Origin of the sequence: Streptomyces sp. NPDC020917, from assembly GCF_044333795.1 — a bacterium.
GTDB lineage: Bacteria > Actinomycetota > Actinomycetes > Streptomycetales > Streptomycetaceae > Actinacidiphila.
The window spans coordinates 226,591-270,148 of the sequence record NZ_JBIRRR010000011.1; the positions used below are offsets into that span (position 1 = coordinate 226,591).

At 73.6% G+C, this 43,558-nt stretch carries 29 protein-coding genes (1 of these 29 cut by a window edge); 11 read left to right on the forward strand and 18 right to left on the reverse strand.

Annotated features, from left to right (window positions below):
* Together ACH4TG_RS23940 and ACH4TG_RS23945 are read right to left on the reverse strand one after the other, a co-directional pair.
* Positions 1-1,246: the 5' portion of a Na+/H+ antiporter gene (locus tag ACH4TG_RS23940; protein ID WP_398244500.1), read on the reverse strand. The gene continues 299 nt to the left of window position 1, outside the view; 1,246 of the gene's 1,545 nt are visible here — the first part of the coding sequence; it begins with the start codon at positions 1,244-1,246; the stop codon falls past the left edge of the window.
* A gap of 191 nt (positions 1,247-1,437) precedes the next feature.
* Positions 1,438-2,124 (reverse strand): response regulator, encoded by a 687-nt coding sequence (locus tag ACH4TG_RS23945; RefSeq protein ID WP_398244501.1) that lies wholly within the window; start codon positions 2,122-2,124, stop codon positions 1,438-1,440.
* 480 nt (positions 2,125-2,604) lie between these two features.
* Here ACH4TG_RS23945 and kdpF point away from each other — a divergent pair, with 480 nt between their 5' ends.
* The 5 genes from kdpF (at position 2,605) to ACH4TG_RS23970 (ending at position 9,854) form a co-directional block, all read left to right on the forward strand.
* Positions 2,605-2,694, forward strand: a complete 90-nt coding sequence (gene kdpF, locus ACH4TG_RS23950; RefSeq protein ID WP_069465793.1) for a K(+)-transporting ATPase subunit F — start codon at positions 2,605-2,607, stop codon at positions 2,692-2,694.
* Positions 2,694-4,358 carry a potassium-transporting ATPase subunit KdpA gene (gene kdpA / locus ACH4TG_RS23955; protein WP_398244502.1) on the forward strand — a complete coding sequence of 555 codons (1,665 nt, stop codon included), beginning with the start codon at positions 2,694-2,696 and terminating at the stop codon, positions 4,356-4,358. Before kdpF ends, kdpA begins: the two co-directional genes overlap by 1 nt.
* Positions 4,358-6,496 carry a potassium-transporting ATPase subunit KdpB gene (gene kdpB, locus ACH4TG_RS23960; RefSeq protein WP_398244503.1) on the forward strand — a complete coding sequence of 713 codons (2,139 nt, stop codon included), beginning with the start codon at positions 4,358-4,360 and terminating at the stop codon, positions 6,494-6,496. Before kdpA ends, kdpB begins: the two co-directional genes overlap by 1 nt.
* A gap of 21 nt (positions 6,497-6,517) precedes the next feature.
* Positions 6,518-7,135, forward strand: a complete 618-nt coding sequence (kdpC, locus tag ACH4TG_RS23965; RefSeq protein WP_398244504.1) for a potassium-transporting ATPase subunit KdpC — start codon at positions 6,518-6,520, stop codon at positions 7,133-7,135.
* A gap of 238 nt (positions 7,136-7,373) precedes the next feature.
* The gene (locus ACH4TG_RS23970; protein ID WP_398244533.1) at positions 7,374-9,854 is read left to right on the forward strand and encodes an ATP-binding protein; all 2,481 of its coding nucleotides are present in this window, start codon (positions 7,374-7,376) and stop codon (positions 9,852-9,854) included.
* 109 nt (positions 9,855-9,963) lie between these two features.
* Here ACH4TG_RS23970 and ACH4TG_RS23975 read toward each other — a convergent pair whose 3' ends face one another.
* From ACH4TG_RS23975 to ACH4TG_RS23990, 4 genes are all read right to left on the reverse strand, one after another.
* Positions 9,964-10,527, reverse strand: a complete 564-nt coding sequence (locus ACH4TG_RS23975) for a hypothetical protein (protein WP_398244505.1) — start codon at positions 10,525-10,527, stop codon at positions 9,964-9,966.
* A 144-nt stretch (positions 10,528-10,671) separates the two neighbouring features.
* Positions 10,672-12,531 carry an APC family permease gene (locus ACH4TG_RS23980; RefSeq protein ID WP_398244506.1) on the reverse strand — a complete coding sequence of 620 codons (1,860 nt, stop codon included), beginning with the start codon at positions 12,529-12,531 and terminating at the stop codon, positions 10,672-10,674.
* Between the two features lie 98 nt (positions 12,532-12,629).
* Entirely contained in the window at positions 12,630-13,685 is a 1,056-nt protein-coding gene (locus tag ACH4TG_RS23985; protein ID WP_398244507.1) for a carbohydrate kinase, read from the reverse strand.
* 175 nt (positions 13,686-13,860) lie between these two features.
* Positions 13,861-14,850: an ArsR/SmtB family transcription factor gene (locus ACH4TG_RS23990; RefSeq protein WP_398244508.1), complete on the reverse strand. Its 990-nt coding sequence runs from the start codon at positions 14,848-14,850 to the stop codon at positions 13,861-13,863.
* A gap of 55 nt (positions 14,851-14,905) precedes the next feature.
* On the opposite strand from ACH4TG_RS23990, the gene ACH4TG_RS23995 reads away from it, so the two are divergent.
* Positions 14,906-16,312 carry an MFS transporter gene (locus tag ACH4TG_RS23995; protein ID WP_398244509.1) on the forward strand — a complete coding sequence of 469 codons (1,407 nt, stop codon included), beginning with the start codon at positions 14,906-14,908 and terminating at the stop codon, positions 16,310-16,312.
* A gap of 183 nt (positions 16,313-16,495) precedes the next feature.
* Positions 16,496-17,668 carry an epoxide hydrolase family protein gene (locus tag ACH4TG_RS24000; protein WP_398244510.1) on the forward strand — a complete coding sequence of 391 codons (1,173 nt, stop codon included), beginning with the start codon at positions 16,496-16,498 and terminating at the stop codon, positions 17,666-17,668.
* 87 nt (positions 17,669-17,755) lie between these two features.
* Here the strand turns inward: ACH4TG_RS24000 and ACH4TG_RS24005 are convergent, their stop codons facing one another.
* Positions 17,756-18,073 carry a hypothetical protein gene (locus ACH4TG_RS24005; protein ID WP_398244511.1) on the reverse strand — a complete coding sequence of 106 codons (318 nt, stop codon included), beginning with the start codon at positions 18,071-18,073 and terminating at the stop codon, positions 17,756-17,758.
* A gap of 98 nt (positions 18,074-18,171) precedes the next feature.
* A complete protein-coding gene (locus tag ACH4TG_RS24010) occupies positions 18,172-19,362 on the reverse strand; it encodes a permease (protein ID WP_398244512.1) in 1,191 nt (396 codons plus the stop codon).
* A 106-nt stretch (positions 19,363-19,468) separates the two neighbouring features.
* On the opposite strand from ACH4TG_RS24010, the gene ACH4TG_RS24015 reads away from it, so the two are divergent.
* The 3 genes from ACH4TG_RS24015 to ACH4TG_RS24025 all read left to right on the forward strand — a co-directional run bounded on the left by ACH4TG_RS24015 (position 19,469) and on the right by ACH4TG_RS24025 (position 25,088).
* A complete protein-coding gene (locus ACH4TG_RS24015; protein ID WP_398244513.1) occupies positions 19,469-20,128 on the forward strand; it encodes a class I SAM-dependent methyltransferase in 660 nt (219 codons plus the stop codon).
* A 119-nt stretch (positions 20,129-20,247) separates the two neighbouring features.
* A complete protein-coding gene (locus tag ACH4TG_RS24020) occupies positions 20,248-22,770 on the forward strand; it encodes a beta-glucosidase (protein WP_398244514.1) in 2,523 nt (840 codons plus the stop codon).
* 152 nt (positions 22,771-22,922) lie between these two features.
* Entirely contained in the window at positions 22,923-25,088 is a 2,166-nt protein-coding gene (locus ACH4TG_RS24025) for a hypothetical protein (RefSeq protein ID WP_398244515.1), read from the forward strand.
* An 86-nt stretch (positions 25,089-25,174) separates the two neighbouring features.
* On the opposite strand, the gene ACH4TG_RS24030 is transcribed toward ACH4TG_RS24025, so the two are convergent.
* The 10 genes from ACH4TG_RS24030 to ACH4TG_RS24075 all read right to left on the reverse strand — a co-directional run bounded on the left by ACH4TG_RS24030 (position 25,175) and on the right by ACH4TG_RS24075 (position 41,865).
* Positions 25,175-25,849, reverse strand: a complete 675-nt coding sequence (locus ACH4TG_RS24030) for an SGNH/GDSL hydrolase family protein (protein WP_398244516.1) — start codon at positions 25,847-25,849, stop codon at positions 25,175-25,177.
* Between the two features lie 265 nt (positions 25,850-26,114).
* Entirely contained in the window at positions 26,115-26,948 is an 834-nt protein-coding gene (locus tag ACH4TG_RS24035) for a glucose 1-dehydrogenase (protein WP_398244517.1), read from the reverse strand.
* Positions 26,949-27,049: 101 nt separating this feature from the next.
* A complete protein-coding gene (locus tag ACH4TG_RS24040; RefSeq protein ID WP_398244518.1) occupies positions 27,050-28,099 on the reverse strand; it encodes an NAD-dependent epimerase/dehydratase family protein in 1,050 nt (349 codons plus the stop codon).
* A complete protein-coding gene (locus tag ACH4TG_RS24045) occupies positions 28,093-32,223 on the reverse strand; it encodes a hypothetical protein (RefSeq protein WP_398244519.1) in 4,131 nt (1,376 codons plus the stop codon). Before ACH4TG_RS24045 ends, ACH4TG_RS24040 begins: the two co-directional genes overlap by 7 nt.
* Complete coding sequence (locus ACH4TG_RS24050) at positions 32,220-33,188, reverse strand: carbohydrate ABC transporter permease (RefSeq protein ID WP_398244520.1); 969 nt, start codon at positions 33,186-33,188, stop codon at positions 32,220-32,222. The genes ACH4TG_RS24045 and ACH4TG_RS24050 overlap by 4 nt, the downstream gene beginning before the upstream one ends.
* Entirely contained in the window at positions 33,185-34,084 is a 900-nt protein-coding gene (locus ACH4TG_RS24055; RefSeq protein WP_398244521.1) for a carbohydrate ABC transporter permease, read from the reverse strand. Before ACH4TG_RS24055 ends, ACH4TG_RS24050 begins: the two co-directional genes overlap by 4 nt.
* Before the next feature lie 49 nt (positions 34,085-34,133).
* A complete protein-coding gene (locus tag ACH4TG_RS24060) occupies positions 34,134-35,486 on the reverse strand; it encodes an ABC transporter substrate-binding protein (RefSeq protein ID WP_398244522.1) in 1,353 nt (450 codons plus the stop codon).
* A gap of 134 nt (positions 35,487-35,620) precedes the next feature.
* Positions 35,621-36,913, reverse strand: a complete 1,293-nt coding sequence (locus ACH4TG_RS24065; RefSeq protein ID WP_398244523.1) for an enolase C-terminal domain-like protein — start codon at positions 36,911-36,913, stop codon at positions 35,621-35,623.
* Positions 36,914-36,992: 79 nt separating this feature from the next.
* On the reverse strand, positions 36,993-39,902 hold the full coding sequence (locus ACH4TG_RS24070) for a hypothetical protein (RefSeq protein WP_398244524.1): 2,910 nt from the start codon (positions 39,900-39,902) through the stop codon (positions 36,993-36,995).
* A 19-nt stretch (positions 39,903-39,921) separates the two neighbouring features.
* Positions 39,922-41,865 (reverse strand): alpha-galactosidase, encoded by a 1,944-nt coding sequence (locus tag ACH4TG_RS24075; RefSeq protein ID WP_398244525.1) that lies wholly within the window; start codon positions 41,863-41,865, stop codon positions 39,922-39,924.
* A 353-nt stretch (positions 41,866-42,218) separates the two neighbouring features.
* Between ACH4TG_RS24075 and ACH4TG_RS24080 the strand changes: the two genes are divergently transcribed.
* Positions 42,219-43,160, forward strand: a complete 942-nt coding sequence (locus ACH4TG_RS24080) for an SMP-30/gluconolactonase/LRE family protein (RefSeq protein ID WP_398244526.1) — start codon at positions 42,219-42,221, stop codon at positions 43,158-43,160.
* The last annotated feature ends 398 nt before the right edge of the window (positions 43,161-43,558 follow it).

Consider the following 43,558-nt stretch of genomic DNA (forward strand, 5'->3'; position numbering starts at 1 on the left):
GGGCGTGCAGCTCCTCCTTGGCGGTGTGCTCCGGTTCCAGGGCGAGGCCGGAGCGGTTCACCACCGGGGCCAGCGTCAGCCCCTGGACGACCAGGGTGAGCACCACCACGGCGGTGGTCAGCACCAGCACGAGTTCGCGTCCGGGCAGCGCATGCCCGTCGTCGGCGATCAGCGGGATCGACAGCGCGGCCGCCAGCGGCATCACCCCGCGGGTGCCGGCCCAGGTGACCACGGCCGCCGTCCGCCAGGACGGCCCGTCGCGGCGCGGTCTGGCCACCGCGGCCAGCGGCAGCATCCACAGGATGCGGACGCCGATCAGCACCACGGCGATGACGGCGGCCTGCAACGGCCACCAGCCGGTGTCCGCCGGCAGGTCCCGGACCAGCGCGGGCAGTTCGAGGCCGACGATGCTGAACACGACGCTCTCCAGCAGGAACACCACGACCGCGTACACCGCCTGCACCTGGAGCCGGATCCGCGCGTCGCTGAGCCGGTGGCCGGAGCGGCCGAGCAGCACGCCCGCGACGACCACCGCCGTGACGCCCGAGGTGTGCACCGACTCGGCCAGGACATAGGCGGCGTAGGGCGTGACGAGCGCGATCACGGTGTCCAGCACGGGGTCGGTGGTGCGCCTGCGGATCAGCGCGACCAGGCCGGCCGCGACCGCGCCGACCGCGGTGCCGCCGCCGGCGAGCAGCGCGAACTGGCCGACGGCCATGGGCCAGTGGACGGTGCTGGACGCAACGGCGATACCGACGGCCACCTTGAACAGCACCAGCGACGTCGCGTCGTTGAACAGGCTCTCGGCCTGCACCAGCACCTGGACCCGGCCGGGCAGCGACAGCCGCCGCCCCAGCGCGGTGACCGCGACCGGGTCGGTACTGGCCAGCACCGCGCCGAGCACGAAGGCCATCGACGCGGGCAGCGGGGTGACCGCCATCACGATCGCGCCGACCGCGGCGGCCGAGGCGAGCACCAGGCCGAAGGCCAGCACGGTCACCGGGCGCCACACCTGCCGCAGGTCGCGCAGCGACAACTCCTCGGCGGAGGCGTACAGCAGCGGCGGGAGCACGACCAGGGCGATGGTGTGCGGCGGGATGTGCAGGGCGGGCGTGCCGGGTATCAGTGCCACCCCGAGGCCGGCCAGCACCAGCAGCGACGGCGCGGGGATCCGCCATCGCCGGGCGAAGGTGGCCACCGCGGTGGCCAGAATCACCAGGAAGAGGATCGTCCCGACGGCGCGCATGAAACCGGTCTCCTGCCCGTGCGGCGGGGACTCTGCCACCACGTATGACAGACCACACCCCGCGCCGACCAGACTTCCCGGCTCACCACCAGAAGTTTATCGGTCTTTTGACGCCCCTTGCGCACAGGTGTGCGCGGTCCCGCCTCCGGAGACGGGGCCGGGGCCCTCAAGTGCCGCGGAGATGGGCGCCGTCAGGGCTGGAAGCGGTAGCCGAGGCCGGGCTCGGTGAGCAGGTGGCGCGGGGCCGCCGGGTCGGGTTCGAGCTTGCGGCGCAGGCCGGCCATGAACACGCGGAGGTAGTTGGTGTTCCGTACGTGGTCGCTGCCCCACACCTCGGACAGCAGCTCACGGCCGGTGACCAGGCGGTCCGGGTTGCGCAGCAGCAGCGAGAGCAGGCGCCATTCCGTGGGGGTCAGGTGCACCGGGTCGCCGGAACTCCCGTCCGTGCGGCTGATCGCGTACGCGCCGAGGTCGATCGTGTAGGGCCCGAGGACCACCTGCTCCGGCGGGTGCAGCGCGGCGGGCCGGCGCAGCACCGCGCGCAGCCGGGCGGCGAGTTCGTCGATGGCGAAGGGTTTGGTGACGAAGTCGTCGGCGCCCGCGTCGAGTGCCTCGACGCGGGTGGAGATGCCGGCGCGGCCGGACACCACCAGGACGGGCACGTCGCCCCAGGCGCGCAGCGAGCGCAGCACGTCGAGGCCGTCAAGGTCGGGCAGGCCCAGGTCGAGCAGCACCGCTTCGGGGGCGCTGCGGGCCGCCAGCTCCAGCGCGGTCCCGGCGTCCGACGCGGCCACCACCGAGAAGTCGAAGGCGCGCAGCCCGATGCCCAGCGCCTTGAGCATGGGCGGATCGTCCTCGACGACGAGTACCCGCTTCACTGCCCTGCTCCTTCGTCGGCACGCTGTCCGTGCACGGCACCTCCTCGTGCGGCAGGCCCGGCCGGGCCGGCGCCGCCAAGAACCACTGCACCCACCCAACGTGCGCAAGCCCGTACCGGCCACCGCGTTAACGCGTTCCTGGCATGGCCCGACAACACATTGACGGGTCCTTGACGCGCCCTGCGGGCACCGGTCGACGCGCCCACCCGCCTTCCACCTGACGACGTACGCCGTGAGGCCGATTGCGCCGTCAAGGCAGCGTCAATAGCCCGTCCGGTGGCGTCAGGGGTCCGCTAACGCGGCAAGGCGAAGGCTCTGGGCAGGGGTTTGCTAGCGGAGCACCGACAACCGGTGCGTTTGTCTCCCGCTACCGCACAACGACCTCCGGGGTGCCCCGAACATGTCAGATCTAGCCTTCATCGCCATCACCGTGGCGGTCTTCGCCGTCCTCGCCCTCATCGTCAAGGGGGTCGAGAAGCTGTGAGCGCGGAGAACATCGTCGGCCTCGTCGTGGCCTGCGGCCTGCTCGGCTACCTCGTGCTGGCCCTGATCTTCCCGGAGAAGTTCTAGTGAACGACACCCTCGCCGGCTGGCTCCAGGCCCTCGCGCTGATCGGCGCGCTGGCCCTGTCGTACCGGCCCCTGGGCGACTACATCGCCCACGTCCTCACCACGCCCAAGCACCTGCGCGCCGAGCGCTTCCTCTACCGGCTCGGCGGCGTCAACGCCGACGTGGACCAGCGCTGGCCGGTCTACCTGCGCAGCGTGCTGGCGTTCTCCGCGGTCTCCGTGGTCTTCCTGTACGCCTTCCAGCGGCTGCAGAGCCATCTGCTGCTGGCGATCGGGATGAAGGCGGTCCCTCCGGGAACGGCCTTCAACACCGCCGCGTCCTTCGTGACCAACACCAACTGGCAGTCGTACTCGGGTGAGACGACCATGGGCCACCTGGTGCAGATGGCGGGCCTGGCGGTGCAGAACTTCGTGTCCGCGGCCGTGGGCATCGCGGTGGTCGCCGCCCTGATCCGCGGCTTCACCCGCAAACGCACCGACCGGATCGGCAACTTCTGGGTCGACCTGACCCGCGTCACCGTCCGCGTGCTGCTGCCCATCGCCTTCGTCTTCGCGATCGTCCTCGTCGCGGCCGGCGCGGTGCAGAACCTGCACGGGGTGCACGAGATCTCCACCATCGTCGGCGACAAGCAGTCGCTCACCGGCGGCCCGGTGGCCTCGCAGGAGGTCATCAAGGAACTCGGCACCAACGGCGGCGGCTTCTACAACGCCAACTCCGCCCACCCGTTCGAGAACCCCAACGCGTTCACCAACTGGCTGGAGATCTACCTGCTGCTGGTCATCGCCACCTCGCTGCCGCGCACCTTCGGCACCATGGTCGGCGACAAGCGCCAGGGCTACGCCATCATCTCGGTGATGGCCCTGATCTGGGTGGCCTCGGTGACCCTGATCACCGTCAACGAGCTGCACAGCGTCAGCAGCACCGCGGGCCACGCGGCCGGCGGGATGTTGGAGGGCAAGGAACAGCGGTTCGGGATCTGGGCGTCCGCGCTGTTCGCGACGTCCACCACGCTCACCTCCACCGGCGCGGTCGACTCCTTCCACGACTCGTACACGCCGGGCGGCGGCGGGTTGACGATCTTCAACATGATGCTCGGCGAGATCGCCCCCGGCGGTACCGGGTCCGGCCTCTACGGCATCCTCGTCCTCGCGGTCATCACGGTCTTCGTGGCCGGTCTGATGGTCGGCCGCACCCCGGAGTACCTGGGCAAGAAGCTCGGCGGCCGGGAGATGAAGTTCGCCTCCCTGTACATCCTCACCACCCCCGCGGTCGTCCTGATCGGCGCCGGCACGGCCATGTCCCTCAGGGGCGAGCGCGCGAACATGCTCAACTCCGGCCCGCACGGCTTCTCCGAGGTGCTGTACGCGTTCACCTCCGCGGCCAACAACAACGGTTCGGCGTTCGCCGGCCTGACCGTGACGTCGAACTGGTGGAACACCGCGCTGGGCCTGGCCATGCTCTTCGGCCGCTTCCTGCCCATGATCTTCGTCCTGGCGCTGGCCGGATCGCTCGCCCGACAGCAGCCGGTCCCGGTCACCACCGGCACCCTGCCCACCCACCGGCCGCAGTTCGTCGGCCTGCTCAGCGGCGTGATCCTGATCGTCGTGGGCCTCACCTACTTCCCCGCCCTCGCGCTGGGTCCGCTCGCGGAAGGTCTGCACTGATGTCGTCCCCGACCACCCTCGAACCCCCGGTGCCCGCCGGGGGAAAGCACGGCCCGTCCGGGCACCGCGTCACCGGCGGCCTGCTGGATCCCAAGCAGCTGCTCGTCGCACTGCCGGACGCGGCGCGCAAGCTCGACCCGCGCGTCATGGTCCGCAACCCGGTCATGTTCGTGGTCGAGGTCGGCGCGGTGCTCACCACGCTGTCCGCGATCAAGGACCCCAGCGTCTTCGCCTGGGTGATCACCGTCTGGCTGTGGCTGACCGTGGTCTTCGCCAACCTGGCGGAGGCCGTCGCGGAGGGCCGCGGCAAGGCGCAGGCGGAGACGCTGCGCAAGACCAAGACCGACACCGTCGCGCGCCGGCTGGCCGAGTGGAAGCCCGGCGCCGCCGCCCCGCGCGAGGAGGAGGTGCCGGCGGCCTCGCTGTCGCTGGGCGACCACGTGGTGGTGGAGGCCGGGCAGATCATCCCCGGTGACGGCGACGTCGTCGAAGGCGTCGCGTCCGTGGACGAGTCGGCGATCACCGGCGAGTCCGCGCCCGTCATCCGCGAGTCCGGCGGCGACCGGTCCGCGGTCACCGGCGGGACCAAGGTCCTGTCGGACCGGATCGTCGTCAGGATCACGTCCAAGCCGGGCGAGACCTTCATCGACCGGATGATCGCCCTCGTGGAGGGCGCGGCCCGGCAGAAGACGCCGAACGAGATCGCGCTGAACATCCTGCTCGCCTCGCTCACCATCGTCTTCCTGCTGGCCGTGGTCACCCTGCAGCCGTTCGCGGTCTTCGCGGGCGCCGAGCAGACGATCGTGGTCCTGGTGGCCCTGGTGGTCGCCCTGATCCCGACGACCATCGGCGCGCTGCTGTCGGCCATCGGCATCGCCGGCATGGACCGGCTGGTGCAGCGCAACGTGCTGGCCATGTCGGGCCGCGCGGTCGAGGCGGCGGGCGACGTGAACACCCTGCTGCTGGACAAGACCGGCACCATCACGCTCGGCAACCGGGAGGCCGCCGAGTTCCTGCCGGTCGGGGACGTCGGCGTGGCGGAACTCGCGGACGCCGCGCAGCTGTCGTCGCTGTCCGACGAGACGCCCGAGGGCCGGTCCATCGTCGTACTGGCCAAGGAGCGGTACGGCCTGCGGGGCCGCGCCGAGGGCGAGCTGCCGCACGCGGAGTTCGTACCGTTCACCGCGCAGACCCGGATGTCCGGGGTGGACATCGTCGAGGACGGCGGCCGGCGGTCGCTGCGCAAGGGCGCCGCGACCGCGGTCATGCACTGGATCCGCGACAGCGGCGGACACCCGACCGAGGAAGTCGGCCCGATGGTCGACTCCATCGCGGCCAGCGGCGGCACGCCCCTGGTCGTCGGTGAGGTGGTCACCCGCGGCGGCGAGAGCACCGCCACGGTCCTGGGCGTCATCAACCTCAAGGACGTGGTCAAGGCCGGGATGCGCGAGCGGTTCGACGAGCTGCGCCGGATGGGCATCAAGACCGTGATGATCACCGGCGACAACCCGCTGACCGCCAAGGCGATCGCGGACGAGGCCGGCGTGGACGACTTCCTCGCCGAGGCCACGCCCGAGGACAAGATGGCGCTGATCAAGAAGGAGCAGGAGGGCGGCAAGCTCGTCGCGATGACCGGCGACGGCACCAACGACGCCCCCGCGCTCGCGCAGGCGGACGTCGGCGTGGCCATGAACACCGGCACCTCGGCCGCCAAGGAGGCCGGGAACATGGTGGACCTGGACTCCAACCCGACCAAGCTCATCGAGATCGTGGAGATCGGCAAGCAGTTGCTGATCACCCGCGGCGCGCTGACCACCTTCTCGATCGCCAACGACGTGGCGAAGTACTTCGCGATCATCCCCGCGATGTTCACCACGGTCTACCCGGGCCTGGACAAGCTCAACGTCATGGGCCTGCACAGCCCGACGTCGGCGATCGCCTCGGCGATCATCTTCAACGCCCTGATCATCGTGGCCCTGATCCCGCTCGCCCTGCGCGGTGTGCGCTACCGGCCCTCGACGGCCTCCCAGCTGCTGAGCCGGAACATCTGGGTCTTCGGCCTGGGCGGCCTGGTGCTGCCGTTCGCCGGCATCAAGCTCATCGACCTGATCATCCAGTTCATCCCCGGTCTGCGCTGACCGGGGAAGAAGGCAGCCATCATGCCCAGTTCCCTTCCCGCCGCGGTGCGCAACCACCTGGCCGCCCTGCGGATGCTGCTGGTGCTCACCGTGATCACCGGCATCGCCTATCCGCTGGTCGTCACCGGGATCGCGCAGGCCGCGTTCAGCCACCAGGCCAACGGCTCGCTCGTGCACCAGAACGGCCACGTCGTCGGCTCCAGCCTCATCGGCCAGAACTTCGACCTGATGAAGAACGGCAAGGACACCGGAAAGCCCGACCCGAAGTGGTTCCAGCCGCGGCCGTCCGCGGGCGGCTACGACCCGCTGGCCTCCGGTGCCTCCAACCTCGGCCCGAACAACGCCGACCTGGTCAAGACGATCAAGGAACGCAGGGCCGCGGTCGCCGCGTTCGACGGCGTCAACCCCCGGGACGTACCCGTGGACGCCGTCACCGCCTCCGGCTCCGGCCTCGACCCGGACATCTCGAAGGCCTACGCCGACGAGCAGGTCGACCGGGTCGCCAGGGCCCGCGGGCTCGACCCGGCCACCGTGAGCAGGCTGGTGGCCGACAACACCCACAGCCGGGCCGTCGGATTCCTCGGTCAGGACTACGTCAACGTCGTCAACCTCAACCTGGACCTGGCCAGGACCAGGTAGCACCGACCGTCGACCGCAGCACATGAGCACGACCGCCCCCGGTCACCGCGGAGCGTCCGGGCCACCACGGCCCCGGCGCCCGCGGTGGCCGGGCGGCGGCGCGTCAGGTCAACTCACGCAAGGAGGGAGCCCGGTGGCATCCACCGCCGTCTCCGACCCGGACCAGCCGTCGTACGCACGGCCCGGCAGGCTGAAGGTGTTCCTCGGTGCGGCGCCCGGCGTCGGCAAGACGTACCGGATGCTCGACGAGGGCAGGCGCCGCGCCGCCCGCGGCACCGACGTGGTCGTGGCGTTCGTCGAGTGCCACCGGCGGCCGCACACCGAGGAGATGCTCGACGGCCTGGAGATACTCCCCCGCACGGTGCGCGAGTACCGGGGCACGGCACTCACCGAGATGGACCTCGACGCCGTCCTGGCGCGGGCCCCGCAGGTGGCCCTGGTCGACGAGCTGCCGCACACCAACGTGCCGGGCGGGCGGCACGCCAAACGCTGGGAGGACATCGACGCGTTGCTGGCCGCGGGGATCGACGTCATCACCACGGTCAACATCCAGCACCTGGAGTCGCTCAACGACGTCGTCCACAAGATCACCGGGGTGCCGCAGCGCGAGACGGTGCCCGACGAGGTGGTCCGCAGGGCCCACCAGATCGAGCTGGTCGACATGCCGGCCGACGCGCTGCGCCGCCGGATGGCGCACGGCAACGTCTACGCACCGGAGAAGGTCGACGCGGCGCTGTCCCACTACTTCCGGGTCGGCAACCTCACCGCGCTGCGCGAGCTGGCGCTGCTGTGGGTGGCCGGCCGGGTCGACGAGGCGCTGCAGAAGTACCGGTCGGAGCACGGCATAGGAGGGGTGTGGGAGACCCGGGAGCGGGTGGTGGTGGCGCTCACCGGGGGGCCGGAGGGCGCCACGCTGATCCGCCGCGCCGCGCGGATCGCCGACCGGTCCGCCGGCGGCGACCTGCTCGCGGTGCACATCGCCCGCAGCGACGGGCTGGCCGAGGCGTCGCCCGCGGCGCTGGCCAAGCAGCGGGCGCTGGTGGAGTCGCTGGGCGGCACCTTCCACTCCGTCGTCGGCGACCACGTGCCCTCCGCGCTGCTGGACTTCGCGCGCGCCGAGAGCGCCACCCAGCTGGTCATGGGCACCAGCCGGCGCGGCCGGCTCTCGCACTTCGTCACCGGGCGGGGCGTCGGCGAGACCACCGTGGAGATGTCCGGCGACATCGACGTCCACATGGTCACCCACGAGCGCGCCGGCCGCGGCCGGCTGCTGCCCACCACGACCAGCAGCCTGTCGCGGGTGCGGAGGGTGGCCGGCCCGGTCACCGGCCTGGTGCTGCCGATCGTGCTCACGGTGCTCCTCAGCCACACCCGCGGCACCCTGAACCTGACCACCGACGCCCTGCTGTTCCTGCTCGCCGTGATGGGCGTGGCGTGCATCGGCGGCGTGGTCTCCGCGCTGCTGGCGTCGATCACCGCGTCCCTGCTGCTGAACTGGTTCTTCATCCCGCCGATCCACCGGTTCACGATCGGCGAGACCAACAACGCCCTGGCCCTCGTGGTCTTCGCGGTGGCCGCGGTGACCGTGGCGACGATCGTCGACCACTCGCTGCGGCTCTCGCGGCGGGCGGCCAACGCGACCGCGGAGGCCGAGACGCTGTCGTCCATGGCCGGCAGCATCCTGCGCGGCGAGCAGGGCGTCGACATGCTGCTGCAGCGCACCCGCGAGGCGTTCGGCATGGAGTCGGCGGAGCTGGCGCACCGCACGGACGTCGACGCGGAACTGGCCGCGGCCGGCGGCGGGCAGAAGGCCGACCTGGTCACCGCGCCGGTCGGCCCCGACGACGTCCTGGTGCTGCGCGGACGCCGGCTGGCCGCCTCCGAGCGCCGGGTGTTCGTCGCCTTCGCCGGCCATGTGGCCGCCGCGCTGGAGCGGGCCCGGCTCGCCGAGGCCGCGGCCGAGGTGGAGCCGGTCAAGGCGGCCGACCGGATGCGCACCGCGCTGCTGGCCGCGGTCAGCCACGACCTGCGCACCCCGATCGCCAGCGGCTGGGCGGCGATCAGCAGCCTGCGCAGCCGCGAGGTGCGCTTCTCCGACGAGGACCGCGACGAACTGCTCGCCACCGCCGAGGAGTCGCTGGTCCGGCTGAACCGGCTGGTGGACAACCTGCTCGACATGAGCAGGCTGCAGGCCGGCGCGCTCACCCTCAACCTGCAGCCGACCGCGCTGGCCGAAGTGCTGCCCATGGCCCTCGACACGCTGCCGGCGACGAGGACGCCGGTGGTCACCCGGAGCATCGCGGAGACCGCGGACATCCTGGCCGACCCGCCGCTGCTGGAGCGGGTGATCGCCAACCTGGTGGCGAACGCGGTCCGGCACACCCCGCCGGGCGGCAAGGTCCTGGTCAGCGGGAGCGCGCTCGGCGAGCGCGTCGAGCTGCGTGTCATCGACCAGGGGCCGGGGCTGCGACCGGAGGACCACGACCGGATCTTCGAGCCGTTCCAGCGCATGGGCGACACCGACAACACCACCGGGCTCGGGCTGGGCCTGGCCCTGTCCCGCGGGCTCACCGAGGCCATGGGCGGCACCCTGACCCCCGAGGAGACACCCGGCGGCGGCCTGACGATGGTGGTCTCCCTCCCCGCGGCCGGCGGGTCGCCGGTGCCGCACGAGCCGGTCGGGGAAGGGCCCGGCCGGCTGGACGCCCAGGACGTCTGAGCGGCGGTTCGGGGCCGCGGCGGCGGGGTGCCGGGGCCGGCCCGGAGTGGGACGGGGCCCGCCCCGGCCGGGCGGCTGCCCGCGGCCGGCGGCGGCGCTCTCGGGACGGTCAGTCGAGTCCGGAGGCCCGCAGGATCGCGCGGGCCTCGCCGTCCACACGCCGGCCGAGCCCGGTCAGCACCCGGGCGCCGGTACGCAGGGTGCCGCGCTCCTGCGAGCGGTGCACCCCGCTCTCCAGCAGGTGCCACAGCAGGGGGTCGGCGACGACGGCCTCGGCGTCGACCTCGGCCCGGCCGCCGTGGATGTCGCGCAGCACCAGGCTGCTCGCGAGGTCGCCGACCAGCCAGATGCCGGCCAGCGCGTCGGTCCGCACCCGGCGGGTGCGCAGCGGCCCGCGCACGACCAGCCAGCCCTCCCCCGCGGCCACCTGGGCCGGCCACAGCACGGCGAGGACGACCAGCGCGATGCCGCAGGTGAACGCGGTCTGCGCCAGGCCGGGTTCACCGCTGTCCCACGCGGCGGGCTGGGCCAGGACGAAGGCCGCGCAGGCGCATCCGATCGCCCAGCGGCGGTCACCGCGCAGGCCGCGGGCGCGGGCGGTGCCGCGCACCGTCCCGGGTCCGAAGGACCGGCCGCCCGCGACGAGGGGTGGCTGGCCGTGTCGCCTTCCCATGTCTCCGACGCTAGGAGCGCCACCCGCGCGCGGACCCGGCTCTTACGGTGCGCTGATGCCGGGTCCCCCCTCTCTGACGCCTTCTTGACGTGCACCGGCCGAGCACCGGCCAAGTGCACCGGCCGAGCGCAGGACGAGCGCCGCTCAGAGCGCCCTGAGCCGGAACCGCAGCCGGCAGATCACCGCGTCGGTGTCGCGCCGCACCGCGTGGGCGACGACCGCGCCGCGCTGGTTCTGCAGCAGCCGCTGCCAGGCGTGGCACGGCTCGATCTCCGCTATCAGCACGGTGATCCGGGTACCGGGGTGCGCGGCGGCCAGCGACCGCACGTAGCCGGCCAGCGGGCGGCCGAGATCGCGGTGGTCCGACGGCAGTTCGACGAGGTCGACGCCCGGGGACCACAGCGCCCAGTCGCGGTGCAGCGCCTCGGTGCGCTCCCGGTCCTCCGGGTGCGTCACGGTGACCGCGTGCACCTCGTCGCCGAGGGACACCGCCGCGGTCAGCGCCTCGCTGGTCAGCCGGGACAGGGACGCGACGGGCACCACGACCAGCGAGCGGTCCCGGTGCGGCGCCGCCGGTACCCTGCCGAGGTCCAGGGCGGCGCCCATCCGGCCGTAGCTGCGGTGCACCGCCTCGAAGCAGGCGACCAGCGCCGGCACCGACAGCACGATCAGCCAGGCGCCCGCGGTGAACTTGGTGGCGGTCACCACGACCGCGGCGACACCGGTGAGCAGCGCGCCGAACCCGTTCAGCAGCGCCTTGCGCCGCCAGTGCGCGACCCGGGCCTGCCGCCAGTGCCGCACCATGCCGACCTGGCAGAGGGTGAAGCCGATGAACACGCCGATCGCGAAGAGCGGGACCAGGGTGTTGGTGTCGCCGCCGGAGGCGGCGAGCAGCAGGGCGGAGACGGCGGCCAGCGCCAGCACGCCGTAGCGGTGCACCTGGCGGTCGGCCTTCAGCGCGAACAGGTGCGGCAGGTAGTTGTCGCGGGCGAGCAGGCCCATCAGGACCGGCAGGCCGCCGAAGGAGGTGTTCGCGGCCAGCCCCAGCAGCACCATCGTGGCGAACTGGACGACGTAGAAAGCCCAGTTGTGGCCGAGGGAGGCGTCCGCGAGCTGGGCGAGCACGGTGGTTCCTGCCACGGGCTGCAGGTGGAAGCGGCCGATCAGCACGGCCAGGCCGATGAGCATCACGCCGAGCAGCCCGCCCAGCGCCAGCTCGGTGTGCTGGGCGCGGCGCACGGCGGGCGCGCGGAACGACGGCACCGCGTTGGCCACCGCCTCCACGCCGGTCAGCGCGGAGCAGCCGGAGGCGAACGCCTTGAGCAGGAGCAGCGCGCCGACGGTGCTGGCGTTGGACGCCAGGGCGGTGGCGTGGCCGTGTGCGGCGGCGGTGCTGACCGGGGCGTCGCGGAACAGCCCCACCGCGACGATCGCCAGGATCGACACCACGAACACCGCGGTCGGCACCACGAACGCCTTCGCGGAGTCGACGATGCCGCGCAGGTTCACGCCGGTGACCAGTGCGAGCACCCCCAGGCACAGCCACACCCGGTCGCCGTACAGGGCGGGGAACGCCGAGGTGAGCGCCGCGACGCCGGCCGTCACCGAGACGGCCACGTTCAGCACGTAGTCCAGGATCAGCGAGGCCGCCGTCACCAGGCTGGTGCGGCGGCCCAGATGCCGTTTGGCGACGGCGTACGAGCCGCCGCCGTCGGGGAACGCCTCGATCACCTGCCGGTACGAGGCGACCAGGAAGGCCAGCAGCGCGGCGATGCTCAGTGTCACCGGCAGGGTGAAGCCCAGGCCGTGCGCGCCGGCCGCCGCCAGCACCAGGACGATCGCCTCCGGCCCGTAGGCCACCGACGCGAGCGCGTCCAGCGACAGCGCGGCGACGCCCTGCAGGGCGGACAGCCGGTGGCGGTCCCCGGCGGGACCCTCCGGGCCGGTATGCGGGGGTTCCGCCGGCTCCCGGCCGGTGTCCTGCGTGGTCGTCGAAGCGGGCATCGGTGTCTCCTGAGGTGGGTCGGGCACCTCAGCGTGCGCTCCCGCCGACGTCCCGTCAGCGGGCCCATACGCGGTCCTTGCGCGGCGTGGCGCCGCCTTCACGCCTCCTTGACGCCGCCTTGCGCGCCGCCCTGCCCGCTGGCGTGCGTCCCGGTGCCGGCGGCCGCGCCTTCGGTGCCGGCCCCTGTGCCGGACCCGTTGCCCCGCTCGGCGCCGTCCCCGGCCAGGGCGTCGCGCAGTTCCCGCAGGTGCGGGGGCTGGGCTCCGGGGCGGGTGGTGGCCAGCGCGCCGGCCGCCACGGCCTGCCGCAGCGCCTGCGCCACCTCCTGGGGCGCGGCCGGGATCCGTACCGTCCGGACGCCGCCGGGGCCCGGGGCGAACACCGCGGCCAGCAGCGCGGACTGGAAGGCGTCGCCCGCGCCGATGGTGTCGGCGACCGCCGTGGGCGGGGCCGGCACCGGCACCTGCGCACCGGCCGTGAAGCCGGTGGCGCCCCGCTCGCCGCGGGTGAGCACCGCCAGCCGGGGCCCGAGCGCGAGCAGCGACCGGGCGGACCGGGCGGGGTCCTGCCCCGGGTACAGCCACGCCAGGTCCTCCTCGCTGGCCTTGACCACGTCGGCGGCCCCGGCGAACCGCTCGGCGGCCGCGCGGTAGGCGTCGCGGTCGGGCTGCACGGCGGGCCGGACGTTGAGGTCGACGGCGACCGCGGTCCCCGGCCGCCCGTGCAGCCGGCGGCAGGCGTCGAGCACCCGCCCGGCACCCGGCTCGACCACCGCGGCCAGCGACCCGGTGTGCAGCAGCGCGGTGTCCTCGGGAACCTCCAGGAGCCGGGGGTCCCAGGAGGCGAGGAAGTCGTAGCGCGCCGAGCCCGTCGCGTCGTCCACGTAGGCCAGCGCGACCATGGTGCGCCCGGAGCCGGCAGGCGCCCGCAGCACGTCGAGCCCGGTGCCCGCGAGGTACTCCGCCACCAGGGCGCCGGGCGCGTCGTCGCCCCAGGCGGTGATCAGCGAGACGGGCACGCCGAGCCGCCGGAGGCCGATGGCCACGTTGGCCGGGCTGCCGCCGGGATGCGGGGTCACGGTGCCGGCGCCGGTCCGCCACACCAGGTCGACCAGGCTCTCGCCGACGACGGTGATCCGCCCGGTGGTGGTCATGGCGCCTGCCTTTCGCTTCCGTGGGGGGTGCTCGCGCCGGCCGGGCGGCGGGGCCGCCGGACGGCCCGCGCGGGCCCAGGTCACGGTACCCGGCGGCCCGGCGCCGGCCGCGCGCCGGCCGGGACGGGAGGGCGTCACCGGCCCGGGGCCCGCGCCGCAGGTGCCCCTTGCGCCGTCACGCGCACAGCTCGTCGCCGAGCGCGCTGCGGGCGTAGAGGACGACGCGGCCGTGCCGGGCCCGGTTCACCAGGCGGGCGTCGGACAGCACCCGCAGGTGCTGGCTGACCGCGCCGGGCGTGACGTCGAGCCGGCGGGCCAGCTCCGTCGTGGACGCGGGCTCGTCGAGCAGCAGGAGCAGCCGCGCCCGGGGCCCGCCCAGCAGCCGCGCCAGCGCCGGCGCGGCGGGCGGCGGCCGCAGGTTCTCCGCCATCGTGGCGCGGCCGCGCGCCGGATAGGTGATGACCGGCGTGGCGCCGGGGTCGATGAACGTGCTCGCGCCGCGGGCGAAGCAGGTGGGCACCAGCACCAGGCCCCGCCCGTCCACGTCGACGTGGTCGCGGGCCAGGGCCAGCGGCTGGTCCCACTGGATGGTCAGCGTCCCGTCGGCCCAGCGCAGGCGGTGCGCGAGATCGGCGAACAGCGCGTCCGCGCCGCCCTCGGCGAGCATCCGCGCCCGGTACACCAGGTCCGCCTGCAGCACCGACCGGGCCCGCGGCCACCAGGCGGGCGCCAGGCACCGCTCCCAGTACTCGGCCAGCGCCTCCGCGATCCGGTCGAGCAGCGCCTCCGGGTCGTCACGGCCCTCCCTGAGCAGGGCGGGCAGGACGCGGTCGTGCGGCAGGAACGCCCGTTCCAGATCGGGCAGGACGAGGTCGGGCGGGGTGGCTCGCAGCGCCGCCAGTTCGTCCTCGACGTCCGGCCAGGTGGTGGTGGGCCGGGGTGTGAGGAAGTCGGGGGTGAACCGGTTGGACGCGACCAGGGACCGCAGCAGCTCGCGGCCCCGCAGCGCCTCGAAGTCCGGGCGCATCCGCCGGAACCAGGGCGTCTGCTCGACGTAGGAGCCGGGGTGGTCCCACATGCGCAGGCTCAACGTGGCCTCCTGCAGCGCCGAGCAAGCGAAGGAGGTCGAGGCGAGGTCGGCAAGTGCCAGGTGGAAGCGGATCATTGAGCGCCAGGCTAAATCAGTTCCCGGGGGCGCGGGAAGCCGCTGTCATCGGACCATGGCCTCACCGTCCTCCGCGTCACCCGCCTCGTCGTCCCAGGCTGCAGCGTCCGCAGCGGCTGCCGCGCCCCCCGGCACCCCGCCGGCCGCCGGCGGCTCCGGCCGGTTCCGGCGGCTCCTCCACGCGGACCCGGTGGTCCGGCGGCTGTCGTGGGTGGTGCTCGTCAACACCCTGGGCGACGGGCTGTTCATGACGGTCAGCGCGCTGTACTTCACCCGCGTCGCGGGACTGGGCGTGGGGCAGGTCGGCGTGGGCCTGACCGCCGCCGGACTCTGCGGGGTCGTGGCGAGCATCCCGGCGGGCCGGGCCGCCGACCGCTGGGGCAGCCGGCGGGTGCTGATCGTGCTGAACGTCGCCGAGGCCGCGGGCATGGCCTGCTACGTCCTGGTGCACAGCTTCGCGGTGTTCCTGCTCGTGGTGTGCGCCGAGACCGCGGTGGACCGGGGCGCCGCCGCGGCGCGCAACGCCCTGTACGCCGACGCCCTGCCCAAGGAGACGCGGGTGCGGGGCCGGGCCTATCTGCGCGCCGTGACCAACATCGGAATCGGCGCGGGCGCGGCCTGCGCGGCGTTCGCGCTGCAGGCCGACACCCGGGGCGCGTACGTCGCGGTGATCGTCGCCGACGCGGCCACCTTCGCCGCGGTGGCTGCGATGCTGCCGCGGATCCCGGTGGCGGCCCGCGGTACGGGTGCGGAACCGCGCGAAGCGGCGGTGTCCGGTGACGAGGCGGGGACGGAGGGGGCGGCAACTCGGGGCGCCGGCACCGGAGTCGGGGAACCGGCAGAGGCGCCGGGCGGCGCACGGGCCGGCCGCCGCAACCCGCTCACGGACCTGCCCTATCTCGCGGTCACCGGGCTCAACGCCCTGCTGTCCCTGCAGTTCGCGGTCCTGACCGTCGGCATCCCGCTCTGGGTGGTGCGCGACACCCATGCTCCGCGGGCCGTCGTCTCCGCCTCGATGCTCCTCAACACCGTGCTGGTGGTGGCCTTCCAGGTGCGCGCGACCCGCGCGACCCGGGACCAGCGGTCCGCCGCGCGGGCGCTGCGCCTGTCCGGGCTGCTGCTGGCGGTCTCCTGCCTGGTCATCGCGGCCGGCCACGGACTGCCCGCGGGCGCCGCGGCGGTGGTGCTGCTGGCGGCGGTCGCGCTGGAGACGGCCGGGGAGGTGCTGTCGCAGGCCGGCGGCTGGCTGCTCAGCTACGACCTGGCCGATCCGCGCGCGACCGGCGCATACCAGGGCGTGTTCAACGCCGGTGCGTCCGCGGGCCTGATGGCGGGTCCCGCGGTGGTCACCGCGACGGCCATCGGGCACGGCCCGATCGGGTGGGCGGTGCCCGCCGTGCTGTTCGCGCTCGGCGGCGCGGCGATGGTGCCCGCGGTCCGGTGGGCCGAGCGCAGGCACTGAGCCCGCGCGGCGAGCGCTGCCCCGGGCGGGGAGGACGGTGGGCCGGCCGGTCACGGCACCGCCCTGGCCGGGCGGAACGCGACCCGCACGGGACCCGGGGTCACCCCCGTCCCGGGCCCCGTGCGACACCGCGCGCCCGTGGGTGCCGCGGAACCGCCGGGGACGGCACGTACGATGCGGGGCATGACGGACGCACCACCCCACCCCGAGCCGTTCACCCCGCATACGCCGCCCGAGGCCGTCGACGACCTGCGCGCACGGCTGCGGGCCACCCGCTGGCCGGACGTGCCGGAGGACGCGGGATGGGAGATGGGCACCGACGTCGACTACCTGCGCGAGCTCGTCGCGTACTGGGCGGACGGGTTCGACTGGACGGCGCAGGAGGCCGCGCTCGCCGGGCTCCCGCACTTCCGCGTCCCGCTCGGCGGGCTCGGGATCCACTACGTGCACGTGCGGGCCGCGGCGCCGGCCGGGACCGCGCTGCCGCTGGTGCTCAGCCACGGCTGGCCGGACAACTTCTGGCGCTACGTCAAGGTCGTCCCGCTGCTCACCGACCCCGGCGCGCACGGGGGCGACCCCGCGGACGCCTTCGACGTGGTGGTGCCCGACATGCCGGGCTACGGCTACTCCGACCGTCCGGCGGGGGCGCCGCTGAACTCCATCGCGGTGGCGGGGCTGTGGGCGCAGCTGATGGACGTCCTGGGGTACCGGAGGTTCGGCGCGGCGGGCGGCGACATCGGCAGCCATGTGAGCCGCTACCTCGCGCTGGACCATCCCGACCGGGTGGTGGCCGTCCACCGCACCGACGCGGGCGTGCCGTTCTTCGACGGCGACCGGTCCGAGCTGGCGCCCGAGGAGCGGGCGTGGTTCGACGGCGCCGCGGCGTGGGGCGCGACCGAGGGCGGCTACGCGGCGATGCACCGCACCAAGCCGCAGACCGCCGCGGTGGGGCTCACCGACTCACCGGCCGGGCTGGCCGCATGGATCGTCGAGAAGCTGCGCGCGTGGAGCGACTGCGGCGGGGACGTCGAGCGGAGCTACACCAAGGACGAGATCCTCACGCTGGTCTCGCTCTACTGGTTCACCGGGACCATCGGCTCGTCGATGCGCATGTACCGGGCCAACGGGGCCATCCCGCCGGCCCAGTTGACCCGCCGCGTGGAGGTGCCGTCGGGGTTCGCGATCTTCCCGGCCGACCTGGTCCGCCCGCCGCGGGCGTGGATGGAGCGGACGGCGAACGCCGTACGGGTGACCGAGCCCGAACGCGGCGGCCACTTCGCCGCGTTCGAGGAGCCCGAGCTGTACGCGGAGGAACTCCGCGCGTTCTTCCGGCCGTTCAGGGCGGCCGCGGGCTGACGGCGCCAGGGCGGCGGGAGTTGGCCGAGGGCGGCCTACCGCCGCCGGCCCGGCGCCGGGCCGGCCACGCGCACCGCGAACTCCCGGCTACTCCCCCGGCTCCGCTCCCTCCGCCGGTCCGCGGCCGGCCGCCTCGCGGCGCTGCCGCAGGTGCAGGCGCGCCAGGACCTGGTCGCGGGTGGGGGTGCCGGGGCCGTCACCGGAGCGGTGCCGGCCCTGGTGCCTGGAGCCGTGGCCGGCCCCTTGCGCCGGGCCGTGATCAGGTCCGAGGTCCGGGCCGTCGCCGCTGTCGTGGTCCGAGCCGTGCGCGGACACGTGGTGGGCCTGGACGGCGGCCACCAGCGCGTCCTCGTCCTCGCCGGTGATGTCCTGCCGGCAGCTCCGGCAGGTCAGGCTGAGCGTCATGGCGGTGCCTCCTCCGAGCGTCGCGGGCAACGCCTTGACGAGCGTTCCCAGTTTTGCGATACACACTGTCGTCTTCAATTCACAGTGTCGCACACCCGTCAAGAGTGGTGGTGTCCCTCGTGGCCCTCACCCGCGACCGCGCCCCGGTCGTCGCCCGCGCCGGGCGAACCGCCCATCATCCGGAGCATGGAGAGCCCGCCGGTGGCCAGGAAGCGGACCACCAGGGCCGCGGCCAGCAGCAGGAAGACGATGTTCAGCACGGTGGTGTAGTTCCACCGGACGCCTTCGGTGGGCAGCGTGGCGTCGGCCTGGTCGGGGACGAGGCCGAGGCCGCCGAAGAGGAGCTCCACCGCGTAGCCGGCGACGACCATCGCCGCGTAGAAGGTCCCGAGCAGGAACAGCGCCATCCGGCCGCCGTAGTACTTCCGGTAGATGTTCAGGATCGGCAGGATCAGCAGGTCGGCGAAGATGAAGGCGACCACGCCGCCGAAGCTGATGCCGCCCTTCCACAGCACCACGGCCAGCGGGACGTTGCCGATGGAGCACACGAACGAGGCGATGGCGACCAGCGGCCCGACCAGCGGTCCCCAGAACTTCGCGGCGAGCGGGTGCCCGGCGAAGAAGAAGTGCTGCCAGAACGTGTCCGGCACCCAGGCCGCGATGGCGCCGGCGATCAGCAGGCCGGCCACCAGGTCCCGCAGGATCGCCGCCCATTCCATGACGAACACGTGGGAGACCGAGGTGAAGCCCGCGCCGGAGAGCAGCCGGCGGGCGAAGGAGCCCTGCCCGGGCACCGACATGTCCATCGCCGCGTGGCCCTCCATCGAGCCGGCCAGTCCCCGGTCGGCCTGCCCGCGCGCCTCCCGCAGCAGCCGCTCCCGCAGCAGCAGCCGGAACAGCACCGCGAGCAGCACGATCATGATCGGCCCGCCGACGAATTCGGCGACGGTGAACTGCCACCCCATCAACAGGGCGAGGATCACTCCGAGTTCGACCACCAGGTTGGTCGACGCGATCTCGAAGGCCATGGCCGCGGTGAAGTCGGCACCCTTGCGGAACAGCGAGCGGGCCAGCGCGACCGCGGCGTAGGAGCACGACGAGGAGGCGATGCCGAACGCCGAGGCGAGCATGAGGGTACGCGGCCGGTCGTCGCCCAGCGCCCGCACGACCGCGGCCCTGCGGACCACCGCCTGGACCACCGCGGACAGCGCGAAGCCCAGGATCAGCGCCCAGGCGATCTCCCAGGTCATCGACCCGGTGATGGACAGCGCATGAGTGATGGCGTGCATCCCGCTCCCTTCCGCCGCGCGGCGGCGCACCACACGGCGACCTTATACCCCTAGGGGGTATAAATCGGGTAGCATCCACCAGGAGCCGAGAAAGGAACCGGTCGGCATGGGCAGCACGGATCCGGACCTCGCGGCGATCCAGCGGGCGCACTGGCAGCAGACGTACCGCGAGCACCCGGGGATGTACGGCGGGCGGCCGTCGGCCCCGGCGGTGCACGCCGCCGCGGTGTTCGCCGCGGGCGGCCGCGGCACCGTGCTGGAGCTCGGCGCGGGGCACGGCCGCGACACCGTGTTCTTCGCGCGCGAGGGCTTCACCGTGCGGGCCACCGACTTCTCCGCCACCGGCCTGGAGCAGCTGCGGGCCGCCGCACGGGAGCAGGGCGTCGCCGACCGGGTGACCGCGATCGAGCACGACGTCCGCACCCCGCTCCCGCTGCCGGACGCGTCCGTCGACGGGGTCTTCGCGCACATGCTGCTGTGCATGGCGCTGTCCACCGCGCAGATCCACGCGGCCGTCGCGGAGGTCCGGCGCGTGCTGCGGCCCGGCGGGACCTTCGTCTACACCGTCCGGCACACCGGCGACGCCCACCACGGATCCGGCACCGCACACGGCGACGACATCTACGAACACGGCGGTTTCGCGGTGCACTTCTTCTCCCGCGAACTGGTGGAGGCGCTCGCCGGCGGCTGGCACCTGGACGAGGTGCACGCCTTCGAGGAGGGCGACCTGCCGCGCCGCCTGTGGCGGGTCACGCAGACCCGTTGACGGCCGGCCCCTCGCAGGCCAGGATCTTGTATGCAAGTATCCATAGGGTCCGGACCGCCGACCGTCCGACCGCGCCGAACCTCCCTCGGCCCGACCACGAACGCGAAGTGACCACTCACATGACCCAGCCCACGGCGGAACCCACCGCCCTCCACGGCTACGCCGCCCTCATCGCCCGCCTGACGCTCGAGGAGAAGGTGCACCTCCTCACCGGCGAGACCGCGTTCACCCTGCCGGGGAACGAGACCGTCGGCCTCGCCCCGCTCGCGTTCTCCGACGGCCCCACGGGCGTGCGGGGGCTGAAGTTCCTGGGCGGGGAAGCCGTCGCGCTCGTTCCCAACGCGACGCTCATCGCCGGATCCTGGGACGAGTCCATCGCCGAGGAGGTGGGCGCCCTGCTCTCGGAGGAGGCCCACCGGCAGCGGATCCATGTCGTCCTCGGCCCCACGGTCAACCTTCACCGCAGCCCGCTCGGCGGCCGCCTCTTCGAGATGTACTCCGAGGACCCGTACCTCACCGGCCGGACCGCGGCGGCCTATGTGCGCGGGGTGCAGGGCGGCGGCACGGCCGCGTGCCTCAAGCACCTCGTGGCCAACGAGTCCGAGACCCTGCGCAACTTCATGGACTCCCGCGTCTCCGAGGCGGCCCTGCGCGAGGTGTACCTGCTGCCGTTCGAGATGGCGGTCGAGGAGGCCGGCGCCTGGTCGATGATGGCGGGCTACAACGACGTCAACGGCGTGCCCGCCACCGAGCAGGACCACGTGCAGAACGAGATCGTCAAGGGCGAGTGGGGCTGGGACGGGCTCGTCATGAGCGACTGGTTCGCCACCAAGCGCACCGTGGAGTCGGCGAACGGCGGCATCGACCTCGTCATGCCGGGCCCGGCGGGCCCGTGGGGCGGGCGGCTGGTCGCGGCGGTGCGCCGCGGCGACGTCACCGAGGAAACGGTCGACGGGCACGTCGCCCGCCTGCTCCTGCTGGCCGACCGCACCGGCGGGCTCGACCGCGACGGAACCGGCCCCCGTCCGTTCCTCGCGGGCATGCCCGCCCCGGACTCGGCCCGGCGCAAGGAGCAGTTGCGCCGCATCGCGACCCGCGGCATGGTGCTCGCCCGGAACATCCGCGACGTGCTGCCCCTCACGGGCGGGGGCACGGTCGCGCTCATCGGCCGGCACGCGGTGGCCACGCAGACCATGGGTGGCGGCTCCGCCCGGGTCAGCCCTCCGTACGAGGTCGCCGTCGCCGAAGGGCTCGGGGAGCGCCTCGACGGCGACCTGACCGTGGTCGACGGCGTCGCCGTACGCAACCGCCCGGAACCCGCGAACCCCGGTTTCGTCACGGACCCGGTCACGGGCAGGCCGGGCATGCGCGTCACCCTTTTCGCCGCCGACGGGAGGGAGTTGGGCAGCCGCCACGAGCCGGCAGCGGCCACCACCGTCGGCTGGGACGACGGGCCCGGCGAGCCGCCCGCCGCGGCCGTCCTCACCGCCGTGCTCGGGCCCTGCTCCGGGCCGGTCCGCGTGGGCGCCATCGGCGCCGGCCGGTGGACCCTCTCCACCACCGCAGGGCCGGTCGGCACCGCGGAGCTGACCGTCTCCGGCGTCGACCCCGCCGAGGCCATCCTCCGCCCGCCGTCCTTCACGCGGACGCTCGACCTCGCCTCCGGCGACACCCTGACCGCGCGGCTCGCGCTCGATCCGGTCGACTGGCGGGACGTCCTCACCGGCAACCCGGCTCTCAAGCTCGCGGAGGAGAGCCACCTGCTCGACACCGGTGCGTCGGCGTACGCGGCGCTCGTCGCCGAGCCCGCACTGCGCACCGACGACGACGCGCTCGCCGAAGCGGAGGCCGCCGCCCGGGCCGCGGGCACGGCGGTCGTGGTCGTCGGTCTCACCGAGGAGTCCGAGACCGAGGCCGCGGACAAGACCACGCTCGCCCTGCCGGGCCGCCAGGACGAGCTCGTGCGGCGCGTCGCCGCGGCGGCCGTCCGGACCGTCGTCGTCGTCAACGCCGCGACGCCGGTGCTCATGCCGTGGATCGACGATGTCGACGCGGTGCTCGTCGCGGGGCTCCCCGGGCAGGAGGGCGGCCACGCGATCGCGGCCGTACTCACCGGCGAGTCCGAGCCCACCGGCCGCCTCGTCACCACCTACCCGGCGGCCGACGGGGCGTCCCCCGGCTGGAACGTCACCCCGGACGTCGATCTCGGCCTCACGTACACGGACGGCACGGCCATCGGCTACCGCGGGCACCATGCCGGCCGTGCCCCGGCCCCGCTGTTCTGGTTCGGCCACGGGCTCGGCTACGGGACCTGGGAGTACCGCGCGGCGCGGCTCGTACCGCGGTCCGACGCCAACGCCCCCGTGGTCGAAGTGGAGTTGGCGAACACCTCGGCCCGCGGCTCGCGCGAGACCGTCCAGGTGTACTTCCGGCCCGCGGACCCCGCGCAGCCCGTGCGCCTCGCCGGCTACACCGGCGTGGACGTGCCGGCCGGGGGTACGGCCCGCGTCACCGTCGCCTGCGACCGCCGGCTCTTCCGGCACTGGGACGAGGCCGCCGGCGCCTGGGCACCGGCGGTGGACGGCGAGTTGCTCGTCGCACGCGGCCTCGGCGATGTCCGCGCGAGCGTGCCGTTGTCCTGAACCGTCCCGGACGCGGGCCGGCCTGAGTCCGGGTCAACTGGTGCGGGAGGGATTGACGACCGGGCGGCGGGACCCTACGTTCACGTGTCAAGTGAACGGTCATCCATGATCCACGACCCGTCGGGACACCGAACGTAAAGGATCACTTCTGCATGGACCGCCCCATCCCCCCCATCACCCGCCGCCGCCTCCTGACCCTGAGCGGCGGGGCAGCCGTCGCCGCCGGCCTGGCGGCGACCTCCCGGCAACCCGCCGCGGCAGCCGTCCGGCCGGCCGGCGCCTCCCTGCCGGCCGCCGGCTCCGCCGCGCCCGCCTCGCTCTCGCCCGCCGCGCTCTCCACCCCGCTCGACGCCACCACCTCGTGGACCGGGAACACGTTCTCCGGTGCCACCGAGTGGGTGCAGGACTTCGTCTTCGACATCGCCGTCTCCCCCGACGGCGCCGTGTACACCGTCAGCTTCTGGGACGAGGCCCATCAGTACGCCGGGATCTACAAGGACGCCAAGGTCATCGGCAACTGCGGCGGCGCCAACGGCGACGCGGTGGCCTTCGGCGGCGGGTACGCCTATCTCACCGTCGGCAACGGCCTCACCCGCTTCACCGCGGCCGGCGCCGCCACGTCCCTCACCTTCGACGTCGGCGTCCCCCCGGCCGCCGCTGCCGCCTCCGCAACCCAGGTCGTCGCCACCGACGCGACGAACAACCTCGTCAAGGTCTTCGACGCGACGACCGGGGCCCTGCAGCACAGTTGGACGGTGGACCAGCCGGGCGCCGTGGCGCTCGCCGCCAACGGGGACATCTGGGTGGTCTCCCACATCACCCGCGACAGCGGCGACGCCCACTTCTGGGCGGTCGACACCGCCAAGCCCGCCGGAGTCCTGAGGTTCTCCAGCACCGGCTCCGCGCTGCCGGGTACGGTCACCGGCCCCTCCTCGGCGTGGATCCCCACCTCGCTGGCGATCGACGGCAACGGCAACCTCCTGGTCGGGGACAACGGCCCGCTGCGCCAGGTGCACACGTACGGCGGCCTGACCACCGGCGCCCCCAGGCTCGTGAGCAGCTTCGGCAAGGCCGGCGGAATCGGCGCCGGCACCCCCGGGGACGCCACCGACCCGCAGAAACTCTTCGGGATCACCGGGGTGGGCACCGACTCCGCCGGCAATCTCTACGTCGCCCTCAACGAGTTCGGCGTGTGGATCCGCAAGTTCGACCCCAGCGGAAAGCTGCTGTGGCAACTCGAGGGCGCCGGCTTCGTGGTGACCGCGGACACCGACCCCGCCGGCGACGGGCTGGACGTCTACACCACCCAGAACCACTACCGCATCGACCCGGCCAAGGCGCCGGGTCAGGACGCCACCTGGGTGGGCCACACCCTGGACTCGGTGAAGTACCCGCAGGACTGCCGGCTCTTCCTCACCGACCACCACCACAACGCGACCACGCCGTTCCTGCGGCGCATGAACGGTCACCTGTACATGTTCATCACCGGCATGTACGCCGGGGACCTGCTGATCTACCGCTTCGAGGGCGAGATCGCCAAGCCGTCGGGCGCCCTCTTCAAGCAACCGTGGACGGGCAATCCCGGCTGGCCCCCGAACCAGCCGGCGCAGGGCGAGTGGATCTGGCGCGACGTCAGCGGCAACGGCGCGTTCGAGGCGGGCGAGTTCGTCCAGCCCGGCACCGGCGCCAACGCGCCCAGCAACTGCTGGGTCTGGTTCGTCGACGACCAGCTCAACCTCTGGGAGGGCGGCGACCGCAACTTCCGCTACTTCCCCCTCCAGGGCTTCGACGCGCAGGCGAACCCGATCTACACCTACGCCAGCATGACGACCGTGGCGCTGCCGGCCCCCTTCACCGTGGTGCGGCGGCTGCACTACGACGTGGCGTCGGATGTCATGTATATGACCGGTTACACGGCGGACGCGGTCTTCGACAACGCGCACTGGAAGGAGGCGGGCAAGGTCCTGGCCCGCTACGACAAGTGGAGCGCCGGCAGTCCCAGCCCCACCTGGACGGTCGACCTCCCCTGGGACACCGCCGTCGACCCCGTCGTCACCCCGGGCAGTCTCGCCTGGGCCGGCGACTACATCTTCATGTCCGGCATCGCCACCCGCGGCCAGGTGTGGGTCTTCGCGGCCAAGGACGGGTCGCCGGTGGGCACCTGGCAGCCCGGCAGCAACGTCGGCGGGGTCGACCAGACCGGGTGGGTCGACATCCCCTACGGCATGAGCGCCACCAAGCGCTCGAACGGCGAGTACGTCGTCAACCTCGAGGACGACCAGTGGAACAAGGTGCTGCTGTACCGCTGGAAGCCCTGATCCGGTAGGAGCGCGGCCGCGGGGCGCGGGAGGGGTTCGCCACCTCCCGCGCCCCGCTCACTCGGCTGCGCCGACGGCCGGAAGGTTCACCGCCCGGCTGCCCGCAGCCCGCCGGCCGCGGACGGGTCGTGGGCGTCCGGGGACACCAGGTCCAGCCAGGCCCCGGCCAGCACGGCGTGGCCGTACGGCTCGGGGTGCACCCCGTCGGACGCCACCTTCGCCGCGCCGCCGGCCGTGCGCGCCGCCTGGTTGAGCAGCCCGTCCGCGGCCAGCAGCAGCGCGTCGTACTCCTCCGCCAGGCGCCGCACGGCGTGGATCCGGCCGTCGAGGTCCTCGCGCCAGGTCCACTGCGCGTCGCCCGCGGGCACCAGGAACGGCTCGATGAGCACCAGGCGGGCGCCGGCCTCCGAAGCCGTCTCCAGCAGGTGCCGGTAGTCCCGCGCGTAGTCGGCGACCGAGGTGGGATCGCCGGAGTCGTAGCGGCGCCAGGTGTCGTTGACGCCGACCATCACCGACAGGACGTCCGGCGCCTGCGCGAGGACGTCGTCCGCCCAGTGGGCGCGCAGGTCCCGCACCCGGAAGCCGCTGACGGCCCGGTTGGCGATGCGCAGGTCGGGGTGGGTGGTGCGCAGGGCGTCGGCGATCAACCGCACGTAGCCCCGGCCCAGGACGTCGTCCTGGCCGGGCTGCCGTCCGGCGGCGGTGATGCTGTCCCCGTGGAACAGCAGGCGGCCGGCCTGCGGCAGGGCTTGCGTGGGCAAGGTGGCTCCTCATGGGTCGGGAGGGGTCGAGCCGCCGGGGGGGCCCCCCCCCCCCGGGCGGGGCCCCCCGCGGGGGCCGGGGGGGGGGGGGGGGGGGGGGGGGGCGGGCCCGGGGGCCCGGGGGGGGGGGGCCCGGGGGCGGGGGGGGGGGGGCCCGGGGGCCCCCCGGGGGGGGGGGGGGGGCCCCCCCCCCCGCGGCCCCCCCCCCGGGGGGGGGGGCCCCCCGGCGGCGCCGGTGGTCGGGGGCGGCGGTCGGTGCCGGTGGTCAGGCCCCGGCGATCGGCTCGGGGGCGGCCGTGGGCAGGGCGACGGGGAGCGTGGCCAGCAGCCCGCCGTCGACCGGGATGTCGACGCCGGTGAGGAAGCCGGCGCGGGTGCCGGCCAGGAAGGCGATCGCCTCGGCCACCTCCCGGGGCGTCCCGATCCGGCCGAGCGGGTGGGACCGCCCCCAGTCGTCGAGCATCCGCTGCACGGACGCGTCGGTGCCGTCGCTGAACAGCTCCGCGGAGCGGCGCAGCATCGGCGTGTCGACGGAGCCGGGGCAGACCGCGTTGACGCGGACGCCGAACGGCGCCTCGTCGACCGCCATCGAGCGCACCAGCGCGTTGAGCGCGCCCTTGGCGGCCGCGTAGGCGGCCACGTTGGACTGCGTGGCCCGGGCCTGCACCGAGGACACCACGACGACCGCGCCGCCCGAGGTGCTGCGCCGCAGGTGCGGCAGCGCCGCCCGGGCGGCCAGGAAGACCCCCTTGACGTTGATCGCGAACACCTCGTCCCACGTCTTGTCGTCGGTGTCGGCGACCGTCCCGTACCGCTGGATGCCCGCCGAGGTCACCAGCACGTCCAGCCCGCCGAACGCGTCGACGGTGCGCCGCACCGCCTCGGCCACCGCGGCGCCGTCCGCGACGTCGGCGACGATCGGCAGCGCGCGGCCGCCCGCGGCGGTGATCGCCTCTGCGGCCTCGTGGGTGCCCGCGGCGTCCACGCCGCTCACCGCGACCGCGGCGCCGCCGGCGGCCAGCAGCTCGGCGGCCGCGCGGCCGATGCCGCTCGATCCCCCGGTCACCAGCACGACGCGACCGGCATGTTCCTCAGCCATGCGTTACCTCTCCCAATCCGGAATCCCCGTCAAGTACCCCTGATGACAACGTTGTTCTACGCCGGGGCTGAAGATCAACCCTGCCCCGCGGCCCGCTGCGGTCAGCCGAGCGGCATGGTGCAGAAGGTGCCGCCGACACGGAAGTTGCGGGCCGCCCCCGGGTCGAAGTCCCCCGGAGCGAACGACCCGGAGTCCAGCAGGGAGGCCAGATGGTCCTCCGCGTCGTCCTGCGGGCGGTACCCGATGGCCTCCCCCTCGGCCAGCGACCACCATCGCCGGGTGTTGCGGGAGATCCCCCACAGCACCCGGAAGCCGGCCGGCCCGGCCCGCAGGCAGGCCTCCACCAGTCTGGCCGCGTCGTCCGGCGAGAGCCACCCGGCCAGGTCCTCCGGAGCCAGCGGGCGCGGCCGGAACGCGCCGATCCGCAGGCACGACACGTCCATGCCGAACCGGCTGTGGTACAGCGCGCCGAGCGCCTCCAGCGCGGCCTTCGAGGCGCCGTAGTACGTGTCGGGCCTCGGCACGGTGTCCGCCGGGAGCAGGCCGCGCCGGGGGCGCGGGACCGCAGCGTTCACGGCGGTGCCGTGGGGCGCGGTGCTCCTCGTCGCCGTTCCGGTGGCCGCGGTTCCGTTGGCCGCGGTTCCGTTGGCCGCGGCGCCGTGCACCGCAGTGGCGCCGACCGCCGCGCCGTTGCGTGCCGGCCCGTGGGCCGCGAACCCGCCCACCGCAGGGTCGCCGGCTGCGGCGCAGTTCGTCCCGGTACCGGTGCGGTCCGCGTCGTCGCGGGTGCGGAACCCCGCGGCGTGGATGCTGGAGGCCAGCACCACCCGGGGTACTCCATGGCGGCACGCCGCCTCCAGCACGCGGAGCGTCCCGTCGATGTTGAGCTCGCGGATCCGCTCCCAGGGCGCCTCGCCGGCCTCGCCGCCGAGATGGAGCACGGCGTCGACGTCGCGGCACGCCGCGTCGATCGCGACCGGATCGGTGAACGACGCCCGGACGATCTCGACGTCCTCGCCGGGCTCGGCGGGGGCGATCTCCGCGATGTCGAGCAGCCGCAGGGTCCTGCCCGGCCGGGCGAGCCGCGGGCGCAGGGCGCGCCCGATCCGGCCGGCGGCGCCGGTCACCAGGATTCGCTGCCCGCTCACCATGACCGCTCCCCCGCGTCCGCGGCCTCCGGCAGTGCGGCCGGCGGCAGTTGCTCGTCGTACGGCCGGGGTGCGGTGCCCTCGGGTGCGAACGGCGGCCGGTGGTAGGTGTGGTCGCGGCGGAACACGAGGTCCACCGGCGGGTACCAGTGCCGCGGGCTGCCGGGGTCGGTGTCGACGGCTGCCGACAACGGCCCGACGCCGTTGCCGTTCTCCGCGGCGACCGCGTACTCCAGGACCGGGGCCTGCCCGGGCCTGCTCTCCCGCGCCCCGCCCGCACCGTCGATGTCGCCGTCGCCGTCGCCGGCCGGCGTGAGGCCCGGCACGTCGTCGGTGAACGCGAACGCCGTGCCGCCGAACACCTCGCGGTACCCGGACTCGCCCTTGGTGCGCCGGTAGAGCCGGTAGCGGCCGGCGCCGAGCACCTCCCCCCAACTGGCGGTGACCGTGCCGCGGCCGAGCCGCAGCCGCAGGCCGTCCGGGGGCTCCGGCGGGGCGGACGTCGCGTGCACCGGGTAGTCGGTGCCGGGAGCGCCCTGCCGGTCGGCGTTCCGTGCGGCGACCCGCACGTGGTACTTCCTGCCCTCGTCCAGACCGGCCAGCCGGAACGGTTGTGCCGGGGTCTCGGATGCCGTGGTCTCCGTCGCCGCGGTCTCGGCTGCCGCGGTCCAGGTCGTGCCGCCGTCGGTGCTGAGCTGCAGCAGGTAGCCGTCGGCGCCGGCCACGGGCGTGAAGTGCACGACCGCGCCGCCGGGGACGGTCTCGGTGCGCACCACCCGCGGGGGCATCGGCTCGGGGCGGCGGGCGGTGAGCTCCCAGCGGTGCCGGCCCCGCGGGAGCTCCATGCGCAGGGCGCCGGGCTCGTGCGCGAGCGGCCGCACCGGGCTGCCGTCGACGTACAGGACGGCGCCGGTGCCGACGCCCGCGGCCAGGTGCAGGGTGACCTCGGTGTCCGCGGGCGCGCGGTAGGTGCCCTGGATGTCCGCGGGGTCGCGGTAGGCGAGGCTGATGCCCAGGTCGCGGTCGGTGGTGGTGAGCAGGACGTCGGCGGTGCCCACGGCGGTGCCGTGGAACAGCGCGAGTTCCCGCCGCCCGTCGTCGAAGAGCCGGATGACGCCCGCGGTCCCGTGGAACCGCAGGCCGTCCTCGTCGACGTCCACGTCCCTGGGCTGGTAGTGGGTCGCGGCCTCGTGCCGGAACACGTGGTCGACGCCGTGCGGGGTGCGGATCCGCGCGCCCCACGGGGTGCTGCGCGCCGGGTCGACGCGCAGGTCGTCGCGGTGGCTGACGACGGCCAGCGTGTTGCCGGTGGAGCCGTCGGCCTCGCCCTCCAGCCGGACGCCGCGGGTGGTGCCGGTGGTGAAGGTCCCGCCGGGCGCGCCGTCCTCGCGCACGCCCCGGACCACGTGCAGGAACGGCATCCGCTCGGGCAGGTGGGCGTAGCTGTTGGCGTCGTGCCCGGTGGCCTCGGTGAGCACCGACCAGGTCCACACCATGCGCTGGCCGGCGGCGAACGCGTCGTAGGTGACGAGGTAGTCGCTGCCGACGAGCAGCACGCTGCGGCCAAGGTAGAGGCCGCCGACCGGCCCGTCGGGGTCGGGGGTGATCTCGGCGTACTGCGCGGTGCCCAGGTCGTACAGCGGGCGGTCCAGGGTGTGCGGACCGATCCCGCGGAAGCGGCCGTCCTTCCAGACGGCGCAGGAGGTGGCGAAGGTCGCGTCCGGGACCCGGCGGTCGCCGGCGTCCTCGGGGCCGTGGCCGCTGAAGGAGCGGCCGGCGGCGTAGTAGTACAGGTGCCCGCACCCGTTCTCGTCGGCGATGCCCCACCGGTAGTTGGGGCCGCGGTCGACCTGCTGGAGGAAGACCGCGACCTCGCCGGGTTCGTCGACGGCGGCCCGCAGGGTGACGCCGTACCCGGTGTACTTGGTGCTCCGCAGGCGGGGGTTGGTGCCGGGGTCGGCGGCGCCGCCGCCTGCGCCGCCGCCGGCGGACCGCAGCAGCACCCGCCAGGTGTCGGGGTCGCCGGGCCGGCTGTCCAGGCGCCGGGCGTCGGGGTCGCTGCCCCACAGCAGGTGCTCGGCGGTCAGCGGGCGGTAGCGGCGCAGTGCCTCGCCGAGCATCCGCATCTCGATCGGCGACCGCCGCGGCCAGAACGCGTGGGCGCCCTGGGCCGGGTGCAGGCGCCGCAGGTCGCCGGCGCCGGTGACGTCGACCGGCGCGGTCAGCGCGTCGACCAGCCAGGCGCCGAGTGCCGCGAACTCCGGTGTGGCGATGCGGTTGCGGCCGTCGGCGAGCTGCCCGAGGGCGTTGCCCTGGGTGAGCGGCCGCAGGAACGCCCAGACGTAGGTGGCCAGGCTCTCCGTCCAGCGGCCGGGCCGGGCGCCGCGGGACGGCATCGCGGGCCGGGTGTGGAAGACGCCGGAGAGTTCGGCGAACTTCTCGAAGCCGTCGAGCCATGCGCCGGCGGCCTCGTGCTCGGGGAACAGCCAGGCGAGGCAGGCCAGCGCGGCCTTGCCGTCGGACAGGAAGTTGGGGTGGCCGCCCAGCATCCGCAGCGTCGGGCCGATCTCCTCGCCCGCGGAGACGTACGCGGTCAGCAGGAGCAGGGCGTCGACGCGTGCGCGTTCCGCGTCGTCCAGGCGGCCGGCGAACCGGTCGTAGCCGTCGAGCAGCCGGTCGTAGAGCGGGCGCTGGCCGATGTTGAGGTAGCCGGCGAGTTCGTTCACCCCGTTGGCGATCAGCCGCGGGCCGTCCGGCCCGGCCAGCAGCGCGCTGGTGAACTCCTCCGGCGTGCTGAACTCGCCTTCCTGGCAGAGCGGTTCGGGGCGCTTGCCGGTGTAGGTGAGGGTCCATTCCTTCACCCGGTCGAGGCTGAGCACGCCCTGCCAGTGGTGCAGGTCGCGTACGTGGGTGGTCTGGTGGGCGGGCCGGCGGTTCGCCTGCTCCTGGCGCCGGAGCGCCTCCAGGTCGCGGTCGTGGTCGTAGAAGGCGATGCCGGTGCTGCGGGTGCCGGTGCGCAGCGGCCAGGTCCAGTGCAGCACGCCGTCGTGGCGGAAGCGGATCTGCAGGGCGGCCGCGGACGTCCAGGTGGCGTAGGTGCGGTCGTCCCAGCGGGCGTGGTCGCGGACGAACACGCCCATGGCGTCGCCGCCCGCGGCGTCCCAGAACGTCGCGTGCGGGCGGATGCCCCAGGCGTAACTGGGCGCGTACGGGCCGACGGTGAAGGCCATCGCCTTTTGCGGGCGCTCCCGGCCGCCGGGTCCGGAGAAGGACGGGTCCTCGCCGCTGTCGCCGACCACGACGGGCTCGTCGATGCCGAGCCAGCGGTACCGTCCGGGTGATCCGGGCTCCGCGTGGTCCTCGGCGTTCTGTGAGAACGGCCAGGCCGACGAGAAGCGGTGGGTGGGTGCGCACCCGTCCCAGTGCAGCTCCCACGAGGCGTCGTGGGTGTCCAGCGCGTCGATGTCCTCGGCGAGTTCGAGGAAGTCGCAGTCGAGCAGGACGCGGACGGTGGCGGTGTAGCGGGCGCCGCCGGAGAAGCGGTAGTCCAGTGCGTGGGTGGCGAACAGCGGCCCGGCCTCGACCAGCCGCACGTCGAGGCTCTCGGCCTGCCCGGCGGCGCAGTGCAGCACCGAGTCGCCCACCCACCCGTGCCCGCGGTCGAGGCCGAGCACGGGGCCGGGCACGTCGTCGCCGGCGCGGAAGCGGCGGGATCCGGGCAGCCGGACCCGCAGGGACCCGCCGTCCACGACGATGCCGTCGCCGTCCGCGCGGACCTCGACCGCCCGGCCGGGCCGGGCCGGCGGCAGCGCGCCGCCGGCCCGGAGGGTGAACTCGTGGCGCCCGCCGGACGGGAGGCCGGCGAAGAAGCAGACCGTCGCGGACGCCAGCGGCGCGCCGCCGTCCGGGCCGCCGGCCGCGCACTCCGCCTCGACGAGCTGGAACGGCACGGCCGTTCCGTCCTCGTCGAGCAGCCGGAGGTCCTCGGCCCGCACGGAGGGGGCCGGCCACCGCACCCGGTAGTGCAGCAGGGTGCGGGGCCAGGCGAACTCCGGTCGGTCGAGCGGGTCTTCGAGGCGGAACCGCACCTCGTCCGCGCCCACGGGCCACTGGGTGGTGGCCGTCACGATCCCCCTCCGACTTCGGCGCCCCCGGCGCCGGCGCCGGGCGCGACGCCCTGGGTGCCGAACGCCGCGCCGCCCGCGACGCCTTCCACGAGGTAGCGCTGGAGCAGCACGAACAGCAGCATGATGGGTGCGGCGACGATGAACGTGCCGGCCGCGATGAGCGGCCAGTTCTGGGAGTACTCGCCGAAGAACGAGTACAGCCCGCGGGTGACCGGCCACAGCGCCGAGTCGGAGAGCATGACCAGCGGCAGGATGAGGTTGTTCCAGGCGGCCACGAAACCGAAGATCCCGAAGGTCGCCAGGGCCGGTTTCATCTGCGGGATGATGATGGTGAAGATGAACCGGATGTACCCGCACCCGTCCAGCGCCGCCGCCTCGTCGATCTCGCGCGGGATGCCCTTGATGTAGCCGACGAAGAAGAAGAACCCGGCGCCGGACAGGCTGGTCAGGATCAGGTACCCGATCATGCTGTTGTACAGGTGCAGCGTGCGGGCCTCGATGAACAGCGGGATCAGGCCGCCGGGCAGGAACCCGGAGAAGATGAAGAAGGTGTACAGCCCGTTGGAGAACTTGAAGTACCCGCGGGAGATCGGGAACGCCAGGAAGACGCCGAGGATCAGGGTGATGGTGCCCGGAACCACCGCGTAGACCAGGCTGTTGATCATCTCCCGGCCGAAGTTCCCCTGGTGCCAGGCCGCCGAGAAGCTCTCGGTGGTCCACGGATGGGGCGCGCCGGTGGGGTTCTGCAGGAAGCCGGTGTACGTCTTGAACGCCTGCAGCAGCACGTACACCAGCGGCAGCGCGAACAGTCCGGCGGCGATGGCGAAGCACACCAGGTTGGTGCCCACCGCCTTGGTCCTGCGGGTCGACAGCAGCCGCCGCACCGCCCCGGGCGGGGTCGACGGCGCCTGGTACTTGCGCGCCTTCGCGGCCCTGGCCGCCTTCGCGGTCTCGAGTGTGGTCACAGCGCGACCTCCCGCCGGCGCAGCGTGTAGAGCAGGCCGCCGCCGATCACGACGGTCAGCACGAACTGCAGCATGGCGAGCATCGAGCCGTAGCCGAGCTGGCTGTCGGCCCCGAACGCGGACTGGAACATGTACAGGCCCAGCGTCTTGGTGCCGAAGTTGCCGCCGGTCAGGACGAGGATGAGCGCGTACTCGCCCAGCGTGCCCATGGCGGTGAGGAAGACGTTGACCGTGGTGGCCGGGGCCAGCAGCGGCCAGGTGACGTGCCGGAACGTCCGGAACCGCCCGGCGCCGTCCATCGCCGCGGCCTCGTAGACCGACGCCGGGATGTTCCGCAGCCCGGCGATGTAGATGAGCATGGAGTAGCCGGAGAACATCCAGACGTTCACCAGCATCACCAGGGGCAGCGCCAGCGAACTGGAGCCGAGGAACGCCGAGTCGGTGCCGAACAGGCTGTGCACCACCTTCTCCGCCGGGCCGGAGTACGGGTCGAGCATCAGCGCGAAGACCGCGCCGACCACGGTGACGGAGAAGATCTGCGGCATGAAGATCAGCGCGCGGTAGAAGGTGTAGGAGCGCCCGCCGCGGTTCAGCAGCAGCGCCAGTCCCAGGCCGATGGCGTTCTGCAGCACGGTCACGCCGACCACGTAGATCAGCGTGACCCGTACCGCGCTCCAGAGCTGGTCCGACAGGGAGGTGAAGGCCGCGTGGTAGTTGCACATGCCGCAGAAGTTGAGCGGCGTGCCCGGGAGCCCGGAGTACCGGGTGAACGAGTATCCGATGGTGGCCAGAGACGGGTACAGCCCGAACAGCAGCCAGCCGGCTCCCGGTATCGCGATGCTGGCCCAGGGAATGAACCGCCGCGTCCGTTGCGTTCCGAAGGGACAGCGTGCCACGCCGTGCCTCCTTTCTAGGGTGTTTCCTCGTGCGCCGGTGAGGCGGCCGTCAGCCGGCGACCGACTTGCGGTACGCGCTGGCGGAGCGGTTCAGGATGGTGTCGACGCTGTCCTTGCCGATGGGCGTCAACTTGTAGAAGTCGGGGCCGCCGGCGTCCAGCGGCGCTCCGGCCGGCACCCACGGGCTGCTCAACTGCGGGAAGGCGTCGGTCATGTGGGCGTTCTGCCAGTCCATCCACGACAGTCCGGTGTTCTGCAGCGCCGGCTGGGTGGAGACCGAACCGGTCTGCTTCAGCCACTCCTTGTAGTTCTCCGGCTCGGAGAACATCGTCAGCCACTGCATGGCCAGCGTCTTGTTCTTCGCGCTGGTCGGCACCACCCAGGTCAGGTCGGGCTTGAGGGTGAGGCGGTTGGCCGCCGCGTCGTCGGTGCCCGGCATGGTGAAGAAGCCCATGTTGAGCTTGGGGTTGGCCTGCTGGATGACCGCGCCGTCCCACGAACCGTCGAGCAGGAACGGGTAGTCGTCGGCCTTGGACGCCCACACTCCGGGCGCGGTCAGCTGCGCGACACCGGCCGCGTTGGGCTCGATGTACTTCATGACCTTCTCGTAGCGCGCGGACGCCTCCCGGTACACCGGGTCGGTCCAGGACTGGGTGCCCTTCCAGAACGCGTCGGCCCGGTCGCTGCCCACCTTCACCGCGTCGGCGGGCGCCTTGCCCTGCATCAGCATCTGGTTCATGACGCCCTGCCAGACGCCGCCCTGCATGCCGTCCTTGCCGGACACGAAGATCGGGGTGACGCCGGCCTTCTTCAGCGTCTCGCACTCGTCGAGGAACTGCTGGAACGTGGTGGGGACGTCCAGGTGGTACTTGGCCAGGAGGTCCTTCTTGTACCACATCGCCCCGGCCGCGGAGTACTCCGCGGCCATGACGCCGTAGATGTGCCCGTTGCGGCCGGCCATGGCGGCCTGCATCGTCGCGTCGTAGTTCTTCATGAACGGCTGGTCCTTGAGGTCCACCAGCTGCCCGGCCTCGATGAGCGCGGCGGCGCCCTGCGCCTTGAGGCTGGTGTAGCCCGGGGCGAACCCGGCCTGGGTCGGCGCCTGAAGGGCCAGCAGGTCCACCGACTTGGACTGCAGCAGGCTGTTCCACAGCGTGCCCCAGGCGCCGTTGGCGGTCGGGGCCTGCTGCAGCTTGATCTTCACGCCCGGGTGGGCCTTCTCGAACTTGGCGCTGAGCCACTGGGTGAACTGGATGGCGCCGGGGTTGGTCCACTCGGCGATGTTCAGCGTGGTCGTCGATCCGCCGCCGCTGTTGTCGGACGAGCTGGAGCTGCAGCCGGTCAGCGCACCGGCCAGGCATACGGTCGCGGCCGTCAGGGTCACGGTGATGCGGGGTCTCATGAGGGTGGGCTCCTTGGTGGTGAGACGGGGCCTGGACGTCGTAGGGACGGGACTCGGGCCGGGTGTCGGGTTCGGTCGGGATGTGCGGTTGTGGGGCTGGTGGGTCCGGCCGGGGCCGGACGGGGCCACGGCGGTCAGGGCCGCTGGACGGCGCCGTCGGCGCGCCGCGGCGGCCGCCACGCCTGGCCGGGGACCGCGGGCCGCGGCGGGTACTTCAGGGCCAGGCCCTCGTCGAAGTCGACGCCGAGGCCCGGCGCCTGGCTCGGCCACAGGTGGCCGTCGCGGATCTCGGGGCAGCCGGGGAACACCTCCTGCGCGGCGGGACCGAACAGGTGCTGCTCCTGGATGCCGAAGTTCGGGGAGGCCAGGTCCAGGGCGAGGTTGGCGGCGTGGCCGATCGGCGAGACGTCGCCGGGGCCGTGCCAGGCGGTGCGCACCCCGAACAGCTCGCACGCGGTGGCCAGCCGCCACGCGGGGGTGATGCCGCCGATGGCGGAGATGTGCACGCGGATGAAGTCGCACAGCCGCTCCTGCACCACCGGCCGGTACTCGGCCGGGTTGGTGAACAGCTCGCCGATCGCGATCGGCGTCACCGTGCTCGCGCGCAGGATCCGCAGCCACTCCAGGTCCTCGGGCGCGACCGGGTCCTCCAGGTAGAACAGGTCGTACGGTTCCAGGTCGGTCGCGATCCTGACCGCGTCGGCGGGGTGCACCCGCTCGTGCACGTCGTGGATCAACTCGACCTCCGAGCCGAGCTGTTCGCGCAGGTGGGCGAAGAGCTCGCGGACGGCGCGCCGGTAGGCCGCCGGATCCCAGGCACCGGGGGTGAGCACCGGGCGGGCGCCGGCCGCGGCCGCTGCGGCCGGCGCCCCGTACGTGCCGGCGCCCGGGACGGCGACCTGGCAGCGCACGTGCTGGTACCCCTGCTCCATGAAGGCCCGCACCTCGTCGGCGACCTCCTGCGGGTCCCGCCCGGCGGCGTGCGTGTACACCGGCACCGCGGTGCGGCAGCGGCCGCCGAGCAGCTGCCACACCGGCAGCCCCGCCTGCTTGCCCTTGATGTCCCACAGCGCCATGTCCACACCGGACAGGGCGTTGTTGAGCACCGGGCCGGACCGCCAGTAGCCGCTCACGTGCAGCGTCGAGGCGATGTCGGTGATGTCCGCCGGATCGCGCCCGATCAGCTGCGGCGCCAGGTACTCGTCGACCACCGTGGCCACTGCCGCCGCCCGCTGGGTGAAGGTGGCGCAGCCGAGCCCGTACAGGCCGGGTTCGCTGGTGTCGACGCGGACGACGACGAGGGTGGTGCCGGCCGGCGCGGTGAGGATCGCCCGGACCGCGGTGATGCGCACGCCGGACGGCGGCGCCCACGGCGGTTCGGCCGGCCGGTGCGCCGGCGCGGCGGAGGTGGCGGCTTGGTCGCTCACGGGAGGAACTCCAGGTTCTTCTTGGTGCGGGAGAGGGGGCGGGCCGGGTCCTGCCGGACCGGGCCCGCCCGGACGGGGCCTAGCGGCCGATGCCCCAGCGGGTGTCGACCACGCCGCCGCTGAACTGGGCTCCGGTGCCCCAGAACGGCGCGAAGTTGTAGCAGCCGGAAGTGGGCGGCTCGGCGGTCGCCGTCCAGTAGGTGGCGCCGTGGCCGCCGGTGCCCGCGTCGGTCACCTGGACCGCGAAGGTCGCCGGCGTGACGGTGCCGGGCGCCGCGTTCTTCACCGCGGCGGCCAGCTCCGGCAGCTGGCTCCAGGCCAGGGCGATCTCGTACCTGGTCTGCTTGGCGACGTCGTCCCTGGCCACCAGCACCCGGCCCTCGGTGCCGCTGTCCGGGCCGGCGTCGATCGGGCCCAGCGGCGTCGGGAGGACCGCGTTCTTCGGGTAGTACGTCTGGTAGTTGGTGCCCGGCGCGAGCTGGCGGTGCAGCTCGGGAACGCCGCCGGTGGCCAGCGTCGCGACGTACAGGTGGGAGATGGACCGCAGCGCCTTGTCGTAGTGCGCGTCGCCGGCCAGCAGGTCCTCGGGATTGTCGGCGACGGCGTCGAAGGCCAGCTGGATGCTGTCGGCCTGGAACGGGAACAGGTACTCGTTGTCCGCGAACGGCACGTGCGACAGCTGCACGTCGTCCCCGACGAGCGCCCTGAGGTACAGGAAGCTGTCGTCCCACGCGGCCTGGAAGCTGTACGTCTTGGTGTCGCCGGCCGCGGAGGTGCTGGTCATCGTCACCGGGATGACGTCGTTCCACTGGCTGGGGCTGCCGCCCACGGTGATCTGGCGGAACGGCAGGTAGGCGACCTGCACGTCCTGGCTGCCGGTCTGGTGCAGGTCGGGACGCTGCGGGAACGTGACGTCGTAGCCGATCGTGTACCGGTTCCGGTCGCTCGCCTGGAACTCCTTGACCGGGAACGACACGGTCCGCACCTCGCCGGGCTTGATCCCGATCACCGGCGACACCCCGGGGGCCAGCCGCCACCCGGACGGCGCGGTGATCCGCACCTGCGCGTCCACGTTCTGCGGCGAGACGTTCTCCACCCGCACGTCGATGGTGCTGGTGGCGTCCAGCGGCTTGAGGAAGGACAGCAGGCTGACCTTCAGCGGCGTGCCGTAGTCGAAGCGGGCCCGGCGGGTCAGCAGCGTCCGCAGCGCCTCGGGGCTCAGGTCGCTGTCGAAGTACAGCACCTCCCACGGGTTCACGGTGAGGGTGAGCTGCGACGCGCTGCCGTCGGCGAGCCGCCGCCCGAGGTAGTCGTAGACGCGGACGCCCCGCGCGCCGTCCAGGGTCAGGGTGCCGGTGTAGCCGGCGCTCTGGTGCTCCTCGGTACCGTCGAAGAGCTGGTCGGAGTAGACCGCGGCCCGGCCCTTGCCGTCGGTGCCGCGGAACAGGAAGCCCCAGGTGGACTTGGCGTCCGGGTAGATCTCGCACTCCAGGCGGGCGTCCTCCAGCAGGGACGTCATGGCGGCGTACGCCACCACCGCGGGCTGCGGGGTCTTGGTGGTGATGTCGTAGATGTTGAACTCCTGGCCCGAGTACCCCTTGTCGTACGACAGGGAGAACCAGAAGATCCGGATCGGCGAGTCCTCCTCGGCACCGGCCAGCATGTGCAGCAGGTACGTCGGCGCCACGGTCCTGGCCACCCCGTAGGGGGCCTGCGCGGCGGGCACATGGGTGAAGCTCGTGCTGACCGCGGTGCCCAGCTCGGTCTGCCACTGACCGCCGCGGCCCTGGGTGCGCGACCACAGCCGGTCCATCTTGACCTGGGTCTTGGTCATCGCGTACTGCGTCGGGTCCGGGTAGCCGTAGGCGTGGTTCACCGAGCCGTCGATGTACCCGGTGTCCTTCGACCCCTCGGCGTACACGATGTCGCGGTTGTACGAGACCGATCCGCCGCCGATCAGGTTCACGTGCGGGAACTGCGGCTTCACCCGGTCCCAGATCAGCTTCGTCATGTCGCGGTAGTCCTGGCCGTCGCCGGTCTTCCAGGTCCAGCCGTGCACCCACGGCTCGTTCCACAGCTCCCAGTTCTGCACCAGGTCCTGCATCGGCGCGATGGACTGGTAGACCATGTCGGCGTGCGCGACCATGTCCTTGGGGCGGTTCTGGTACAGCAGCATGGGCTTGCCGTCAGGACCCGGCGCGACGTTCCAGGACATGTTGTAGTTGATGCCGCCCAGCGTCTCGATGCCGTAGCTGTTCCACTCGGCGACCTCGGCGCGCGCCTTGTCGATCGCGGCCTGCTGCCAGAACACCCCCGGCGCGGGAGAGACGATGTCCGGCGTGATGGACGCGATGCCGCGGGTCCACTTCACGCCCATCCGCTGGGCGATCTGCTTGGTGATGACCGGCGACGACTCCGGCCGGATGCCCAGGCCGAACACCGACCCCGGCCGGCGCTCCGCGACGGTGGGCCGGATCACGCCGAACCCCAGGGTCTGGCCGAGGAGTTTGGTGCCGGCGTCGCTGGTGACGGTGGCGGTGACCGCGTAGTAGTCGGACGCGAACGCGCCCAGCGCGATGGTGGTGGTGCTCTGCGTTCCCGCCGCGGCGGTGAACGCGGTGGTGCCGCTGTAGATCGGGGCGCCACCGCGGGCGGACACCGACCAGGCCACCGAACCGCTCAGCGCGGTGGTCGGGTTGAACACGACGAGCAGCGCGGCATCCGCCCGGGCGTCGTCCCCGGCCACCGGGTACAGCCCGGTCGGGTCCGAGAGGCCGAGGGCGACCACGGGCGGCGCGGCGGCCGGCGCCACCGTGCCGTCCGGCGTGGCGGCACTCGCGGCCGGTGCGCCGGCCCAGTCCAGGGCGCCTGCGGCCGCGGCGCCCACCACGGCCGCGGCGCCGAAGCCCACGACCTTGCGGCGGGTGACCTCCGCGGGGCCCTGGGGTTCCGGGGTGGTGCGGTCGGATCTGGCGTGATTGTCGGTCACGTTCGGTTCTCTCCAGTCTTCAGCACGGGAGTTCTTCGGGTGACACCGGTCTGACGACGCACAGGCCGGAGGGCGGAACGGCTATCGCGTCGGGTCCCGGCCCGAGGGTGCGCGTGTGCGAACCCGCGGGGCGGCCGCAAGCGTCGAAGGCGTCGAGCCGGACGGTGGTGCCCGGCCCTTCGACGTCCAGGACCACGTGTGAGGCGGCGGTGGAGTTGACGAGGGCGATCTCGGCGAGGTCCGCCGCGGGGACGCGCGCGAGGGCCTGCTCGGCGTGGAAGGCCACGACGGCCCGCTCCCCCAGCCGCGCGGTGACCGCCTGGTGCAGCTGGTCCGGGCGCCCGGCGACGATCTCCCCCCGGGTGAGGACGTCGCGGTGGTCGCGCCAGAAACCGAGCCAGAACCCGGTCATCGCCTGCTGGTCCTCGGTCAGCGAGGCCAGCCTGACGGAGATCTGCGGGGTGGCGAACAGCGCGGAGTGCAGCTGCCGTGCGGCGGTCTGCGGGGAGGCCGCCGCATCCCACATGAGCATGTCGGAGTGGACGGCGCCCGAGGTGGCGAGCAGGCCGAGGTCCAGCGTGCGCACCCGGTTCGCGGTGGCGTCGGCCGGGCAGTCCGCGGCCCGCAGCAGGTTGCCGAACGCCAGCATGCCGGGTCCGGCGTACGGCTGCCGCAGCTCCACCAGCAGCTCGTCACCGCGCAGTTCGCGCAGCCGGTCGCGCACCTCGGTCATCAGCAGCCGCAGCCCGATCCCGACGTCGTCGACGTCGTCGGGGCCGGCCCCGGCCCCTCCGGCCGCGGTGGCGGCACCGGTGCCGCTCTCGGCGGAGGCACCACCTCCGGCACCGGTACCGTCATCGCGGCCGGCGGCACCCGCGTCCGACTCGGCATAGGCCATCGCCAGGTCGAGGAAGTCGATCTTGAGCCCGTCCAGGCCGTAGCGGCGGACGAGGTCCACGCAGGCGTCGGCGGCGATCCGCCGGGCCGCCGCCAGGCGCGGGTCCAGCACGCGGCAACGCAACCGGGGGATGGCGTGCGGCGCGAGGTGCGCGAACTCCCGGTGGGCCGCGGTGCGTTCGCCGATCAGAAGGGGCGCGATCCACGCCATGTAGCGCAGCCCCGCGCCCTGCACGGCGGCCACATGTGCCGCGAAGTCCGGGAACTTCGCCGGGTCCGGCGTCCAGTCGCCGCTGCCCGAGTAGCCGGTGCCGTCGGCGTGCAGCTGCCAGCCGTCGTCCAGCAGCAGCAGCCCGCAGCCGGCCGCCGCGGCGAGCTTCGCCTCGGCCTCCACGTCCGCGGCGTTCACGTCCCGGTGCATGGAGTACCAGGTGGAGTACGCCGGTACCCGGCCCGCCTCCGGCACGGGCAGGGCGTCCGGGCCGGCGAGCGCCCCGGCCAGTGCGCGCGCCGCCGCCGCGAAGGGGAGTCCGGACGGCTGGAGCAGCACCCGGCAGGACTCGCCGGCCCGGAGGTCGACGGCCAGCCAGACACCGAAGCGGGCGGTGTCCTCGGCGAGGCCGAACCGGATCCACGTGGTGGCCGCGAGCCGGTCCGCGGCGAAGGCCAGCAGCGAGCGGCCGGCCGCGTCGTACAGGCAGCCCAGCGGCGCCGACCCGGCGAGCCCGACCGTGCGCCAGCGACTCGCCCAGTCCGCGGTCAGATGGCGCTCCCAGCCGGACGACGGGTGCCAGTACCCGACCGCGTCGCCGAGCGGAACGTCCAGCCGCAGCACGGCCGTCGTCGCCGCGCCGGCCTCCAGCCGCAGCTCCGCGGCGCCGGCGTCCTGCCCGGCCCCGCTCGCGGCGCCGCCGTCGGCACCGGTCGTGCCGGCGGTCCCGGTCCGCAGCCGCACGTCACCGGCCAGCACGCTGACCCGGACGCCCTGCACCCGCAGCACCTCGCCGTGCCCAGCCCACAACTGGGCCGGCTGGGCGAAGCCCTGCGGGCCGGTCCCCTCGGCCATCACCACTCCCCTCCGCATCGGATCCAGAGCCCCGTGGGGCCATCGGACCAGGCGAGACAACGTTGGCTCAGGATTGCGCACAAAGGCGCCCCGGCAGCGCAGCGGGACACCTCGGGACACATCGCAGCATTCGTGGTGCTGCTACCCGGAGTTGAGATCATCGTGCCTGGTCAAACGGCTCATGGCAGCTCTCGGACATCAACCGCCGTGTACGCAGGGCGGATCCGGGCGTCCCTGACACCCATCCGTCCCTCGCAGGCGGTCGTGCTGAACCATAGCCATCCGAGACAACGTTGCCTAGAGTTTGCGCTGCAGTGACCCAGAAATCCTTGGCAGAGTCCCGGAGGCCCCCCGTGTCACCAGCCGTTCACCTGCCCGCACCGGAGGTCTTCGTCCGCGGCCGCGCGATCGTCGGCGAGGGACCCGTCGTGGACGACCGCACGGCCGAACTGGTCTGGGTGGACATCCCGTCGGGCGTCCTCACCCGCACGGCGCTCGCCGGCGGCGGGCCCGCCGCCCCGGTGGCGCGCGTCGGCATGAGCCTCGGAGCGGTCGCGGTACGGCGGAACGGCGGCTACGCGGCCGCGGTGGACACCGGGTTCGGCCTGATCGGCGGGAACGGCGCGGGCGTTCCGGCCGACGCGGCCGACGGAGAGGACGGCGGCGCGGGCGCGGCGGACCCGACGCTGTCGGTGGTGCACCCGGTCCTGCCGGACGCCGAGCGGCGGATGAACGACGCCAAGTGCGATGCCGCCGGGCGCTTCTGGGCCGGGAGCACGACCTACGGCTTCCCCGAGGGCGGAGGCGCGCTGCACTGCTGGGACCCGGCCGGCGACACCGTCCGCACGGTGGTGTCCGGCCTGACACTGCCCAACGGGCTCGGCTGGAGCCCGGACGGCCAGCGGTTCTACCTCGCCGACAGCGTCCTGCGGGCGGTGTTCACCGCCGACTTCGACCCCGCGGAGGGGAACCTCGGGCCGCTGCGCGAACTCCTGCGCCTGGACGCCTCGGACGGCATGCCGGACGGGCTGTGCGTGGACCAGGACGGCTGCCTGTGGATCGCGCTCTGGGGCGCGGGGCAGGTCCGCCGCTACGACCCGCACGGCGCTTGCGTGGCCGTGCTTCCGATGCCCGTGTCGCAGCCGTCGTCCTGCGCGTTCGGCCCGGACGGGACGCTGTACGTCACCTCGGCGTGCGACGGGGTACCCGAGGGCGAAGAGCCCCTCGCCGGTTCGGTGTTCGCCCTGCCCGCCACCCGGTGGCGCGGCGTGCCGGTCGGTACGTTCGCCGGCTGAGCCGGGGCCGCCCCCACAGGTCGGCCGGACCCGGGGGCGGCCTGCGGCGCGGTGCGCTTGCACCCGTTATTTGCCGCCTAGCTCGCATTGCCTGTGGGGGTCCGGGGTGCCCGCGGGTGTGCTTTGCCGTCGTGCGGCGTCGTTGTGGCTGGTGGCGCCTTGGGTTCTAGTGGTTGTTGCAACACCCCAGTTCAAAAGGGGTGTCATGGACTTTAAGATCCGTGCTGATAGGACGCCGCAGGGTCGGCGGAAGCTGAGTCGGGAGCGGGCGGCATACTCCCGGCTTATGCGGCAGGGCTACAACAACACGCAGGCATGCCGGATCGTCGGGGTCGACCGTCGCACCGGCCAGAAGTGGCGTAACGGGCGCAAGCCCACCGGCACGCAGCGCACGCCGA

What these genes read in the sequence shown, in the direction of transcription:
- ACH4TG_RS24005 (WP_398244511.1), bottom strand. Translation starts at nt 18,073, where the DNA reads ATGACGCTCAGCCTGACCTGCCGGAGCTGCCGGCAGGACATCACCGGC.
- ACH4TG_RS23995 (WP_398244509.1), top strand. Translation starts at nt 14,906, where the DNA reads ATGGCCTCACCGTCCTCCGCGTCACCCGCCTCGTCGTCCCAGGCTGCA.
- ACH4TG_RS24000 (WP_398244510.1), top strand. Translation starts at nt 16,496, where the DNA reads ATGACGGACGCACCACCCCACCCCGAGCCGTTCACCCCGCATACGCCG.
- ACH4TG_RS24040 (WP_398244518.1), bottom strand. Translation starts at nt 28,099, where the DNA reads ATGGTGAGCGGGCAGCGAATCCTGGTGACCGGCGCCGCCGGCCGGATC.
- ACH4TG_RS23990 (WP_398244508.1), bottom strand. Translation starts at nt 14,850, where the DNA reads ATGATCCGCTTCCACCTGGCACTTGCCGACCTCGCCTCGACCTCCTTC.
- kdpC (WP_398244504.1), top strand. Translation starts at nt 6,518, where the DNA reads ATGCCCAGTTCCCTTCCCGCCGCGGTGCGCAACCACCTGGCCGCCCTG.
- ACH4TG_RS23970 (WP_398244533.1), top strand. Translation starts at nt 7,374, where the DNA reads ATGCTCGACGAGGGCAGGCGCCGCGCCGCCCGCGGCACCGACGTGGTC.
- ACH4TG_RS24035 (WP_398244517.1), bottom strand. Translation starts at nt 26,948, where the DNA reads ATGGCTGAGGAACATGCCGGTCGCGTCGTGCTGGTGACCGGGGGATCG.
- ACH4TG_RS24015 (WP_398244513.1), top strand. Translation starts at nt 19,469, where the DNA reads ATGGGCAGCACGGATCCGGACCTCGCGGCGATCCAGCGGGCGCACTGG.
- ACH4TG_RS24025 (WP_398244515.1), top strand. Translation starts at nt 22,923, where the DNA reads ATGGACCGCCCCATCCCCCCCATCACCCGCCGCCGCCTCCTGACCCTG.
- ACH4TG_RS23975 (WP_398244505.1), bottom strand. Translation starts at nt 10,527, where the DNA reads ATGGGAAGGCGACACGGCCAGCCACCCCTCGTCGCGGGCGGCCGGTCC.
- ACH4TG_RS24075 (WP_398244525.1), bottom strand. Translation starts at nt 41,865, where the DNA reads ATGGCCGAGGGGACCGGCCCGCAGGGCTTCGCCCAGCCGGCCCAGTTG.
- ACH4TG_RS24020 (WP_398244514.1), top strand. Translation starts at nt 20,248, where the DNA reads ATGACCCAGCCCACGGCGGAACCCACCGCCCTCCACGGCTACGCCGCC.
- kdpB (WP_398244503.1), top strand. Translation starts at nt 4,358, where the DNA reads ATGTCGTCCCCGACCACCCTCGAACCCCCGGTGCCCGCCGGGGGAAAG.
- ACH4TG_RS24060 (WP_398244522.1), bottom strand. Translation starts at nt 35,486, where the DNA reads ATGAGACCCCGCATCACCGTGACCCTGACGGCCGCGACCGTATGCCTG.
- ACH4TG_RS23980 (WP_398244506.1), bottom strand. Translation starts at nt 12,531, where the DNA reads ATGCCCGCTTCGACGACCACGCAGGACACCGGCCGGGAGCCGGCGGAA.
- ACH4TG_RS24010 (WP_398244512.1), bottom strand. Translation starts at nt 19,362, where the DNA reads ATGCACGCCATCACTCATGCGCTGTCCATCACCGGGTCGATGACCTGG.
- ACH4TG_RS23985 (WP_398244507.1), bottom strand. Translation starts at nt 13,685, where the DNA reads ATGACCACCACCGGGCGGATCACCGTCGTCGGCGAGAGCCTGGTCGAC.